Here is a 56,885-nt window from a genome sequence, read left to right as displayed (position 1 = left end):
TCGACGGCGTCGTCCTCCTGGTCGACGCGAGCGAGGGCCCGCTGCCGCAGACCCGGTTCGTGCTCCGCAAGGCTCTCAAGGCCCGCATGCCGATCATCCTGGTGATCAACAAGGTGGACCGGCCGGACGCCCGGATCAAGGAGGTCGTGGACGACACCTACGAACTCTTCCTCGACCTGGACGCCGACGAGGAACAGATCGACTTCCCGATCATCTACGCCTGCGCCCGCGACGGCATCGCCTCGCTGACCATGCCCGCCGACGGCACCGTGCCGGACGACAGCACCTCCCTGGAGCCGCTGTTCCGCACCCTGCTCGGCACCATCCCGCCGCCGGCCTACACCGAGGACGCCCCGCTCCAGGCACACGTCACCAACCTCGACGCCTCGCCGTTCCTCGGCCGGCTCGCCCTCTGCCGGCTCCGCGAGGGCACCATCCGCAAGGGCGAGACCGTCGCCTGGTGCCGGATCGACGGCACCATCGAGCGGGTCCGGATCTCCGAACTGCTGATGACCGACGGCCTCGAACGCAAGCCCGCCGAGTCGGCCGGACCCGGTGACATCATCGCCGTCGCCGGCATCCCGAACATCATGATCGGCGAGACGCTGGCCAACCTCGAAGACCCACGGCCGCTGCCCCTGATCACCGTCGACGAACCGGCCATCTCGATGACCATCGGCACCAACACCTCGCCCCTGGTCGGCAAGGTCAAGGGCGCCAAGGTCACCGCCCGGATGGTCAAGGACCGGCTGGACAAGGAACTGATCGGCAACGTCTCGCTGCGGGTGCTGCCGACCGAACGACCGGACGCCTGGGAGGTCCAGGGCCGGGGCGAGCTCGCGCTGGCCATCCTGGTCGAGCAGATGCGCCGCGAGTCGTACGAACTCACCGTCGGCAAGCCGCAGGTCGTCACCCGGGAGATCGACGGCAAAACCTGCGAGCCGGTCGAACGGCTCACCATCGACGCCCCGGAGGAGTACCTCGGCGCCATCACCCAACTCCTCGCCACCCGCAAGGGCCGGATGGAGCAACTGGTCAACCACGGCACCGGCTGGATCCGGATGGAGTGGCTGGTCCCGGCCCGTGGCCTGATCGGCTTCCGGACCGAGTTCCTCACCGACACCCGGGGCACCGGCATCCTGCACCACGTCTTCGAGTCCTACGAGCCGTGGTTCGGCGAGCTGCGTACCCGCAACAACGGCTCGCTCGTCGCCGACCGGGCCGGCGTGGTCACCCCGTTCGCGATGATGAACCTCCAGGAGCGCGGCACCCTCTTCGTCGAGCCCACCAGCGAGGTCTACGAGGGCATGCTGGTCGGTGAGAACTCCCGCTCCGACGACATGGACGTCAACATCACCAAGGAGAAGAAGCTCACCAACATGCGCTCCTCCACGAGCGACGAGACCGAGAAGCTGATCCCGCCGCGCAAGCTGTCGCTGGAGCAGGCCCTCGAGTTCTGCCGCGAGGACGAGTGCGTCGAGGTGACGCCGAACGCGATCCGGCTGCGCAAGGTCGTCCTCGACCAGAACGCCCGCGGCCGGGCCGCCGCCCGCCGCAAGCACGCCGGCTGACCCACTCCCCCGCCACCGTCCCGGCCAGCCGCTGATCGACTACGGTCGGCGGCATGACCTGGGACAGGCTCGACCAGGAGCTGGCCGGCACGAACGGCACGGTCTCGGTGTACGCGGGGCGGCTCGACGCCGCACCCGCGTACACCCGACTGCCGGACGTGACCCACTACGCCGCCAGCACCATGAAGATCGCCGTACTCGCCGCCCTCTACCGGGCCGCCGACACCGGCACGCTCGACCTGGACACCCCGGTTCCGGTGAAGAACGAGTTCCACTCGGCCCGCCCCGGCGCACCCCGCTTCCGCTGCAAACCCGGCAACGACAACGACCCCGCCGTCTGGGCCCGGGTCGACGGCCACAGCCCCCTGCGCTGGCTCGCCGAACGCATGATCGTCAAATCCAGCAACCTCGCCACCAACCTGCTCCTCGACCACGTCGGCCTACCCGCCGTCGCCACCGTCTGGGCGCTGGCCGGCGCCCGGCACAGCCACACCGGCCGGGGCATCGAGGACTTCGCCGCCCGCGACGCCGGCATCGACAACCCGGTCACCGCCGCCGACCTGGCCGCCCTGCTCGGCACCATCGCCCGGGGCGCCCGGGAACCCGGACCGCTGGCCACCCCGGCGACCTGCGCCGCCATGCTCGACGTCCTGCTCGCCCAGGAACACCACGAAGACCTCGCCGCCGGACTGCCGCCCGGAACCCGGGTCGCCCTCAAGAACGGCTGGGTACGCGGCATCCGGCACGCCGCCGGGGTGGTCCTCCCCGACGACGCGCCCCCGTACACCCTGGTGGTCTGCACCAGCGACCACCCGGACGGCCGGGGGATCACCCGGACCGACCCGGACACCGCCGCCCGGCGCCTGATCGCCCACGTCTCCGCCACCGTCTGGACCGCCCGGCACGACCTCCGACCAGCGGCACCGGAAACCGACCCGAAACGGTGAACACCCGCCGATAGGGTGCCGCCATGGCCATCGCCTCCGTCCGCACCCACCGGCTCACCGCCCCGCTGCACACCCCGTTCGTCACCGCGCTGCGCCGCACGACCACGGTCGAAACCCTGGTCGTCGAGGTCGTCGACAGCGACGGGCGGTCCGGCTTCGGCGAGGCACCACAGGTCTGGCAGGTGACCGGCGCCTCCACCGCCGGCGCCGACGCCTGCGTGACCCAAATGCTCGCCCCGCTGCTCGTCGGCCGGGACCCCGACGACCTGGTCACCCGCTGCGCCGACGTACGCCGCGCGGTCGCCGGCAACGAGGCCGCCAAGGCCGCAACCGACACCGCCCTGCACGACCTGGCCGCCCGACGCCTCGGCGTACCCCTGGTCCGGCTCCTCGGCGGTACGACCCTGCGGGTCCCGACCGACGTCACCCTCGCCGCCGGCGAGGCCGACGCGCTCGCCCGCGCCACCGGCCAACGGGTCGCCGAGGGGTTCACCGTGCTGAAACTCAAGGTCGGCGCGGACCCCGGGGGTGACCTGGCCCGGGTACGCGCGGTCCGGGCGGCCGCCGGGCCGACCGTGCGGATCCGGCTCGACGCCAACCAGGGCTGGACCCCACGGGAGGCGGTCCGGATCATCCGCGACATCGAGGACGCCGACCTGGACGTGGAGTTCGTCGAACAACCGGTGTCCCGCTGGGACCTGGACGGGCTGGCCTGGGTCAGCGACCGGGTCACCGTGCCCGTCCTCGCCGACGAGGCCGTCTTCGGGCTGCGCGACCTGGTCGCCGTCATCGGGCGCCGGGCCGCCGACATGGTCAACGTCAAACTCGCCAAGTGCGGCGGCCTGGGACCCGCCCGCAGCCTGCTGGACCTGGCCGCCGCACACGAGATGGGCACCATCGTCGGCTCGATGATGGAGAGCCCGATCGGGGTCGGCGCCGCCGCCAGCCTGGTCGCCGCGTACGGCACCAGCGCCACCTCGGACCTGGACGCCGCCTGGTGGCTCGCCTCGTCGCCGGTACGCGGCGGCGTCCGCTACGAAGGCGCCACCGTCGTCCTGCCCGACGCCCCCGGACTCGGCGTCGACCTCGACCACCTCGACCACCCGTCGAAGGACGGCGGCTGACCGGAAGCTCTGCTCGACCCGGGCGCGGCTGCCGGGTCAGGCAAGGAAGAACATCGATCCTTGCCGGTCGCCGGCCCGTTCCGTAGGGTCGGCCGGAAAGGCCGGGGGAGGTTGGTCCCAGGTGAGAGCATCGCGAACGGGCGCCGGATCACGGGCGAGGACAGCCCCGCCCACGCACGCGGCGCCGCCGGCAGCCGGAAGGAACGAGGTACGGGCGGGTCGGGAGGCCGTCGTCCGGGTGGCCGTCGCCACCCTCTGGGCCGGCCCGGAGGCCGTCCGGCCCGTCGACGGGCCGGCACTCGCCCCGAGCAGCACCGACATCCCGGCCTGGATCGCCGCCATGACCGACGACCAGCAGGTCGGCGACTGTGTGCTGAGCCAGCTACTGCTCGGCGAGCGGGTGCTGGTCGAGGAGATCCGGCCCGACGGGTGGGCCCGGCTGATCGCCACCGAACAACCCGCCGCCAAGCTCGACCCGCGCGGTTATCCCGGCTGGATGCCGGTCGGGCAGCTCGCCACCGCACCGGACGCCCCCGACACCGCCGCACCACTGGTGGTCGACGCCACCGCCACCGCGCTGCACGCCGCACCGGCGGGTCCGGTGGTGGTCCCCGGGGTTGTCCTCGGCACCCGGCTGACCCCGGTCGGCCCCCGCCGGGACGGCTGGTGCCCGGTCCACGCGCCCGGCCACGAGCAGCCGCTCTGGGCACCGGAGCAGCACCTCGCCGTGCTCCCCGAGCGCCCGGCGACGGCGGTCGAGGTGCTGGCGGCGGCACGTCGGCTACGGGACGCGATCTACCTCTGGGGCGGCGTCTCCGCGTACGGCATCGACTGCTCCGGGCTGGTCCACCTCTCCTGGCGACGGTTCGGCGTACGGCTGCCCCGCGACGCCGACGACCAGGCGAACGCCACCACACCGGTGCCGTTCGGCGCGGAACGCCCCGGCGACCTCTACCTCTTCGCCCGCCCCGGCCAGCACGTGCACCACGTCGGCATCGTCAGCACCACACCGGTCGACGGTGACCACCGGCGGATGCTGCACGCCTCCTACAGCCAACGTCGGGTGCTGGAGGAGTCGTTGACGGCGGACCGGGAGGCGACCCTGGTCGGGGTGCACCGGGTCGGCCTCCCGCCGGACTGACGAGCCGGCCGCGCGACGTACCAACGCACGGGACTGACGAGCCGGCCGCGCGACGTACCAACGTGCCGGACCGACGAGCCGGCCGCGCGACCGGTGGGTCAGCGGCCGGCCGAGGCGAGCTCCTTGCGCCGGTCGCTGGCCGACTTGATCAGGCTGGCCACGGTCGCCACCGCCAGCGTGCCCAGGATGACCACCAGGGAGAGCCAGATCGGCACGTGCGGCGCCCAGCCCACGTGCTCGCCACCGTTGACAAACGGCAGGTTGTTGTCGGCGAGCGCCTCCAGCACCAGCTTCACCCCGATGAAGCCGAGTACCACCGCGAGGCCGATGTTGAGGTAGACCAGCCGGTCGAGCAGCCCGCCGAGCAGGAAGTAGAGCTGCCGCAGACCCATCAGCGCGAACACGTTCGCGGTGAAGACCAGGTACGGGTCCTGGGTGATGCCGAAGATCGCCGGGATCGAGTCGAGGGCGAAGATCAGGTCGGTGGTGCCGATCGCGATCATCACGATCAGCAGCGGGGTGAAGAGCCGTCGCCCGTTCTCCCGTACGGTCAGGTGGCCACCGGCGAAGTCGGTCGAGATCGGCAACGCCCGCCGGCTCCACCGGATCAGCAGGTTCTCCTTGAAGTCCTCCTCCTCCGGCTCGCCCTGGCGGAAGAAGTTGATCGCGGTGTAGACCAGGAACGCGCCGAAGATGTAGAACACCCAGGAGAACTGCGAGATCAGCGCGGCTCCCGCGGCGATGAAGCCGCCCCGCATCACCAGCGCCAGCACGATGCCGATGAGCAGCACCTTCTGCTGGTACTGGCGGGGAACCGCGAAGCGACCCATGATGATCACGAAGACGAAGAGGTTGTCCACCGAGAGGCTGTACTCGGTGAGCCAGCCGGTGTAGAACTCGGTCGCCGTGGAGAGATCCCTGGTCAACCACAGCCCGACCCCGAACAGCAGGGCGAGCAGGACGTAGAAGCCGACCCAGAGGCTGGACTCCCGAATACTCGGCTCGTGCGGCCGGCGCCCGATGATCAGCAGATCAACGGACAGCAACGCGCCCAGCGCGACCAGCGTTACGACCCACACCCAGGTGGACACGTTCAGATCATTCCTCCGGCAGGCACTCGGCACACCCGAAACGGCACACCCGTCGGGGCGTGCCGTGGTCGGTGGTGCCGAGTGTGGTGACTGTCGGAGGTCTCTTCCACCGGCGGCAGTCGCGATGTGCCACCTGCCGCCGACCGACGGGCCGGGTCACCCACCGGACGAACCGGTGACCGACCGTGCTGACGACGCCGCCGCAGGGGAATACTCCCCTCCTCGGCTTCATCATCCCCCATCCCGGACGGGTCGGGCACCTCGGGCCGATGCGTTCTTGCCCACCTTCACGTTCGCCCTCGTTCACCTTCACGTTCCGTTCCGCCCACCTCACCCCCGCTGCGGCTTCCTAGGAGGCTAGGTGTCAGAGGTCGTCGGGGCATTCGGTGGTGCGGTCGTCACGTCGTCGGGCCGTCCGGTCGTTCGGTCGTCAGGTCGTTCGGTGGCCAGGTCGTTCGGTCGTTCGGTCGTCAGGTCGTTCGGTGCTTGGGAACGGTCGCCCCGGGGTGGGATGGCTTGGGCGACCGTGCGAGGCTGTTCCGATGGTGCTCGAGGTTGCCCTGATCGATGTCATTCCCGGCCGCGAGGACGAGTTCGCCGCCGCGTACGCCGAAGGGCACCGGACCCTGCACGGCACGCCCGGTTGCCGCTCGATCCGGATGACCCGGGGCATCGAGTCGCCGTCCCGGTTTGTCCTGCTGGTGGAGTGGGATTCGGTCGCGGCGCACGAGGAGAATTTCCGCGCCACCGAACGGTTCGTCACCTGGCGTGGACTCATCGGCCCGTTCTTCGCCGCGCCGCCGGTGGTCGAGCACTTCACCGACGTACCGGCCTGAGGCTCCTCGTTCTGTCGTACCCCGGGGCTAGCCTTCCGGTCGTTCGTGGACGACCGGAAGGAGCCGGCAGATGTACCGACAGGGCGATGTGCTCGTCCACCGGATCGACCGGAGCGACATTCCCGCCGGACTGGTGCCGGCGGCCCGGGACGCGCGGGGTCGTCTGGTGCTGGCCCGGGGCGAGGCCACCGGGCACGCCCACGTGGTCAGCGGGACCGGGGTCACCTTGTGGACACTGCCCGACCAGACCGAGCCGTCGATCCTGCTGATCGACGGCTACGGCCGGCTCGGCCACGAGGAGCACGGCCCCATCCCGCTGCCCGCCGGTGCCTACCGGGTGGTCCGGCAGCGGGAGTACCTTCCCGGCTCGTGGCGGCCGGTGGCCGACTGATGACCACTTCCACCCTTTCCGCCCGCTCCGACCAGCCTCGGCCCGACTCGTCCGGCCACGCCGTGCCCAGCAGCGCGCTGGCCGTCGCCGCCGAAGACTGGTTGGAGCGTGGACTGCGCACGGCTCCCGCCGACCGCCCGGCCGCAGAGCGGGCGGTCCGCCGGGCGTACGTCGCCGCCGGGCTGGCCGAGCCGGAGACGATCCTCTGGCTCGGTTCCCCGTACGCCGGGGCACTCGCCGCGGCGCTGCTCACCGTTTCCACCTCCGGCCCCGCCGGACCCGGCGGGTTCGGGGCCGCCGGGCCCGGCGGCCCCAATCCCCCAGCCGATCTCCCGTCCTGGCTGGTGACGGCGCTGCACGGCGCCGACGACGACGCCGTCCGGGCGTTGACCGAGGTGGTGGCGACGTTGCGGGCGCAGGGGCACGAACCCCTGCCCGGGGCCACCGGCCGCTCGGTCCGGGCCCGGCTGCGCACCACCGCGTGGGCCTCGGCCCGCGCCGCCGCCGTCACCCGGCTCGGCCCGACGGGCTGGGCCGCGCACTGGGCCGCCGGTGGGCAGCGGACCTGGCACCTGGTCAACGACCGGGTGGTCACGCCGCTGCGCACCCGGCTCGCCGACGAGGTCACCCGAGGTCTGCCGAAGCCGTTCGCCCAGCGGGCCCGCACCGCCCTGCTCGACGTGGTCTTCGGGCAGCACGACGCGGCCTGGTTGAGCGCGTTCGACCACGACCAGCGGGTCTCCGGCCTGGCCGGGGTCGCCGATGCGGCCGGCTGGTGGTGGCCGTACGAGCGGATCGCGCTCCTGACCGAGCGACCGGTGCGCCTCGAACGCGACAACCTGGGTCGGCTGCACCACGGCGACGGGCCGGCGCTGGTCTACCCGGACGGCTTCGGCCTGCACGCCTGGCGGGGCATGCCGATCCCGGCCGAGGTCGCCGCCGAACTGCCCCGGTTGACCGTCGAACGCATCCGGGCCGAGCGCAACGCCGAGGTGCGCCGGGTGATGCTCGAACACTTCGGCTACGAGCGCTACCTGCGCGAGAGCAACGCCAGGGCGATCCACCAGGACACCTTCGGCGTGCTCTGGCGGATCGAGTTGCCGCAGGACGAGCCGCTGGTGATGGTCGAGGTGGTCAACGCGACGCCGGAGCCGGACGGCACCAGCCGCACCTACTGGCTCCGGGTGCCGCCGCAGACCCGCACCGCCCGCGCCGGGGTGGCCTGGACCTTCGGCCTGGAATCGGCGGAGTACGACCCGGTCCTCCAGACCTGACTGGACGGTCCCGTCGACCGGGCCCGCCCCCTTCCGCCGGCAGGACCGGACCGGTCAGCGCAGGGCTCCGGCCGGCACGCCCCACCGCGCGTCGGCCGGACCCGGTGCCGGGATCCGCTCCAGCACCCCACCGGCGAAAACGTCGTAGAGCGGCAGCGTCTTCAGGTGTACGTAGCCGATGTGGCAGTCGCAGGCCACGTTCGGGCAGGGGCGGGGTGCCAACGCCGGGCGGTAGGAACCGTCGTAGAGGTTGCCCAGTGGGGTGTCGACAAAGTGGCAGCGTCGTACCGAGCCGTCGCCCCGTACCGAGATGACGCTCTCGCCGGCCCGGCACGGCGCACCGCTGGACGGGTGCGGTCGGACGCTGTAGGCGAAGAGCGGGTCGACGGCGGTCCAGTCGGCCTCCTCGGCCGGGTCGTACCGGTGCCCGTCGGCGGCGTTGACCCAGAGGTACACCTGCTCGGGCAGGGCCGCGCGCAGGCTCCGCGCCTCGGCCAGGTGCTCCGGCAGCCCGACCACCCCGACCGAGTAACGCACCCCCAACTCGGTCAGCCGCTCGCAGCGCCGCAGGAAGGTCGCCTGACGTACCTGTCCGGGGTGGTAGGTCGCCCAGAGTGCCACCGCGCGCCGGTCCGCGTCGGCCAGCCACTCCACCCGGCCGGCGAGGTTGGTCTGGATCGCCACCCGGGTCACCTGCGGCAGCCGGGACAGCTCGACCATGGCCTCCCGGTACCAGGAGCGGGTCAGCCCCTCGCCCCAGGGCGTGAAGAGCACCGAGATCTGGTCGTCGTCCGGGTTGCTCACCACCCAGTCGACGAACCGGCGCAACGCCTCCCGGTCGGCGCGCAACTCGGCCGGGCGGTCCCGCCGCTTGGCGAACGGGCAGTAGGGGCAGTCATAGTTGCAGCTCGCCAGCGGTCCACGGTAGAGGATGGAGAGGTTCATCGGAGCGCGTACTCCGCCATCGCGGTGCGTACCGGCCCGGAGACCAGCCACGGCCCGATCGCGTCGGCCCGTTCGATGCCGTCGTCGGTGAGCGACAGCCGGTCGTCCTCGGTGGCCAACCAGCCCCGTCGCGCGAGCCGGTCGAGCTGGGGGAAGTCGTCGGCGACGGCGGTGCCGAACCGGTCGTGGTACGTCGCCGTGGCGAACCCCTCCGACCGGAGCAGGGATTTCACCAGCCACCGCCGACGCTGCTCGACCCCGTCCAGCCGGAAACCCACCTCGGCCACGTCGAAGTCGCTCTCCGGCCGGCGCAGGTAGTCGTCGATGATCGCCCGCACCTGGCCGACGCCGACCGCGTAGTCGAACGAGTAGTGCAGGTCGGTGGTGTACGAGCGGGCACCGCAACCGAGACCGACCATGCCGTCGTCCTGGCAGCAGTAGTCGGGTCGACCGCCGCCGTCCCGCGTGCCGCCGCCTTCCGCGTCGGCGTCGCCGTCGTACGGCAGGTCGGCCCGGCGGAAGTGACGCAGCGAGAGTTGACGGTAACCGGCCGCCCGGAGGGTGTCCCGGCCCTGCCGGTAGAGGTCGAGCCGCTGCCGGTCCCAGCTCTCGTCCCGGGCGCCCGACGCCCCGCCGTCGAGCAGGACCGGACCCGCCCCGGCGCCGCCCGACATTCCGCCGCCCGATATTCCGCCGCCCGATATTCCGCCGCCCGATATTCCGCCGCCCGATATTCCGCCGCCCGCGCCCGGTGCCGAGCCGCCGCGGCGGCCGAGACCGGTCAGCGGGCGGACGTAGAGCGGGTAGAGGAAGACCTCCTCCGGTGCCCAGGACAGCGCCGCGGTCAACGACTCCGCCCAGGTACGCGCGGTCTGACCCGGAATCCCGTAGATCAGGTCTAGGTTGAGTTCGACCGTCCGGTGTGCCCGGATGGTCTCCAGCGCCCGCTCCACCTCGTCCCGGCGCTGCGGTCGACCGGCGGCGTGTGCCTCACGGTCCAGGAAGCTCTGCACCCCGATGCTGATCCGGCTGGTGCCCCGCTCGGCGAGCACCGCGATCCGGTCCGGGGTGGCGGTGGCCGGCGAGGTCTCCACCGCCATCGGCACCGCGCCGAGGCGGGCGCCGAACCCGGCCAGTACGTCGAACATCTCGGTCAGTTCGGCGGCGGTCAGGTACGTCGGCGTGCCGCCGCCGATCGCCACCCGGGCGAAGTCGGCGTCGGCGCCGAGCGCCTCGCGCACCCGTCGGGCCTGCCGGGCCAACTGGTCGAGATAACCGCGCACCTGCTCGGCCGGCGGGTTGGCCCGGGTGAACAGGTTGCAGAAACCGCAGCGCATCTCGCAGAACGGCAGGTGCAGGTAGAGGAAGAGGGCGTCCCGTCGCTCCCCGGCCCAGACCTCGCTCAACGGCGGGCGGGGACGCAGCGGGCGGTACGCCGTCTTGTGTGGGTACGCGTACAGGTAGCCCTGGTAGGGGGAGCCGTCCAACGTACCGTCGTCCACCGCGACCACCGGCCGGTTCACTCCCAGTCCCCCGGCTTGCCCCAGTCCCCCGGCGCCAGCGTGAACTGCGCGTACGGCACCGTCCACACCACCTCGTGGCCGAGCCGGTGTCCACTGTGGCCGTCCTCGCCGTACGCGGTGCCGTGGTCGGCGCAGAGCACGACCAGGCACGGGCGGTCCCGGGAGCCGGCCAGGGCGAAGAGCCGGCCGATGTGACGGTCGACGTACTCCAGCGCGGCGGCGTGACTGTCCCGGCTGTCCCGGTCGGCCCCCGCCAGGTAGTGCCGGTTGGGCTGGTGCATCGCGGCGACGTTGACAAAGAGGAAGAGCGGCTGTTCGGCCGGGACCGTCGGAACAACGGTGGCGATCCGGTCGAGCTGGGCCTCGAAGCAGCCCGGTGCGGCCACCCCGAACTCCGGCTCCCAGTGCGACTCGGCGAAGAGACCGGGCAGCACCGCGCCGAGCGGCGGCTTGCGGTTGAAGAAGCCCACACCGCCGACGCAGACGGTGTGGTAACCGGCGGTGGCCAACGCGGTCACCACGTCCGGTGCCTCGAACACCCAGGTCTGGTCGCCGGTGCTCTCGCTGCCCGGGAAGGCCGCCGCGAAGAGTCGCGGATGGGTGCCCGGCTCGGTCGGTGTGGGCAGGAAGCCGGCGAAGAACGCCTGGTGCGCGGCGTACGTGAAGCTCGCCGGACTGTGCCGGCGCTCCCAGCCGTCGGGCAGCGCCCGGGCCAGGTTCGGCGTCCGGCCGGCCGCGAGCAGCTCGGCCGCCACGTCGTGACGGAGTGTGTCCAATGTGACGAACAGCAGGTCGTGGCTGCCGATCAGGTCCTTCATCCGCCCCACCCCCTCCGGTCGACGGCCGCCGGTTCCGCCCGCCACTGGTCGAACCGGCCGCCGCGCAGTGCGTGCAGTTGCGCGGTGTAGCTGTCCCGGCCCGCCTGGTCGAGCAGGTTGGGCAGCAGGTCGCCGAACGCGTTCACCTCGGCCACCATATGCCGCCGCCAGTCGGTGCCGATCATCAGGTCGACCCCGGCATGCAGGCTGCCGGGAAAGCACGCGGCAGCGCGTACGCAGGTGCGCAGCGCGTCGGCGTACGCCGGTTGGCTCATCGCCGCGCGCACCTCGGCCAGATCGCCTCGGTCGTTGCCCAGGTGCAGATTGGTCAGTGGACCACGGCTGGAACGGACCACCACGTGCCCGGCCGCGCCCGCCACCACCAGCACCCGCAGGTCGATCGTGCGTCCACCCAGCCCGGCCTTGGGAAACCAGCGCTCCACGTGCAGCCCGTCCGGGGCGAGCCGGTCGACGATCGCAGCCACCTCCGGCTCCTGCCGGTAGCGGCGGAGCCGCAGCGAGTTGAAGAGGCGACCGTCGGCAGCCAACTCGACCGAGGTGGTCGCCTGCACCCGACCGCCACCGACCGCTACCCGCCCGGCATCCCCCGCCACCTCGAGCGCCAGTACGCCGGAGGCGGACGAACCGTGGGCGGGCTTGACGAAGACCCGGGCCCAGCCGGCCGATGCCATCAGGTCGCGCAGTTCGCGGTAGTCGCCCGGCGACACCGGCAGGGCGGCCGGCACCGGCACCCCGGCACCGGCCAGCCGGGCGTGGCAGGCCCGCTTGTCGAAGAGCACGGCGATGTCGGCCGGATCGTTGAGCAGGGTCGCGCCGGCCTGCGCCCCGGCCTCGGCCAGCCGGTCCAGTGCGGCGCGCAGCCCGGCGTACCAGGCGGCGCCGCCGAGGATCTCGCCGTGTGCGGGCGGGTCGGCGGCACCGCGCAGCAGGCGGTCCACCTCGGCGTCCTCACCTGGCGAGTCGACCCGGACGACCGCCCCGTCGGGGAGCGTGACCGGACCTTCGGCGAGCCGCCGCCAGGGCAGCACCTGGACCGGACCGGTCCAGGTGCCCACGGCGGCGGCCAGGAACCCGGTGATCCGGCGGTTGCCGGGGTTGCCGACCACCACCAGCGGTGCCCCGGGGTTCATTCCGCCACGGCCACGTAGTACTCGTCCTCGTCGCCCGGGTCCATGCCCTCGCCCAGGTCGATCTCGACCCCGGGCAACTCCTCGACCAGCCGCGCCGCCAGTTCCTCGCCGACGAAGTGGTGGTGCAGGTCGAGCCGGCGCAGGTGGGTCAGCGGCTGCCCGGCCAGCAACGCCGCCGCACCCGCGTCGCCGAGCATGCCCAGGGAGAGGTCCAGGGTGTGCAGCCGGGCCACCACCGGAGCACCGGCCAGCGCCGCCGCCACCGGGTCGGCGATCTCGGCGTCGCGCAACCCGAGGTAGCCCAGGGCCGGCAGCCGGGTGCCGGACAGGATCGGCGCCAGATCCTCCACCGTGGCGTCGCCGCCGTAGTGCTCCGTACCGAGCCAGAGTTCCAGGTGGGTCAGGGCCGGCAGGTCACTGTCGCCGACCGCGCGGACGAGTTCGGCGGGCAGGCCGCCGGTCTCGAAGGCCAACTCGCGCAGCGCGCGGTGGCGCAGCGGCCGGAGTCGTACCGGGGCGGAGTTCGCCTCCGAACCCCGGACCCGGAGCACCTCCAGTGCCGGGTACGCCTCCAGCACCGGGGTCAGGTCCTCCTGCCGGATCCAGGAGATCTCGCACTCCTCGCTGGTCATGTCGCCGAGGAAGAGCGCGCGCAGCCCGGTCAGCCGGTCGGCGGCGGCGCAGAGCTGGGCGTACGGCGGGGTGTTGAAGGCCGCGTACCCCCAGGAGCCGAGCACCAGCGCGCTGACCGACGCGGGGTCGACCGTGTCGAGGAACTGCTCGAACCGCGCCTCGAAGGTGGGTGAGGGCCGTTCCTCCCAGTTGTCGTCCTCCTCCCACGTCGCGATCCGCCAGGCGACCTTGCCCGGGTCGACCGGTCCCGGCCGGTCCGGGTCGACCGGTCCCGGCCGCTCGGGGTCGACCGGTCCCGGCGTCTCCGGGTCGAAATTGTGCACCGGCAGGCCGGCGAACTCGGTGCGGTGACCGACCGTCATTCGGACACGTCCACGTAGCGGTCGCCGTGCCTGTCGGCCTGCTGAACGTCGGAGAGGTCGACGTCGACCCCGGGCAGTTCCTCGACCAGCCGAGCGGCCAGCTCCGCGCCGACGAAGTGGTGGTGCAGGTCGAGCCGGCGCAGGTGGGTCAGCGGCTGCCCGGCCAGCAGGGCGTTCGCCCCGTCGTCGGAGAGGATGCCGAGCGACAGGTCCAGCGTGTGCAGCCGGGCCACCACCGGGGCACCGGCCAGCGCCGCCGCGACCTGGTCGGCGATCTCGGCGTCGCGCAGCCCCAGGTATTCGATGGCCGGCAACCGGGAGCCGGACAGGATCGGCGCCAGATCCTCGACGGTCGCGTCACCGAGGTACGCGTCGGTGCCGAGCCAGAGTTCGAGATGGGTCAGCGCGGGCAGGTCGCACTCGGCGACCGCGCGGACCACCGTCGCGGGCAGGCCGCCGGACTCGAAGGCCAGTTCACGCAGGCCCTCGTGCCGGGTCGGGGTGAGTGACAGCCCGTCCGAGCCGCGCACCCGCAGGGTTTGCAATCCCGGGTACGCGACCAGCAGCGGGGTCACATCCGTCTGCTTGATCCAGGAGATCTCACTCTCCTCGAAGGTCATCTCACCGAGGAACAGGGCCCGTAGTCCGATCAGCCGTGGCGCCAGCTCCACCAGCAGCTCGACCGGCGCCTCCTCCTCGTACGCCGAACCCCACTGCCCGATGATCAGCGCCTGGACCGCGCCGGGGGTGACCCGGGCGAGGAACTCCTCGACCAGCCGGGCGAAAGCCTCTTTCGAGTCGTCGTAGTCGGCGCTCAGCCGCCAGGCCACCGCGCCGACGTCCGGTGGCAGATCCTCCGTCGAATCGAAGGTGACCACCGGCCGACCGGCGAACTCGGTGACGTGGTTGTTGATGGTCATGGACGCGATCTCCCAGGGCCGGGGGTGCGGGCGGGCGACACCATAGCAAGCCCGGACGACATCGCCGCCCAACCACACCGACCACCCCACAAGCGTTAGGAAGGGCCCCCAGTACCACCGAATCCGATAACTAGGGGCCCTTCCTTACCCGGCAATCGGTGGGTGGGACGGGTGGGGGTCGGTACGGTGTTTTCGGGTACGGCAGGTCGGGAGGAGAGCCATGCGGTTGACGAAGAGGGGCCACGCCTGCGTCCGGCTGGAGAGCGACGGCGCCACGCTGGTGATCGACCCGGGTGGGTTCAGCGATCCGGAGGCGCTGGTCGGCGCGGACGCGGTCCTGATCACGCACGAGCACCCCGACCACTTCGTCGAGGAGCGGATCCGGGCCGCGGTGGAGAGCGAACCGGGGCTGCGGGTCTTCGCCAACCGGTCGGTCGGCGCGAAGCTGGACGGGCTCGGCGACCGGCTCCGGGTGGTGGGCGAGGGCGACACCTTCTCGGTCAACGGGGTCGAGGTCGCGGTCTACGGCGAGCTGCACGCGGTGATCCACCCGGAGATCCCCCGGATCACCAACGTGGGTTACCTCGTCGACGGTGCGCTCTTCCATCCCGGGGACGCGCTGACCGTACCGGACCGGCAGGTCGGGACGCTGCTGCTGCCGGCACACGCGCCCTGGTCGAAGACCGCCGAGCTGATCGAGTACGTCCGCGAGGTGCGGCCGGAGCGGGTCGTGCCGGTGCACGACGGCGGGCTGAGCGAGATCGGCCGGACCATGGTCGCGACCCTGGTCGGCGGGGGTGGACCGCCGACCCGGGTTTCCTACCAGCGGGTGGACGACGGCGAGACCACGCAGGTGTGATCCCGGCCGTCGCCCGGTCCGGCCCGGCTCCCGAGTGGGGCGGTCGCCGCACCCCGAGCCGGAGCGGGTCGGTCACTGGACCCCGGTGGCGTCCATCCCGCGCAGTTCCTTCTTCAGCTCGGCGACCTCGTCCCGGATCCTGGCTGCCAGCTCGAACTGAAGCTCCCGCGCGGCGGCCAGCATCTGGTCGTTGAGCTCCTGGACGAGCTGGGCCATCTCGGCCCGCGCCATCCCGGCCCGGACCGTCCCGGTGCCGCCCCGCCCGGCCCGGCTGCGGGTCTCCGGCACTGGCGCCTTGCCCCGGGACATCTGCCGTACGGCACCGCCGACGCGGGCGTTCTCGGTGTCCTCGGCCTCCCGGTAGATGTCGTCCAGGATGTCGTGGATCTTCTTGCGGAGCGGTTCGGGGGTGATCCCGTTCGCCTCGTTGTGCGCGACCTGCTTGGCCCGCCGCCGGTTGGTCTCCTCGATCGCGTTTGCCATCGACGGCGTGATCTTGTCGGCGTACATGTGCACCTGGCCGGAGACGTTACGGGCGGCCCGGCCGATGGTCTGGATGAGCGACCGGCCGCTGCGCAGGAAGCCCTCCTTGTCCGCGTCGAGGATGGCGACCAGCGACACCTCGGGCAGGTCCAGCCCCTCCCGCAGCAGGTTGATGCCGACCAGCACGTCGTAGTCGCCCTTGCGCAGCTCGCGCAGCAGCTCGACCCGGCGCAGCGTGTCGACCTCCGAGTGCAGGTAGCGGACCCGGATGCCGTGCTCCAGCAGGTAGTCGGAGAGGTCCTCGGCCATCTTCTTGGTCAGCGTGGTGACCAGCACCCGCTCGTCCCGCTCGGTACGCAGCTTGATCTCGTGCATCAGGTCGTCGATCTGCCCCTTGGTGGGCTTGACGATCACCTCGGGGTCGACCAGCCCGGTCGGCCGGATGACCTGCTCGACGTACTCGCCCTGGGCCTGCTCCATCTCCCAGTTGCCGGGGGTGGCGGAGAGGAAGACCATCTGGCCGACCCGCTCCAGGAACTCGTCGAACCGCAGCGGGCGGTTGTCGGCCGCGCTCGGCAGCCGGAAGCCGTGGTCGATCAGCATCCGCTTACGCGAGGCGTCGCCCTCGAACATGCCGCCGATCTGCGGGATGGTCACGTGCGACTCGTCGACCACGGTGAGGAAGTCGTCCGGGAAGTAGTCGAGCAGGCAGTGCGGCGGGCTGCCCGGCTGGCGCCCGTCGATGTGCATGGAGTAGTTCTCGATCCCGGAGCAGAAGCCGACCTGGCGCATCATCTCGATGTCGTACGTCGTGCGCATCCGCAGCCGCTGCGCCTCGAGCAGCTTGCCCTGCCGCTCCAGGTCGGCGAGGCGCTCGGTCAGCTCCTCCTCGATCCCCCGGATCGCCCGCTCCATCCGCTCCGGACCGGCCGCGTAGTGGGTGGCCGGGAAGATCAGCAGGTGGTCGACCTCACGGACCACCTCACCGGTGAGCGGGTGCAGGTAGTAGAGCTTCTCCACCTCGTCGCCGAAGAACTCGACCCGCAGGGCCAGTTCCTCGTACGCCGGGATGATCTCCAGCGTGTCGCCCCGGACCCGGAAGGTGCCCCGGTTGAACGCCATGTCGTTGCGGGTGTACTGGATGTCGACCAGCCGGCGGAGCAGCTTGTCCCGCTCCACCTCCTGACCGACCTTGATCCGCACCGCCCGGTCGAGGTATTCGTCCGGCGTGCCCAGCCCGTAGATCGCCGACACGGTCGCGACCACGATCACGTCACGGCGGGTGAGCAGGGACATGGTGGCGGAGTGCCGCAGCCGCTCCACCTCCTCGTTGATCGAGGAGTCCTTCTCGATGTACGTGTCGGTCTGCGGGATGTACGCCTCGGGCTGGTAGTAGTCGTAGTACGAGACGAAGTATTCGACCGCGTTGTTCGGCAGCAGCTCGCCGAACTCCTTGGCGAGCTGGGCGCAGAGCGTCTTGTTCGGCGCCACCACCAGGGTGGGCCGTTGCAGCCGCTCGACCAGCCACGCCGTGGTGGCGCTCTTGCCGGTGCCGGTGGCGCCGAGCAGCACCGAGTGACGATCGCCCCGCCGCACCCGGCGCTCAAGATCGTTGATCGCCGTCGGCTGGTCGCCGGACGGCTGGAACTCACTGACGACCTCGAAGCGGCCGTCCAGTCGTGGGATGTCGAGCGCCATGCCCCCAACGGTACGCCGAGGGTGTGACAGCCCTGGTGGGCAACGGTGTGTACACGATCGGCTTCGATACACGCATTGTGTGGTAGAGATCACCGCGCTACCGTTCTATGGTAGGCCGCTCGCGGCGGCCGACCGGGTCCGCGACCGGGCCTCCACACCGGCCGGTCGCGACCGGCGCAGTGGTTGCAGCCCCGGCCCTCGTCGGCGTGCGCACCCGACGCGGTCGCGCCAACGCGCAGACCGGCCGCCGCGAGCGCCCTTGACCGGCCCTCGGTCCCGACCACCACGACCTTCTCTCCCCGCGCGAACTGGCCGCCCGGGTGCACCCGCTGCTGCCTGACCGGGCCTCGGCCCCGACCGGCACGACCTCCTCGGGTTCGGTCGTCACTTTGCCCCGGAATTCGCCGTTCAACCACGCGTGAGCACCTCGCTGCCCCCGCTCGGGCGGGGACGACCCGGCTCCGGGCACCCCCGGCCACCCATCCGGCGCCCGCCACCGCCCGCCGCCGGCTGGCGACCGGCCACCGCCGCCACCCGACGCGCCCGCCTGGTGGCGCTGGCCGTGCTCGGCTGCCTCGCGCTCAGCTCCGGTGCCGGGCTCGCCGCCGGGCTGGTCTCCTGCACCCCGGCCGCCCCGACCGACCCGGCCCGCGCGCTCACCACCGCCGAGGCCGGTCGGCTGGCCGCCATGCGGATGGTCAACTACCGGCACGGCCGGGTCGGGGTACGCGCCACGCTCGGCGGCGCCAGCGCCCAGATCCAGCTCGCCGGGGCGGTCGACTGGCACCGGAAGCTGGCCTACCTGAGCGTCTCCGGTCCCGGCGCCGGCAGCCAGCGGGGACTGCTCCAGGCCGTACCCGGGCTGGTGCTGACCCGGCCGGACCCGGCGCCGGCCGACCCGGCCCGGATCGGCGGCGGACCCGGGCCGGCGACGTTGTCCACGCCCGCGCCACCCCCCGAGACGCCACCCACCGACGGCTGGCGAGTCCGCCGGCTGGTCAGCGGCGGGCCGGTGCCGGCGGCGGTCGACTCGTTCCTCACCCTGCTCTTCACCGTCGCCGCCGACCGCCCGGACCCGACCGAGCCGCTGCTGGCCCGGGACACGGCCCGCTGGCTGGGCCGCGACCGGGCCGACGGGGTCGGCGTGGACGTGCTGCTCGGCCCCGCCATGCCGGCCGGCGGCGCACCCGGACCGGTCGCGGAGCCCTCCGCCGAGCGGACCCTCCCGGTCCCGGCGACGCCGGCCGGGCTCTCCGGCGGGGCGGTACGGTACTGGCTCGACGGCGACGGACGGCTGCACCGGTTCGAGGCGATGCTCGCCGGCGACGTGCCGATGGAGGTCGACCTCGACCTGACCGGGCTGCCCGAACTGCCCGAGGTCGCCGCGCTCGGCGGCCCGGCGGTGCGGGCCCGCGCGATCACCGGGGACGAGGCGGAGCTGCTGGCCCGGGTCCGGTCGGCGAACCGGGAGCTGGGCGGGGCGGAGATCGGACTGACCGTGCCGACCCAACCACTGGCCGAACTACCGGCCGCCAACCTCCGGGCCGCCGGTTGGGTCGACTGGTCCACCAGCGTCGCCTACCTGGCCGTGCACGAGCTGGACCGACCGGGCGAACGGACCCTGCTCCGCGCCGGCCGCAGCGGGGTGGCGGCACGGGACGTACCGGCCCCGGCGTCACCCGGCACGGCGACCGCCGCCCCGGGCGACGGCGACGGCCAACCGACGGCAGGAGGGGCCAGCCCGTCCGCACTCACGGCAGGCGCCAGCCTCTCCGGGCCGACGACGGACGGCAGCCCGTCCCGCTCGGTGGCGGCAGCGGCGGCGATCCGGCCGGTGGGTGCCGTACCGCCGCCGCTGCCGCCGCCCCGGGACCGGAACTGGGCCTACTCGAGCTGGCAGCAGCGCACCGACGCGCTCGGTGCGGCCGACCTGGACCTGCTGGTCAACGAGGTGCTGGCGATCGGCAGCGCCGGCCTCGGCACCGCCACCCGGCTGCGCGAATCGGCGAGTTGGCTGCGTCGGGACAGCCTCGACGGGCGGCAGCTCGCGGTCTTCGAGATCCCCAAGGAGGCCGAGGCGTCGGTCGAGCGCGGCCAGGCCCGGATGCGCTACTGGGTGGACCCGGACGGGCTGCTGCGGCGGTTGGAGCTGCGTACCCGGATCGGTGCCTTCGCCCAACTCGACCTGGCCCCGGGGTCGGTGCCGGAGTTGCCCGGCGTGCCGGTCGACTGAGCCGCCCGGCCCGGACCGGCTGGCGCAAGACCTCGGGCTGGGCCTCGTCCGTCGACTGAGCCGCCCGGCCCGGACCGGTCACGGGTGCCAGTCGGTGGCCACCGCCCATCGTTCGGCCCTCAGGTGCTCCGCGTCGAACCAGGGGTCCTTGGCCGCCGCGTAGCTCGCGGTGTCCGGCCCACCGGCCACCAGCCCACGCTTGAGCGCCAGGTAGCCGGCGCGCTGCTCCTCGTCCGCGCAGAGGTGGTCGCGCATCAGCAGCGCGTAGCGCCAGCCGGGCGAGCCGACCACCCGCAGGTGCAGGTTGGCCGGACGGCCCGGGTCGGCGCAGCCGTGCAGCCGCTTCTCCCACCGGTCGCCGCCGTCGGAGTGGCGGGGCTCGTCCCACCAGTCACCGTGCCGACGCGGAAAGCCGGCGGCGGCGAGCGGGGCGGCGAGCGCGTCCGCGTGCTCCAGCGAGTCGACCGTGAGCTGGATGTCGATCACGTCCTTGGCGTCCAGTCCCGGCACGGCGGTCGAGCCGACGTGGTCGATCCGTGGCTCGGCGGGGCGTACCGCGTGCCGGATCCGGGCGGCCAGTCGGGCGTACTGGGCGGGCCAGTCCTGGTCGGCCTCGGTGAGCACCACCGGACCGCCCTGCGCCGGGATGCCGTCGCGCAGGTTGCGCTCGTACGGCACCAGCCGGTCCCGCCAGAGTGCGTCCACCGCCGCGTGCAGGTCGGCCAGCTCACCGTCGTTCGGCAGGAGCACGTCGGCGGCGGCCCGCCGCTGCTCGTCCCCGGTCTGCGCCCGGATCCGCTGCTCCGCCGCCTCGACGCTCATCCCCCGGTCGCGGACCAGCCGGTCGATCCGGGTGGCCCGGTCCGCGCTCACCACGATCACCAGGTGGTACGTCGGCGCGAGTCCCACCTCGACCAGCAGCGGGACGTCGTTCACCACGACGGCGTCGGCCGGCGCCGAGGCGGCGAGTTCGGCGGTACGGGCCCGGACCCGGGGGTGGGTGATCCGTTCCAGTCGCCGTCGGGCCGACTCGTCCCCGAACACCACCGCGCCCAGGGCCGCCCGGTCGAGCGCGCCGTCGGGACCGAGCACCCCGTCGCCGAAGGTCTGGACGATCTCGGCCAGCCCTTCGGTGCCCGGCTCGACCACCTCGCGGGCGACCCGGTCGGCGTCGAGGATCACCGCGCCGAGCCCGGCGAGCCGCTTCGCCACCGCGCTCTTGCCCGATCCGATCCCACCGGTGAGTCCGACCATCAGCACCGGATCAGTCAACCCTGTCCGAACGAGCCTCGGCAAGCGACCGCGACTTTGATCTCCGATCGGCGCTGTCGCCGCGAGTCTCCACCGGGCTCCCCGAGCACACCTGGGCGCGTACGACGGCGGCCCCGCCCTCCCGGTGGGGAGGACGGGGCCGCCGCTGTGTCGCCTATCCGCGGTCAGCTACCCCGCGGTGCCGTTCACTTGCCGCCGGCGAGCTTCTCGCGCAGCGCGGCGAGCGCCTCGTCGGTGGCGAGGGTGCCGGCCGGCTCCTCCGCCTGACGAGCCGGCGCCGGGGTGGACGACGAGGTCGCCCCGCCGCCACCGGTGCTGACCGGAGCCGGGTTGGCAGCGGCCTCGGCGTCGGCCGCACGGGAGGTCTGCACCTGCTTGGTGTGTGCCTCCCAGCGGGTACGAGCCTCGGCGTACTGCGTCTCCCAGGTCTCCCGCTGCTTGTCGAAGCCCTCGAGCCACTCCCCGGTCTCCGGGTCGAAGCCCTCCGGGTAGATGTAGTTGCCCTCGTTGTCGTACGTCGCGGCCATGCCGTAGAGGGTCGGGTCGAAGTGCTCCTCGCCCTCGACGAAGCCCTCGTTGGCCTGCTTGAGCGAGAGCGAGATCCGCCGCCGCTCGAGGTCGATGTCGATGACCTTGACCATGACGTCCGAGCCGACCTGGACGACCTGCTCCGGGATCTCCACGTGGCGCTCGGCCAGCTCGGAGATGTGGACCAGACCCTCGATGCCGTCGTCCACCCGGACGAACGCACCGAACGGCACCAGCTTGGTGACCTTACCCGGGACGATCTGCTGGATCGCGTGGGTGCGGGCGAACTGACGCCACGGGTCCTCCTGGGTCGCCTTCAGCGACAGGGAGACCCGCTCGCGGTCGAGGTCGACGTCGAGGACCTCGACCTCCACCTCCTGGCCGACCTCGACAACCTCGGACGGGTGGTCGATGTGCTTCCAGGAGAGCTCGGAGACGTGCACCAGACCGTCGACGCCGCCGAGGTCGACGAACGCGCCGAAGTTGACGATCGAGGAGACAACGCCCTTGCGGACCTGCCCCTTCTGCAACTTGTTGAGGAACTCGGTGCGAACCTCGGACTGGGTCTGCTCCAGCCACGCCCGGCGGGACAGGACCACGTTGTTGCGGTTCTTGTCCAGCTCGATGATCTTGGCTTCGAGCTCCCGGCCCACGTACGGCTGCAGGTCCCGCACCCGGCGCATCTCCACCAGCGACGCGGGCAGGAAGCCCCGCAGGCCGATGTCGAGGATGAGGCCACCCTTGACCACCTCGATGACGGAACCGCGCACCACGCCGTCCTCGTCCTTGATCTTCTCGATCGTGCCCCAGGCGCGCTCGTACTGCGCCCGCTTCTTCGAGAGGATCAGCCGGCCCTCCTTGTCCTCCTTCTGGAGAACCAGGGCCTCGATGTGATCGCCTACGGAGACCACCTCGGCGGGGTCCACGTCGTGCTTGATCGACAACTCGCGCGAGGGGATGACGCCCTCGGTCTTGTAGCCGATGTCGAGCAGGACCTCGTCCCGATCGACCTTGACGACGGTGCCTTCGACAATGTCGCCGTCGTTGAAGTACTTGATGGTCTCGTCGATCGCGGCGAGGAAAGCTTCCTCGGAGCCGAGATCGTCGTGGGTGACCCGGTTGGCGCTCGAGGGGGCCTCGATGCTGCTCGTCATGTGGGCGGTTGCTCCGGTCGGATGGGTGTCACAGCAGGCGTTTGTGTCGCAGTGACCTGTTTGCGCCAGCGGATCCGTCGCCGTACACACCGAACGATCATGCGTGAGACCGTGGGATATGCCCGTCGACCGCGGACCTGCTCCCTGCCGAGGCACACGATCCGCGAGCGCATCGAACAGCTTACCGTGCGCATTACCACAGCATGCAAGCCCTCCCGCCACCTGATGCGACACGCCGTCCACGACGCGGGAACTCGCCCGCCCGGCACGCTCCGCGGGGCGCTTCGCCAGGCCGCCGTCGACGTGCGCGTACCCGGGCTCTAGCGTGGCCGGGGTGACTGACGACGATACCTCCGGTGTGACGCGACGCACGGTCGGCGACGCCGAGACCCGCCGGGCGAGCCGCCGGTGGTGGGACCGGGACGCCGACGACTACCAGGACGAGCACGGCGAGTTCCTCGGTGACGTCGACTTCGTCTGGTGTCCGGAACGGCTGCGCGAGGCCGACGCCCGGCTGCTCGGCGACGTCTCCGGCCGGCGGGTGCTGGAACTGGGCTGCGGTGCCGCGTCGGCGTCGCGTTGGCTGGCCACCGAGGGGGCCCGGCCGGTCGCCCTGGACCTCTCCGCCGGCATGTTGCGGCACGCCGCGTGGACGGCCGACAAGACCGGGGTACGCGTACCGCTGGTCCAGGCCGACGCGCTCGCCCTGCCGTTCGCCGACGACGCCTTCGACATCGTCTGTACGGCCTTCGGCGCGGTGCCGTTCGTGGCCGACTCGGCCGCGGTGATGCGGGAGGTGTACCGGGTGCTGCGCCCGGGCGGGCAGTGGGTCTTCTCGGTGACCCACCCGATGCGCTGGATCTTCCTCGACGACCCGGGTGAGGGCGGTCTGACCGCCACCCACTCCTACTTCGACCGCCGCCCGTACGTCGAGCAGGACGCCGACGGGGTGCCCAGCTACGTCGAGCAGCACCGCACCGTTGGTGACCGGGTCCGCGAACTCGTCGGTGCCGGGTTCCGCCTGCGTGACCTGGTGGAACCGGAGTGGCCGGAGGGACACGAGCAGCTCTGGGGTCAGTGGAGCCCGCTGCGCGGACAACTCTTCCCGGGTACGGCGATCTTCGTAAGCGACAAACCGCTCATAACCTCCTGAACGGTCCCCCCTTCCCCTGATCACTTTCGGTCCCGCCGCTACGGTCCCGCTCGGGCGGCGGCACGGTTTCCGCCCCCGGGGCGGGGGTAGACCGTGTCATGGACAAGGACGAGAAGCTGCACAAGGGCGACCGGGTGAGCTGGCGCAGTCACGGCGGGACCGCGTACGGCACCGTCCAGGAGGAGCTCACCCAACGGACGACCGCGGCCCGGCGTACGGTCGACGCCTCCCGGGAGGAGCCGCACTACCGGGTCCGCACCGACTCCGGCGCCGAGGCCGTGCACAGGTCGGAGGCGCTGCGCCGTGCCCCCCGCTGACGACCAGGCCGGCATCTACCGCGACTTCACCGACGCGGTGAACATGAAGCCGGGCGAGTTGGAGACGTGGTTGGAGACCGACGACTCGAAGGCGGTCGGCCAGCACTCGGGCGGTGGCGAGTCGGTCGGCCACGAGTCGGGGCGGCGGATCATCGGCCTGCTCCGGCGCAAGCGGGCGGAGCTGACCGACCGGGACTACGCGCACATGCGCAAGGTCGTCGGCTACGTACACCGGCACATGGCGCAGCGCCCCAAGGGCGACGTCAGCCAGACCAAGTGGCGTTACTCGCTGATGAACTGGGGCCACGACCCGCTCAAGGGATCGTGACCCCGTCCGGTCACCGGCTCAGTGGTCGGCGCTGTTCCAGTCCTGGCCCGCGCCGACCGACACCTCCAGCGGCACCGAGAGCGGGTGGGCGTTGCCCATCTCCCGCCGGACCAGCTCCTCGAGCCGCTCCCGCTCACCGGGGTGAACCTCGAAGACCAGCTCGTCGTGCACCTGGAGCAGCATTCGCGACCGCAGGCCGGAGTCGGCCAGCGCGGCCTGCACGTGCAGCATCGCCACCTTGATCATGTCGGCGGCCGAGCCCTGGATCGGGGCGTTGAGCGCCATCCGCTCGGCCATCTCCCGCCGCTGCCGGTTGTCGCTGACCAGGTCGGGCAGGTAACGCCGTCGACCGAGCATGGTCTCGGTGTAACCGTCGCGCACGGCCCGCCGCACCACCTCCTGGAGGTAGTCGCGGACCCCACCGAACCGGGTGAAGTACTCCTCCATCAGGCCACGGGCCTCGTCCGCGGCGATGTTGAGCTGTTGGGCCAGGCCGAACGCGCTCAGCCCGTACGCCAGGCCGTAGTTCATCGCCTTGATCTTGCGCCGCTGGTCCGCGGTGACCTCGGCCACCGGCACGTGGAAGACAAACGAGGCGGTGGCGGCGTGGAAGTCCTCGCCCGAGTTGAACGCCTCGATCAGCGCCTGGTCGGCCGAGAGGTGCGCCATGATCCGCATCTCGATCTGGCTGTAGTCGGCGGTGAGCAGGGTGTCGTAGCCCGCCCCGACCACGAACGCGCGCCGGATCCGGCGCCCCTCCTCGGTCCGGATCGGGATGTTCTGCAGGTTCGGGTCGGTCGACGAGAGCCGCCCGGTTGCCGCCACCGTCTGGTTGTACGTGGTGTGGATCCGGCCGTCGTCGGAGATCGACTTGAGCAGCCCGTCGACGGTTGACTTCAGCCGGGCCACGTCCCGGTGACGCAGCAGGTGCGCCAGCACCGGGTGCGGGTTCTGCGCGTAGAGCCACTGCAACGCGTCCGCGTCGGTGGTGTAACCCGTCTTGATCTTCTTGGTCTTGGGCAGGCCCAGCTCGGTGAAGAGGATCTCCTGCAACTGCTTCGGCGAGCCCAGGTTGAACTCGCGCCCGACCACCTCGTACGCCGCCTGCGCCGCCGCCTTCACCTCGCCCGCGAAGTGGGCCTCCAACTCGGTGAGGTAGTCGGTGTCGGCGGCGATGCCGACCCGCTCCATCTCGCCGAGCACCCGGACCAGCGGCAGTTCCACGTCGGCCAGGAGCCGAGCGGAGAGTTCACCGTCACGGGCGAGCTCGCTGTCGATCGCGTCGGCCAGGTCGAGCGTGGCGCGGGCCCGGAGCATGAGGTTCTGCTCGACCTCGCCGTCGTTGCCCAGCCCCTCGAAGGTGAGCTGACCGGTCTCCGGCTGGTCCACCCGCAGCTCCCGGTGCAGGTAGCGCAGGGCGAGGTCGCCCAGGTCGTAGGAGCGCTGGTCCGGCCGGGCCAGGTACGCCGCCAGCGCGGTGTCCCGGGTGACCCCGGCGAGCCGCCAGCCGTGCGCGGCGAACGCCAGCAGCGCCGGCTTGCTGTCGTGCAGCACCTTGGGCCGGGTCTCGTCGGCGAGCCACTCGCCCACCGCCGCCTCGTCGGCCGGGTCCAGGGCGGTCGGGTCGAACCAGCCGCCCGCCCCGCTCTCGGTCGCCACGGCCACCCCGGTGAGCGTGCCGGTGCCACGCCCGAAGGTGCCGGCGACGGCCAGCCCGGCGGCGGTGCCGGCCGGCACGTGCTCGGCCAGCCAGGCCGCCACGGCGCCGGTGCCGAGCACCTCGGTCGCCATCTCGAAGCCGGCCTCCGCCTCCGGCTGCACCGCCTCCAGGTACTGGTAGAGCCGGTCCCGCAGGACCCGGAACTGCAACGTGTCGAAGACCTGGTGGACGGCCTCGCGGTCCCAACCGGCCCAGCGGGCGTCGGCCGCCCCCAGCGACAGCTCCAGGTCGTCGACCAGGCGGTTCAGCTCGTAGTTGCGGATCACGTCGGCGAGCCGCTCGCGCAGGCTCTCGCCCGCCTTGCCCTTGATCTCGTCGGCCCGGGCGATCACGCCCTCGACGCCGCCGAACTGGTTGATCCACTTGGCCGCGGTCTTCGGCCCCACCCCCGGGATGCCCGGCAGGTTGTCGCTGCTCTCCCCGACCAGCGCCGCCAGGTCCCGGTACTGCTCCGGTCCGACGCCGTAGCGCTCGCTCACCGCCGCCGGGTCCATCCGGGCCAGGTCGGAGACACCCTTGCGGGGGTAGAGCACGGTGACCTGGTCGCCGACCAACTGGAACGCGTCCCGGTCGCCGGTGCAGATCAGCACGTCCATGCCGCTCTCCCGGCCCTGTCGGGCGAGGGTGGCGATGACGTCGTCGGCCTCGTAGTCCTCCTTCTCCACCACCGGTACGCGCAGCGCGGCGAGCACCTCCTTGACCAGGCTCACCTGGCCGTGGAAGTCGGTCGGCGTCTCGGCCCGACCGGCCTTGTACTCGGCGTAGCGCTCGGTGCGGAAGGACCGGCGGGAGATGTCGAAGGCGACGATCAGGTGGGTCGGCCGCTCGTCCCGCAGCACGTTGATCAGCATCGAGGTGAAGCCGTACACCGCGTTCGTGGGCTGGCCGGTGGTGGTGGAGAAGTTCTCCACCGGAAGGGCGAAGAAGGCCCGGTAGGCCAGCGAGTGGCCGTCCAACAACAGGAGGCGGGGTGCGTCGGTCACCCTGCCGACTCTAGTCGGGACCCCCGACATCCCGGGCACGCCCCACACGGCGACAAACCGGACCACGGTGACCACCGGTACGACAACGGGCCCGGCGCGTACGCGCCGGGCCCGCCGTGTCTCGGGCGAGGTCAGGCCACGCCCAGGTACGCCTCCTTGACCGCCGGGTCGTGCAGGAGGTCCTGGCCGCTGCCCTCCTTGACGATCCGGCCGGTCTCCAGCACGTAGCCCCGGTGGGCCCGGGAGAGCGCCTGCTGGGCGTTCTGCTCGACCAGCAGGATGGTGGTGCCCTGCTCGTTGATCCGCGTGATGATCTCGAAGATCTGCTGGATCAGCTTGGGCGCCAGGCCCATCGACGGTTCGTCCAACAGGAGCAGGCGGGGCCGGGTCATCAGGGCCCGCCCGACCGCCAGCATCTGCTGCTCACCGCCGGAGAGGGTGCCGCCGGGCTGCTTGCGCCGCTCCAGCAGGCGCGGGAAGAGCCCGTACACCATCTCCAGGTCGCTGGCGATGCCCGCCTTGTCCCGCCGGGTGTAGGCGCCCATCTCCAGGTTCTCGTGCACCGTCATGCCGGGGAAGACGCCCCGACCCTCCGGCGACTGGCCGATGCCACGGATCACCCGCAGGTCGGCCCGCAACTTGGTGACGTCGGTGCCGTCGAACCTGATCGACCCGCCGGCGACCGGGCGCAGGCCGGAGATGGCCCGCATCGTGGTCGTCTTGCCGGCACCGTTCGCGCCGATCAGGGCCACGATCTCGCCCTCGGCGACGGTCAGGCTGATGCCGTGCAGCGCCTGGATCCGGCCGTACAGCAGGGTCAGGTTGTCGATCTCAAGCAGCATCTTCCGACACCCCCAGGTAAGCCGCGATCACCTTCGGGTCGTCCCGGACCTCGGCCGGCGTACCCTCGGCGATCTTCTGGCCGAACTCCAGCACCACGATCCGGTCGGTGACGCCCATGACCAGCCGCATGTCGTGCTCGATCAGCAGCACCGTGACACCCCGGTCCCGGATCTTGCGGATGAGCTGGAGCAGCGCCTCCTTCTCGGCCGGGTTGAAGCCGGCGGCCGGCTCGTCCAGGCAGAGCAGGGTCGGGTCGGTGGCCAGCGCGCGGGCGATCTCCAACCGCCGCTGGTCACCGTAGGAGAGGTTGCGGGCCAGGTTCTCCATCGAGCTGTTGACCCCGACGAAGTCGAGCAGCTCGCGCGCCTTCTCCCGGCCCTGCTTCTCCTCGCGCCAGTGCCGGGGCAGCCGCAGCAGCGCGCTCGGCACGCTGGTCTTGTGGTGGGCGTCCGCGCCCACCTGCACGTTCTCCAACACCGTCATCTCCGGGAAGAGACGGATGTTCTGGAACGTACGGGCCACGCCGAGCTTGGTGATCTTGAAACGCTTCTGCCCACTGAGCTTGCGACCCTGGAACCGGATCTCACCCTCGGTCGGGGTGTAGACGCCGGTCATGGCGTTGAAGCAGGTGGTCTTCCCGGCCCCGTTCGGTCCGATCAGGCCGAGGATCTCACCCTTGTAGAGGGTGAAGTCCACCTGGTTCAGCGCCACCACCCCGCCGAAGCGGAGGGTGACGTTGTCCACCTCGAGCAGCGGTTCGCGACCGGCCGGCGGCACCGCCGGACCCGGGGTCTCCTCCCGCTGCGCCGGGATCTGCGCCGCCGGGGCCCGCTCGGCCTCGTCGCCGGTGCCGGACTCCGGCGGGGAGGCCACCTCGACCCGGGCGTCCGGAGCGCTGTCGCGCTCGCTGGTCACGTCCCGCTCACTGTCCTTCTGCGGCTCACTCAACGACCGCCACCTCCTTCTGCCGGTCCTTGAGCTCGGCGGCCCGCCGCCGGTTCGGCCACAGACCCTGCGGCCGGAAGACCATCACGATGATCAGCAACGCCCCGAAGAACACGTAACGCAACGAGGTGGGGCTGATGTCGTACGCCCGACCCGCGACGTTGACCGTCTCCGGCATGCCGAAGACGTCCCCTACCGACCGTAGCCACTCCGGAATGTAGATCACCAGGAAGCCACCGAGGATCGCGCCGGGGATACTGCCGGCACCGCCGAGCAGCACCGCGGCCAGCACCAGGATGGAGTTCTCCAGCGAGAAGGTGGAGGAGTTGACGAAGTTCGCCTGCCCCGCCCAGAGCGACCCGGAGAGCCCGCCGACCGCCGCGCCGATGGCGAACGCCCAGAGCTTGAACCGGAACGTCGGCACGCCCATCAGTTCGGCCGCGTCCTCGTCCTCCCGGATCGCGACCCAGGCCCGGCCGACCCGGCTGCGGGAGAGGTTCCGGATCAGGAAGATCGCGATGATGATCACCGTGAGCAGCAGCCAGTAGTACGGCTTGAACTCGAGGCCGAAGATCGGGGTGCCGTCGGACCACTTGCCCGGCGGGTGCGCCACCTGCGGGATGCCCCGGTCACCGTTGAGGATCCAGTCCTGGTTCTTCGCGATGATCCGGATCATCTCGGCGAAGCCGAGGGTCACGATCGCCAGGTAGTCACCACGCAGCCGCAGTGTCGGAGCGCCGAGCAGCACCCCGGACAGCAGCGACAGGGCGATCGCGATCGGCACCGTGACCAGCCAGGGCCACGGGCTCTCCAGCCAGTTGTACTCGGTGATGAGCTTGCTCTCCGGCGAGGTGAGCAACGCGACCGTGTAGGCCCCGACCGCGAAGAAGCCGAAGAAACCGAGGTCGAGCAGGCCGGCGTAACCGACCACGACGTTCAGGCCGAGCGACAGCAGCACGATCCAGGCACAGTAGAACAGCACCGCGGCCATGTCGTTGCTGGTGGTGTAGAGCGGGATCCACACCCCTGGGATGTTCAGGTACTCGTAGAACGACTTGTTCGGCAGGAGATAGAGGAAGACCACGAAGAGCACCAGCCCGGCGATCCGGACCGGCTTGGGCAGCGTGTCGAACGCGTGCCCCACGCGGCTGGTGGCGGCGTGCCACCGGGTACGGAAGTCGGTCATGCCCGCGCCCTTCCCAACGACTCGCCGAGCAGACCGGTCGGCCGGAACATCAGCAGGGTGATCAGCACGACGAAGGCGATCAGGTCGCGCCACTGCGACCCGAAGACGGCCGAGCCGTAGTTCTCCACCAGCCCGAGCAGCACGCCACCGATCGCGGCGCCGCGCAGGTTGCCGATGCCGCCGAGCACCGCGGCGGAGAACGCCTTGAGCCCGAGCAGGAAGCCGATGTTGTAACGGGTGTTGCCGCTCTTCATGTCGCTGAAGACCGCGGCGACGCCGGCCATCAGGCCACCCAGGACGAAGACCAGTCCGATCACCCGGCTCTTGTTGACACCCATCAGCGCGGCGGTGTTGGCGTCCTGCGCCACCGCCCGGATGCCCCGACCGAACCGGGTCTTGTTCACGAAGAAGTCCAGGCTGACCATCATGATGATCGCGACGCTCAGGGTGAGCAGCTGGACCGGGGTGATGTGGAACCCACCGATGCTGATGATCGGGTCGGTGGGGAGCAGCCGGGGTGCGCCGATCTGGCGCCGCTGGGTGAGTGCGCCCAACAGCTCCATCAGGAAGTACGACGCGCCGATCGCGGTGATGAGGAAGGCGAGCGGCGGGGCGTTACGCCGCCGCAGCGGACGGTAGGCCGTCACCTCGATCAGGAGGGCGGTACCACCGGAGAGCACCGCCGCGGCGGCTATCGCGAGCACGATCAGCAGCAGGGCCATCCCCACCGAGGGGGCGTCACTGTTGCTGTTCAGGCCGAAGAAGCCCCAGGTCCACACGGCGGCGAAGGTGCCGATCATGAAGACCTCGGAGTGCGCGAAGTTGATGAGGCGAAGGACGCCGTACACGAGGGTGTAGCCGAGCGCGATGAGCGCGTAGATCGCGCCCTGGACCAGCCCGGTCGTGGTCAGTTCCGGGAATCCCCGGAAGAGTTCTGCAAAGTCCACCAAAGCTCCGAGGGGTTGCGTGATACGGGTGTGGCCGGCAGAAGTTCGCCGGCCACACCAGCACCATTAGTGTTCGTTTCGCACCGATCCGGTTCGCGCCTGGCGCCCGGTCGGGGTCAGCCCTTCGGGATCTCCAGCTCCGGCGCCCAGGCGCCGTTGGTGGCCTTGAACGCCCAGACCTTGACCTGAGCCGGGTCAAGCTCGCCGCTCGTCTCCCACTTGTAGGTCACGCCGGAGGCGGAACCGGCCTTGTTGTACGAGCTGAGGAAGGTCTGGATGTCGCCGCGGGTGGTCTTGCCAGCCTTGATCGCCTCGAGGTAGATCTTGGCGAGGTCGTACGACACGTCCGCGTAGACGCCCGGGTCCACGCCGTTGTACTTGGCCTTGAAGTCGGTCACGAAGGTGCCCTTGGCCGCGGTGGCGGGACCACACGGGCAGGTGGAGATGGTGCCCTCGACGTCCTTCTGGCCGGTCACCGACAGCATGTTCGCGTCGTTGATGCCGTCGCCGCCGATGAAGGTGCCGGTCCAGCCGTTGGCGCGGAGCTGCTTCAGGAACGGCGCCGCCTCCTCGGTGTAGCCGGCGTACATCAGGACGGTGGCGCCGCTGGTCTTCACGCTGGAGATCTGGGCACCGAACTCCTGCGCGTTGTCGACGACCTTGTCGGTCTTGACCACGAGCGGGCCGAGCACCTTCTTCGCCTCGTCGGCGAGGCCGGCGCCGTACGCGGACTGGTCGTCGATGACGAAGACCTTCTCCGCCTTGATGACGCTCTTGATGTAGTTCGCGATCGCCGGGCCCTGCGAGAAGTCGTTGCCGACGCCGCGGTGGAAGACCTTCCAGCCCTTGGTGCTCAGGCTCGGACGGGTCGCCGAGGGCGAGATGACCGCCAGACCGGCCTGGTCGAAGATCGGCAGCGCGACCTCGGACTCACCCGAGAACGCCGGGCCGACCATTCCGACAATCTTGGCGTCGGCGGCCGCGCTGGTGGCCAGACCACCCGCGAGGTCGGCCTTACCCTGCGAGTCGAACGCCTGGACCGACACCTGGCAGTCCGCGTTCTCCTTGTTGTACTGCTCGACGGCCAGGTCGGCGCCCTGCTTCATCGGCGTCACGAGCCCGGCGTCCGCACCGGACAGCGCGCCGAAGAAGCCGATCTTGAGGTCGCACGCCTGGCTTCCGGAGCCGTTGCTCGAACCCTCGTCCTGCTTGCACGCGGTAGCGCCGCCGACGAGCACCGCCGCCATGGCGACACCGCCGAGGACGCGTACGAAGTTTTGCCTCAAGGCTGAAACCCCTCCTCCATCCACGAGTCCGGTGCCACGGGCGGGTGAGCCACGACAGCGCCGAACGAGACCGTTCACCCGGTCTGGCCGGGGACGTTATCCCACCGGCCCGACCCGCCGGTAGGTCTGAATGCGCGCGTTGACTCAACCGTTACGTAGCGTGGCAAGATTTGCGCTCCGATGTCATAGCTGCGAGGTTCGTCGATCGGGATCAGGACGTCCCCGGAAACCTCGACTGCCAGGCACGGGCCTCCCGGCCGTCATCGGTAATCATCACTACCTGGTTGGCCGTCATGGCAATCGATGCCGCCGTGTCGCCGCCCGGCGGTACGGCGACCGGCGACACCACCGGGGTCCACCGCCGGCCGGAGGTCTCCGTGTTCCACAGTCGGTGACCGTCGGCCGCGACGGTGACCGCGAGCAGCCGGTCGCCGTACGCCGTCGCCGCCTCGACCCCGGCGATCATCCCGGCACCGGTGACCCCGAACCGGCCGGCGTCCCGCCAGGCTCCCGGACCCGCCGCCGCGGCCACCGGGGTGCCACCGCCCGGTCCGTCGGAAGGGGTGCCGGTGGCGGCGGCCGGACCAGCGTCGGAAGGGGTGCCCGTGTAGGCGGCCGGGCCACCGGAGGTCGTCGCCTCCCACCGCCAGGCGCCGAACGTCGCGCCTCTCGAACCCAGGGCCAGCACCCCGTCGCCGACCCGGGCCAGGCGGTGCACGGCCTCGTCGTCGGCGGTGGCGGGCAGGGCGACCCGGCGCCAGGCCAGTCCGTCGGCCGACGACCAGACCAGCGGGTCGTGGTCGGGCCGCCCCGGTGCCCGCCCGCTGCCGCCGACCAGCCACCCGTCGGCGACCGCGAGCGCGTCCGCCGCCGACGTACCCAGGTCGGCGTCGCTGGCCAGCCCGGGAGCGTTCTCGACGAGTCGGAAGTCGGTGGCGTCCGGCGAGCGCCAGACCGCCGCCCCGCTCTCCCGGCCACCGGCGATCAGCCAGCCCCGGGGACCGCCCGCCATCCGGCTGGCGTTGACCGCGGTCGGGCCGCCGTACAGTTCGAACTCGGCCGGCACCTCGACCAGCGAGCCGTCCGGCGCGTGCCGCCAGGTCCGGACCCGGGGATTGCCGTGGGCGCCGCCGGCCTTGGCGCCGATCACCGCGATCCGATCGGACCGGCAGCCGACCGCGTAGAGGATCGCCCGCTCGCCGTAGTAACTGCTCGGCGCCAACCGGAGGCTGGTCCAACTCCGGGCGTCCGGACTGGACCAGGCGGCCGGGCGGGTGGAGCCGTCGGCCCCACCGACCGCGCCGACCACGTACCAGTTGCCGCCGCAGGCGATCGTGTCCCGCAGCATCAGCCGACCGGCGGGTCCCTCCGGCGTCGGCAGCGTGACCGCCTGCCAGTCCGGTCGGATCGGGTCCACCGCGTCGGCGCCGTCGTCGGCCGGAGCCTCGCAACCGGCGGCCAGCAGGGCCAGCCCGGTCAACCCCGCGACGAGCCACCGACGGATGGACATGGCCCGATCCTAGAGCGGTTGACCCGCCCGGGATCAGCTCGCCTCGGCCGGCTCGCCGCCGGTCCCCTCGGCCAGGATCCGCTCCGCCACCTCGCGCATGGTCATCCGGTGGTCCATCGCGGTGCGCTGGATCCACTTGAACGCCTGCGGCTCGGTCATGCCGTACGTCGTCATCAGCGCGCCCTTGGCCCGCTCGACCGTCTTGCGGATCTCCAGGCGGTCGGTCAGCCCGGCCACCTCGGACTCCAACGCGGCGATCTCCGAGTAGCGGGACAGCGCGATCTCGATCGCCGGCACCAGGTCGCTCTTCTGGAACGGCTTCACCAGGTACGCCATCGCGCCCGCCGCCCGCGCCCGCTCGACCAGGTCGCGCTGGCTGAACGCGGTCAGGATCACCACCGGGGCGATCCGACCACCGGCGATCCGCTCGGCCGCCGCCAACCCGTCCATGATCGGCATCTTGATGTCGAGGATGACAAGATCGGGCTTGAGCTCCTCGGCCAGCCGCACCGCGGTCTCGCCGTCGCCCGCCTCCCCGACCACGTCGTAGCCCTCTTCGACCAGCATCTCGGCGAGATCCAGCCGGATGAGCGCCTCATCCTCGGCGATCAGCACCCGCCTACGCTCGATTCCCGCCTGCGTGTCGGTCACGAACCTCTACCCCCAACGCTCTTGTCCGGCACCCGCCCGGCCGGGTGTCGCCGACATCAGCGTAGTGGGTACCCTAGACGCGGCCTACTCGTCAGGTCCGTGGTGACGTCCCCGTATTCCAACCGGTAGAGAAACGGAGCTCAAACCTCCGACAGTGTGGGTTCGAATCCCACCGGGGGCACGTCAAGAAGACGCTCAAGGTCACCAAGGGTGTTCAGCAGATAACCCTTGGTGACCTTTTGCCATTCACCACCGCCCCGCCGGCAACTAGCGTCCGGCAACCGGCGCGTCCGGCAACCGGCAAACCGGCATCCGGTCGCGAGAATTCGGGCTGGCCGGTCAGCCGGTGGCATCCCGCACCAGGATCGCCGCCTGCACCCGGTTGCTCAGGCCGAGCTTGGCCAGCGCCCGACTGACGTGGGCCTTGACCGTGGCCTCGCTCAACGACAGCTCGTCGGCGATACCGGCGTTGGACAGCCCTCGGCCGAGGGCGTCGAGCACCTCACGTTCCCGTCCGGTGAGGGTGGCGAGCCGGTCACGGGCCCGTTGGGCCAGCGCCGGTGCCCGTTCGACGAAGGATCCGAGCAGCCGCATCGTCACCGTCGGGGCGAGCATGGCGTTGCCGGCGCGGACCGTACGGACGGCGGCGGCGAGTTCCGTCGGCGGGGTGTCCTTGAGCAGGAACCCGACGGCGCCGGCCCGGAGCGCCCGGTGGACGTACTCGTCCAGGTCGAAGGTGGTCAACATGATCACCTTCGGCGGGTCCGGCAGGGCGCCGATCCGGGCCGCCGCGGTGAGCCCGTCCATCCCCGGCATCCGTACGTCCATCAGCACCACCTCGGGCCCGAGCCGGCTCACCGCGTCGAGCGCCTCCGCCCCGTCCCGCGCCTCGCCGACCACCACGAGGTCACCGGCCGCCTCCAGGATCAACCGCAGCCCCGACCGGACCAGGTGCTCGTCGTCCACCACCAACACCCTGATCACGCCAGCTCCACCCGCTCCGGGTACGGGAAGCGCGCCCGTACGGTGAACCCGCCGTCCGGCTCGGGGCCGGCGTCCAGCCGACCGTCGAGCAGTTCCACCCGCTCGCGGAGCCCGACCAGCCCCAACCCGGCACCGGCCCGGGTCTCCACCGTGCCGCCCGGCGCCGCGTTGCGTACGCACAGCTCGACCCCGTCCGGCAGGTAACGCAGGTGCACGTCGGTCACCACGTCGCGGGCGTACCGGTGCACGTTGGTCAGCGCCTCCTGGGCCACCCGGTACACCGCGTGCTCCAGGGTGGGCGGCAACGCCCTGGCGGTCCCCTCGTCGTGCCGGGTGACCGCGACCCCGGCATCCCGGGACTCGTCGAGCAGCCGGTCCAGGTCGACCAGGGCCGGCTGCGGCGTCAGGCTCGCCCCAGCCACCCACCCCGAACGCAGCACGCCGAGCACGTCGCGCAGGTTCGCCAGCGCCTCCCGGCCGGTCGACCGGATCAGTGCGGCCGTCTCGACCGTCTCGGCGTCGGTGGAGCGGACCTCGAGCGCCCCGGCGTGCAGCACCATCAGCGAGACCCGGTGTGCGACCACGTCGTGCATCTCCCGGGCGATCCGGTTGCGCTCCTGCGCCCGGACCTGCTCGGCCCGCGCCCGCTGCTCGCGTTCGAGCTGGTCGGCCCGGTCCCGCAGGGCGGTCAGCGTCTCCCGGCGGGCGGCCACCCAGAGCCCGACCACCAGCGGCAGCACGACCAGCAGCAGGCATGTCATCAGGAAGTTCGCCGGCGCCACCGTGGTCAGGTAGCGGTAACCACCGGCGGCCACGCCGACCGGCACCGACAGGCCCATGACCAGGCAGACCCAGAGCAGGTACGCGCCGAGCCGCCGACGGTCCCGCTGCCGCGTACCGGCGTGGTAGGAGGCGACGAGCAGTGCCGGCCACATCGCGAGCGCGATCCAGGCGAGCCCGGCCACGGCGTACAGCGGCCAACGGCGTACCCGGGTGTGCCAGGCGGCCAGACCGGCGGCGAGGGCGAGGGCCGCGAGGGCCGGGGTGGGCCAGGACGACCGGACCCCGACGGCCCCGCTGACCGACATCCAGGAGGCGACCAGGACGGCCAGGCCGAGCAGTCCCGGGACCAGCCGGTGCGCGTCGGCGACCAGACGCCGGTACGTCGCGAGCGGCGGGATCGGGCGGTGCGGCGTCACGCCCCCAGGGTAGGTGCCCACCGGACGACCGCCCCGCCCCGAACGTCGCCGGTGATCCCCTACTTAAGTCGTAGCCGTGGTCTGACTCCCGACCGATGTGGTCACCGGCCGCCCCGGCGAGAGTCGTCGCATGACCAACGTGTGCAGCCGTCCGAGCGGCGGGTGGAGTGGTTCGACCAACGTGTACGGCCGTCCGACCGGCGGGTGGACCCGCGGCCGATTGGCGGGTGGGCGGTGATGGATGCGGTGCTCGAACTGCTTCGGGAGACCGTGAACTCGCCCTGGGTCTATCTGGCCATCTTCGCGATCGCCGTGGTGGACGGGTTCTTCCCGGTCGTACCGAGCGAGACCGCCGTCATCACCGCCGGGGTCTTCGCCGCCACGGGTGGCCCGGACCTGGCACTCGTGATCGCGGTCGCGGCGACCGGGGCGTTTGTCGGCGACCACGTCTCGTACCTGATCGGCCGTACCGGTGGTCACCGGATCGTCGCCCGGCTGCGTCCGGGCAGCCGCCGGCACGCCGCGTACGCCTGGGCCCGGTCGGCCATGCTCACCCGGGGTGGCCTGGCGCTGGTGGTCGCCCGGTACGTTCCCGGCGGCCGGACCGCGATCACGCTCACCATGGGCACGGTCGGCTATCCGCGACGACGGTTCCACCTCTTCGACGCCCTCGCCGCGTGTTCCTGGGCGTTCTACTCGGCCCTGGTCGGCTACCTCGGCGGGATGGCGTTCGAGCACGACCCGGTCCGGGGACTGCTGCTCGGACTCGGTATAGCCATCACCGTCACGGTCGCCGTGGAACTGATCCGTCACCTGCGTCGCCGGACCGTACCGGCCCCCGCCGACGCCACCGCGGCCGTGCCGGACGCGGTGGGGAAACCGGCCGCCCGGTGACCCCGGGCACCACCTTCTCGGGGCGGCGGTGGTGGCACCGCCCTGACTAGGATCGACCGGAACCCACGCCGGACAGCCACCACCACGGGGAGCGGGATGACCCAGCCGGGCCAGGCGCCATCCACTGTCGACACCACCCAGCTCAGCCACGCCCGCGCCTACGACTACGTGCTCGGCGGCAAGGACAACTTCGCGGTGGACCGGGCGGCGGCGGAGCAGGTCATCGCGCTCGCCCCGGACCTGCCGGCACTCGGGCGGGCGCAACGCAGGTTCCTGCTCCGGGTCACCCGGATGTGCGCGGAGGCGGGGATCCGCCAGTTCCTCGACATCGGCGCGGGCATCCCGACCGCGCCGAACGTGCACCAGTCGGCGCGGGCCGTCGACCCCGCCGCCCGGGTGGTGTACGTCGACAACGATCCGATCGTCTTCACGCACAACAACGCCCTGCTCGCCACGGACGACGGGGTGGTCTCGATCAAGGCGGACGTACGGGACCCGGACCGGCTGCTGGAGCAACTCGCGACGGACGGCCTGATCGACTTCGCCGAGCCCGTGCTGGTGCTCTTCATCGGCCTGTTCCACCTGGTGACCGACGCCGAGGACCCGGCCGCCCTGGTCGCCCGGTTCCGCGATCGGGTGGCACCGGGCAGCCACGTCGCCATCTCCCAGTTCTGCGTCGACGGCAGCGATCGGGCGGCAAAGGCCAAACTGGAGGAGATCTCGGTCAACTCGCCCGCGCCGATGACGTTCCGGCGGCGGGACGAGATCGAGCCCTTCTTCGACGGTTTCGAGCTGCTCGCGCCCGGCGTGGTGGACCTGCCGCTGCTGCTGCCGGACGAGGAGCTGCCGCCGACCAAGCTCAGGGTCGCCGGCGGGGTCGCCCGCAAGCGCTGACGTACGACGGACGATCACGGCCCCTTGCCCCCGAGGCGAGGGGCCGTGATCGTCCGTCGCCATGCTTCCGAACAGATAGTAATGATCACGGAATCGTTGACGCGACCAAACTATCTATCTAACCTAACGTGGCGCGCGCCCCCGACCCCTCCGTTGACCGAGGAGCACCATGACCGTCGCCTATGTCGTCCTCGCGATCCTGCTCAGCGCCATGCTCGTGCTGTCCGCCCGAGGCAAGCTGACCAAGGACGAGAAGGTGGTCCAGAGCCTCAGCGCCGCCAACGTCCCGCTGAGCTGGTACCCACCGCTCGCCGTCGTCGAGATCGTCGGCGCGGCCGGGCTGATCGTGGGGATCTTCGTCGGTCCGCTCGGTGTCGCCGCGGCGATCGGCGTGAGCCTCTACTTCCTCGGCGCGGTCATCGCGCACCTGCGCGCGGGCGACACCAAGGGCGTCGCCGCCCCCGCGCCGATCCTGCTCTTCGCCGTCATCACCCTGGTGCTGCGGATCCTCTCGCTCTGACCGGCCCGATCGGCGGGTGACCCGGGCACCGCCCCGGATCACCCGCCGACGCTCGTCAGAAGTCGCCCTCCGGGTCGCTCGGAAGTCGCCCTCCGGGTCGCTCGGAAGTCGCCCTTCGGGTCGCTCGGACCTCACCCTCGGGTCGCTCAGAAATCGCCCTTCGGGTCGAAGTACTGGGCCGCGTTCTCCTTCGTCACCCGGGGCGAGGGCACCACGGTGTCCTTCTCCGTATTGGCCCCACCGAGGATCTCCACCGCCCGGTCCAGCCCGAGGCTGCCGATGATGTCCGCGTCGTTCAGCCCGGTGACCAGGTAGTTCGTACCGTCGAGAATGGCCTTCAGCGCCTCGGCCTGGCCGTCCACACCGGCGATGACAATCTGCTTGTCCTTGCCGGCGTCCGCGATCGCCCGCTGCGCGCCCAGGCACATCGCGTCGTTCTCGCAGAAGACCGCGACCAGGTCGGCGTTGGTGGCGAGCAGGCTCTCCATCACGGTGAGCCCGCCGTCCGAGCCCCAGTTGCCGAAGTCCGGCGCCTCGACCAGGGTGAACCCGGGCTTGCCGGCGAGGACGGACTTCACCCCGTCGGTCCGCGCCAGCCCGATGCTGTTGTCGGCCGGGCCGCCCTTGATGATGGCGACCTTGCCGCCGCCGGGCAGCCGCTCGGCGAGGAACTCGCCGTTCTGCACGCCGATCGCCTTGTTGTCCGGGCCGATCCAACTGGTGTATTCGCCGGTCTGGAACTTCCGGTCGACCAGCACGACCGGCTTGCCCGCCGCCTTGATCGCGTTCAGCGCGGCCGGCGCCGACTCCAGCGGCCCACCGGAGATGATCACCGCGTCGACGTTCTTGCTCAGCAGGTCCTCGACGTTCGCGGCGAGCTTGGCCGCGTCCCCGTTCGCGTCGGTGCTGATGATCTCGACGTTGCCCTTCTCCTTGGCCTGGGCCGCGATCGCCTTGTCCATGCCGCTGAAGTACGGGCCGCTCAACATGAAGTTCGCGACGCCGATGGTGTACGAGTCGTCGCCGGACCCGCCGGACCCGCCCGAGTCCGAGCAGGCGGTGAGGCCGAGGGCGAGCGTGAGGCCGCCGGCGACCAGCAGCCGGCCGAGCTTCTTCGCGTTCATGCCAACATCTCCCAGGTGTGGTGGTGGGTGGGGGGCGACCGAAGAGCGGGAAACGGCTCGGGACACCGGTCAGACGCGTACCCGGTTGACCCGTTGGACCAGGATCACCGCGATGATGATCAGTCCCTTGAGGACCTGCTGCCAGAAGCTCTGCACGCCGTAGAGGTTCAGCAGGTTGTTGATCAGGGCGAGGACCAGCACCCCGCCGAGGGTGGCCCGGGCCGTACCGCGCCCGCCGGCCAGGCTCGCCCCGCCGATCACGCAGGCGGCGATGGCGTCCAGTTCGAAGGCGACCCCGACGCTCGGCTGGGCGATGCCGACCCGGCTGGCCAGGATCACCCCGGCCAGGCCGGCGCAGGCACCACTGATCGTGTACGCGAGGATCACGTGCCGACGTACGTTGATGCCGGCCAGACGTACCGTTTCCGGGTTGCCGCCGATCGCGATGATCGACCGCCCGGCCGGGGTACGGGAGAGGAACACCCCGCCCACCCCGAAGACCGCCAGCATGATCACGGTGGTCAGCGGGATCGGGCCGACCATCGCCGAGCCGAGGGTGAAGAACGCCGGGTCCTCCGGCGCGATCGGCACCTCGGAGTAGACAAAGGCCAGCCCCCGGATGGTGGTCAGCGCGGCCAGCGTCACCACGAACGGCGCCAGCCCGAACCGGGCCACCAGCGTGCCGTTGACCAGCCCGAACCCGATCCCGGCGGCGATCCCGACGGCCATCGCCAACGGGATCGGCAGGCCGGAGACCAGGCCGGCGGTGACGATGCCGGCGAACGCGACCACCGAACCGACGGAGAGGTCGATGCCGCCGGTCAGGATCACCACCAGCATGCCGAAGGCGAGCAGCCCGGTGGTCACCATCTGCTTGAGCAGGTTGGTCAGGTTGGTCTGGGTGAAGAACGTGTCCGAGGTGATCGCCGCGACCACGACCAGCAGCACGACGAGCGTGCCGAGCGCCGCCTCGACCGTACGGTCCCGGCCGTTGACCACCAGCCGCCACGGCCGCCCTCCCCCGGGGCCCGTGGTCTCCGGTGTGGTGCCGGTGAGCTGTCCCGTCATACCCTCTCCCCGATCGCGTACGCGAGCACCTCGTCCTCGGTGGTGCCGTCGGCCGGCAGCTCACCGGTGAGCCGGCCCTGCCGCATCACCAGCACCCGGTCGGCGGCGCCGAGCACCTCGGTCAGGTCCGAGGAGATGAGCAGCACGCCCAACCCGGACCGCGCCAGTTCGTCGACCATGCGGTAGATCTCCACCCGGGTCGCCATGTCGACCCCCCGGGTCGGCTCGTCGAGGATCAGCACCCTCGGCCCGACCAGCAGCCACTTCGCCAGCACCGCCTTCTGCTGGTTGCCGCCGCTGAGCTGCCACACCGGCATCGAGGCGCACCGCTGCGGCGCGATGCCGAGCCGGTCGACCATGGTGGTCACGTCGGCCCGCTGCCGGGCCCGGTCGATCAGGCCGAGCCGGGTGCCACGGCGCAGCGTGGTGAGGCCGATGTTGTCCCGTACGGTCAGGCCGAGCACCAGTCCGGTGCGCTTGCGGTCCTCGGTGACCAGGGCGAGCCCGGCCGCGATCGCCTCGGCCGGGCTGCGGAAGTCACCGCCGCCGTCGGCGACCCGCACCTGGCCGGTCGCCGCCGGCTCGGCCCCGAAGACGCACCGGGCCAGTTCGCTGCGGCCGGAGCCGACCAGCCCGAACAGGCCCACGATCTCGCCCGCGCGGAGCGTGAACGACACGTTGGTGAACTCGCCGGGCCGACCCAGCCCGGTCACGGTGAGCAGCGGCGGCCCCGGCTCCGCCCGCCGGTCGGGATAGATCTGGGTCAGCCGGCGACCGGCCATCATCCGGATCAGCTCGTCCTCCCGGGTCGCGGCGGGGGTGGTGGTGCCGACCACCCGCCCGTCCTTGATCACCACGATGCTGTCGGCGAGGTCGAGCACCTCGGCCAGCCGGTGCGAGACGTAGACGACCAGCACCCCGGCCGAGGTCAGCCGACGGACCAGCGCGAACAGCGAGTCCAGGTCGCTGCCGGCCAGGACCGCCGAGGGCTCGTCGAGCACCAGCACCCGGGGCTGGTCGACCAGTGCCTTGGCGATCTCCACCATCTGCTGCCGGGCCACCGTGAGCCGGCCGGCGGTGGTACGCGGGTCGATCGCGCCGAAGCCGATCGAGTTCAGCAGCTCGGCTGCCCGCCGGTGCGCGGCGGCCCAGTCGATCAGCCCGGCCCGACGGGGGAAGTTCCCCATCAGCAGGTTCTCGGTGACCGACAGCTCGGGCACCAGGCTGAGTTCCTGGTGGACGGTACGGATGCCGTGGGCGTGCGCGTCGTGCGGCGAGCGGGGCTCGATCCGTACGCCGTCGAGCCACATCTCGCCCGCGCTCATCGGCTCGGCACCGGCCAGGATCTTGATCAGGGTCGACTTGCCGGCGCCGTTCGCGCCGACCACCGCCAGCACCTCGCCCGGCCGTCCGACCAGGTCGACCCCGTGCAGTACCCCGACGCCGCCGTAGTCCTTGTGCACCCCGCGCAGTTCGAGGCTCATCCCCGCGCCTCCATCACCACGATGGTCTTCTGCCGGGTGAAGTCGAGCACCGTCTCGTGCAGGCCCTCGCGGTATCCGCCGGTGTCCTTGGTGCCGCCGAACGGAAGGTTCTCGGCCCGGATCGCGGTCGAGCCGTTGATCATCACACCGCCGACGTCGAGCCGGTGGGCGATGCCGAAGGCGCGCGAGATGTCCCGGGTGAAGACCGCCGCGTGCAGCCCGTACGGTGACTCGTTCGCCATCGCGACCGCCTCGGACGGGTCGGCGAACCGGGCCACCGGCGCCACCGGGCCGAAGATCTCGGCGGCCAGCGTCGGGCTGTCGGCGGGTACGTCGACCAGCACCGTCGGGTCGACGAAGGCACCACGCCGGACACCACCGGCGACCAGCCGGGCGCCGTCGGTGACCAGCCGGCCGACCGCCTGCTCGACCTGCCGCGCGGCGGACTCGGCGATCAGCGGGCCGACATCGGTCCGCTCCAGCAACTGGTCGCCGACGCTCAGCTCGGCGGTCTGCGCCAGCAGCGTGGCGACAAACGCGTCGTGCACGCCGTCCTGGACGTAGACCCGCTTGACCGCGCAGCAGATCTGCCCGTTGCCCCGGGCCAGCCGGCCGAGCACGACCGCGCGGGCGGCCTCCTCGACGTCCGCGTCGTCGCAGACGATCAGGGCGTCGTTGCCGCCGAGTTCCAGGAAGACCTTCTTCAGTGTGGTCGCGGCCCGCTGGGCGATCGCCCGCCCGGCGGCGGTGCTGCCGGTGAGGCTGACCGCCGCGATGCCGGGCAGCTCGGCCAGGAGTTCGGAGACGCGTACCCCGCCGGTGACGAGTTGGTGCGCGTGCCGGGGAGCGCCGGCCCGTTCGACCAGTTCGGCGATCCGGAGCAGGGTGAGCGGGCAGCGGGCCGGCGGCTGCACCACCACCGCGTTGCCGGCGGCGAGCGCGGCTGCCGCCTTGTGCGCGTACAGCTCGACCGGGTAGTTGAACGGGACGAGCGCGGCCACCACACCGAGCGGTTCGCGCACGGTCACCGCCAGGTGCCGGGCCAACCCGGGTACGGCGTCCAGCGGGATCTGCCGACCGAAGAGCCGGGTCGCCTCGCCCGCGTACCCCCGGAAGATCCGGATCGCCGCGTCGAGTTCGCCCCGGGTCTGTTGCAGCGGCTTGCCGTTCTCGGCGGCGAGCAGTCGGGCCAGACTCTCCTGCTCCTGCTCGACCAGGTCGGCGATCCGCTGCAACAGCCCGGCCCGCTCGTACGCGGGCAGGGCGGCCATGGCCCGCTGGCCTACGGCGGCGGCGTCGACCACCGCCCGTACCCGCTCCTCGTCGGCGCTCTCGACCTCGCCGAGCGGCGCTCCGGTGCCGGGGTTGCGCACGCTGATCACGGGACCGTCGGGGGGCGCCGCCCCCGGCCCGCTCCCGGCGGACGGTGCGGCGGTGGACGGGGTGGAACCAGTTGGCGACGTGACGGCGGACATCCGTTTCCACTCCTAGCTGTCGGGCTCGCGGGTTACCTGGTGGTGGGTGGCACGGGATTCTTGATCCGTTGGCCGATATTGACGGCCATCGCCAGCGCGGCCGGCACCAGCCGGTGACAGTCGTCAATGCTGAACCGGTACGCGGGAGCGGAGACGCTGAACGCGCCGACCGGCTGCCCGGCGGCACCGAGGATGGGCAGTCCGACGCAGCGCACGCCCTCCTCGTTCTCCTCGTCGTCGATGGCGAAGCCCCGGGCCCGGACCAGTTCGAGTTCGGCGAGCAGCGCCGCGCCGCGCAGCGTCCGGCCGGTACGTGCCGGCAGCGGGCCGTCCAGGATCTCGGTCCGGCGCCGCTCGTCGAGTACGGCGAGCACCGCCTTACCCATCGAGGTGCTGTGCATGGCCACCCGGTTGCCGACCCGCGAGACCAGCCGGACGGCGGTGGCACTCTCCACCTTGTCCAGGTAGAGGATCTGGTTGCCCACCGGGATACCGAGGTGCACCGTCTCCCCGCTCAACGCGACCAGGTCGTCGAGGTAGGGCCGGGCCACCGCGCGCAGGCCGTCCTCTTCGAGGTACCGCCCGGCGAGCGCGACCAGGGTCGCGCCGAGGTGGAAGCTGCCGGCACGGTCCCGTTCGAGCACGCCGAGTTCCAGCAGGGAGGTGGCGTAGCGGTGGGTGGTGCTCACCGCGATCCGGGCCCGCACGGCGAGTTCGCCCAGGGTCAGGCCGGCGCGGCCGGCCTCGGAGACCGCGCCGATCAGTTCGAAAGCCTTATCGACGCTCGACGATTTTCTTCCGCTCCTCATTCGAGTTACTCGAATCCATTTCCATCGAGTTCCAGATAACGGCGATGTTTACACCGCGAAACAACCCTGTCAACCTTTCGGGGCAACATACATCGGAGGTATCCGGGCCCCTCAAGATCACGGGAGCGCTGCCAGCGCAACGATTTACCTGGCCCGCACCACTTTTGCCCAACCAGACCCGGCCCGTTGTTGGTGCTCGATCCTGCAACAAGGAAACCCGGCGGCCAGACATCCAATGTCTCCACCATTTCGCACATACCTTGATCAATGCGATAAGTGCCTCGCCGGCCGGGCCGCCGGAGCCGGCCACCACCGGGGCCGGATGTCACAACGGGACGGTAGGGTCCCGGGTATGACGAGTGACGAGCAGGAGCGGCGCCCGGCCGACGAGGACTGGGACCGCTTCGTCGACGGACAACTCGCCGAGCTGGGGATCAGCCGCGACGAGCTGGCCCGGCAGGCCGCCCGGGGCGAGTTCGAGTCGGCTTCGGCCCAGCACCTCTGGACCCTGATCGGCTGACCCCCGCCGACGCGGCGGGTCGGGTCAGGCGCGGTGGGTTAGGTCACCGGAGCCGCCCGAGCGGAACAATCCGGGTCGGCCGGACGTTGGTCGAGCGTGTGATCGACGTACCCCTGTCTGTTCTTGACCTTGCACCGGTCGCGGCCGGCACCACCGCCGGCGAGGCCCTGCGGCACACCACCGAACTGGCCCGGCGGACAGAGGAGCTGGGCTACCAGCGCTTCTGGGTCGCCGAGCACCACAACATGCCGGCGATCGCCTCTTCGGCGCCGCCCGTGGTGATCGCCCACCTGGCCGCCGCCACCTCGACGATCCGGGTCGGCTCCGGCGGCGTGATGCTGCCCAACCACGCCCCGCTGGTGGTCGCCGAGCAGTTCGGCACCCTGGAGGCGCTGCACCCCGGCCGGATCGACCTCGGCATCGGCCGGGCGCCCGGGACCGACCAGGTGACCGCGCTCGCGCTGCGCCGAACCATGGAGGGGCTCTCCGCCGAGAACTTCCCGCAGGAGTTCGCCGACCTGGTCAACTACTTCACCGGCGAGCGCCCGGGCCCGATCACCGCCAGCCCCGGCCGGGGCGACATGCCCGAAGTGTGGCTGCTCGGGTCGAGCGGCTTCAGCGCACAGCTCGCCGGCCTGCTCGGCCTGCCGTTCTCGTTCGCCCACCACTTCAGCTCGACCAACACCCTGCCGGCGCTCGCGCTCTACCGGCAGAACTTCCGGCCGTCCCGGTGGTTGGAGAAGCCGTACGCGATGGTGGCGGTCAACGCCGTCTGCGCCGACACCGACGAGCGGGCGCAGTGGCTCGCCGGCCCGGCCGCGCTCTCCTTCCTGCGGCTGCGCTCCGGCCGCCCCGAGCCGCTGGCCAGCCCCGAGGACGCGGCGGCGTACCCGTACACCGAGGCCGAGCGGCTGTTCACCCGGGAACGGATGAACGGCCAGGCGATGGGGAGCCCGGAGACGGTCCGCCGGCAGCTCACCGAGCTGTTGGAACGTACCGGGGCGGACGAGCTGATGCTGACCACGATGGTCTACGACATCGCCGACCGGGTCCGGTCGTTCGAGCTGATCGCCGAACACGTCGCGGGCGGGCTGCGCCAGGACCGGTGACACCGGGTGTTCGTCGATGGCTCGATCATCCGTGAAACAGGATCTTCACGTGGCTGTCACCGGTACGCTTCGTAACCCCGCCTAGTCTTATTACCGGTGGTGGTTCGACATGCGCGGTCGGGACGGGTCGCGTCATGTCGCGGTGTGTGTCGTACCGGGCCGGGTGGGGTGGGCCCCTACCCGGTCCGGTACGACGAGCCTCAGCGCAGGTAGACGTTCGGTTGCGGCGGCGCGGCCATCCCGTTGCCGATGAAGAAGCTCGGATGCGGCGGCTGGTTGTAGGCCGTGTTCTGCCAGGCCACCGCCACCCGGTACTGCGGATCGTGCATCAGCGTGGCGATCCGGGTGCTGGTCACCGTCGGCGTGCTGTAGATCCGCAACGCCCCACTGTCGCTGGTCCGCCAGATCACCTCCTCGCGCCAGTCGCCGAGGATGTCGGCCGAGAGCGCGGGGGTGGACTTGGTGCCGTTGTTCGAGGCCACCCCGCTGCCGGTGAGCAGCCGGGTCTCCCCGCCGGTGCCGTACTTGTCGATCCGGGTGGCGTCGAGCAGTTCGCGTACCGGATCGCCGTCCCACCAGGCCAGGAAGTTGATCGACGAGGGTTTGCGGCCGACGTTCGCGCCGCTCGGGCCGCGCAGCCCGTCGACCGCCGCCGACCAGGACTCCGCGCCCGCGCTGCCGGCGTAGATGTCCCCGGCCACCCCCCGGCCGTTGTCGCCGGACGCCGCGGTCGACCACAGGACCTGACCGGTACGGGCGTTGGCGAACCAGGACGACGGTTTGCTGCTGTCCTCGCTCACCTTGAAGTACTCCAGCCCGGCCCGGCCCGGGTCCAGGTCACCGACGTGCGCGGCGTCGCCGTGACCGTGGCCGGTGTTCCAGAGCACGCCGCCGTTGTCGTCGACACACATCGCGCCGAACAGGATCTCGTCCCGCCCGTCCGCGTCCACGTCCGCGACGGCCAGGCTGTGGTTGCCCTGGCCGGCGTACTGGCTGCCGGCGGAGTTGGAGTCGAACGTCCAGCGCCGGGTCAGGCTGCCGTTGCGGAAGTCCCAGGCGACGATCACGGTCCGGGTGTAGTAACCCCGGGACATGATCAGCGACGGCCGCTGCCCGTCCAGGTACGCCGTGCCGGCGAGGAACCGGTCGACCCGGTTGCCGTAGTTGTCGCCCCAGGAGGAGACGGTGCCCCGGGCCGGCAGGTAGTCAACCGTGGCGGCGACCGCGCCGGTACGACCGTCGAACATGGTCAGGAACTCGGGTCCGGCGAGCACGTACCCGCTGGAGTTGCGGTGGTCGGCCGAGGACGAGCCGATCACCTGGCCGGTGCCGGAACGGGTCCCGTCGGCCGTCTTCATCGCCACCTCGGCGTCGCCGTCACCGTCGTAGTCGTACACCTGGAACTGGGTGTAGTGCGCGCCGGCCCGGATGTTGCGCCCCAGGTCGATCCGCCACAACCTGGTCCCGGTCAGGGTGTACGCGTCGACGAAGACGTTGCCGGTGTAGCCGGACTGCGAGTTGTCCTTGGCGTTGGACGGGTCCCACTTCAGGACGATCTCGTACCGGCCGTCGCCGTCCAGGTCACCGACCGAGGCGTCGTTGGCCGAGTAGGTGTACGCCTCACCGGAGGGCGTGCTGCCGCCCGGCGGCACCTGGAGCCGTACGTCCAGGTAGCCGTTGCCGAACTGGAGCGCCGGCGCCGAGGCAGCCTGTTCGGTGCCGTTCACCACCGCCCGTACGGTGTACGCCGTACCGGCGGCGGCGCCGCTGTCGAGGTAGTTGGTCGCACCGGTGATCGGTGAACCGTTCACCCTGGTCGTGCCCCGGTACAGGTTGAACGCCACCTGCGGGCCCTCGGTGCCGAGCAGCCGCCAGGAGACCAGGTTGGCGCTGCCGGAACGTACGCTGACCAGGCCACGGTCCAGCTCCTCGGCCTGTTTCGCGCCGGCCGGCGGCGTCGGCGGCGGGGTGCTGGTGGGCGGCGGGTCGGTGGTCGGAGCCGGCGTGGTCGGCGTCGGCGGGTTTGTCGGCGTGCTGGTCGGCGGCGGGGCGGTGGTCGGGGCCACTCCCCCGGTGCAGGTGGTGCCGCCCAGTGCGAAGCTCGCCGGTGCCGGGTTGCTGACGTTGTTCCAGGACCCGTTGAAGCCGAACGAGACGGTCCCGTTGGTCGGGATGGCACCGTTGTAACCGACGTTGACCGCGCTCACCTGGGCGCCGGACTGGCTCACCGTGGCGTTCCACGCCTGGGTCACCTGCTGCCCGGCCGCGTACGCCCAGGTGAGGCTCCAGGCGGAGAGCGGGTCGCCGAGGTTGGTGATCGTGACCGAGGCGCCGAATCCGCCCTGCCATTGGTTGCCGACCTGGTAGTCGACCCGGCAGCCGGCTGCGGCGGCCGAGGCGACCACGGTCAGCGCGCCGGTGGCGGCGAGGGTGCCGGCGGTGACGGCGGCGAGCAGCGCGGCGGGCCTCGACCCCAGGCGCGCCGGTCGGGGGTACGCGTCGTCGGGCGGGATGGGTTGTCGTGAGCTGGGCATGTTCGCTCCGTGGAGGACGGTGTGCGCGGCGGCGGCACCGGACAGCCGGAGTCCGGACGGTCCACGTCGGCCCTGCCCTGGGCCGGCGGCTCGCCACCACGCGGAACGGCCGAGAAATGGATCATTTCAACGGCCGGTTCGACAACAGGTCAAGGCTCCGAGCGCACCTGGAGCGTAGGACAAGCCCACGCCACCCACAAGATAGACCGATCCGAATTTAAAGGTTTCAGTTCGCCGGGCGGCGCAGCACCAGGCAACCGCCAGCCGGCACGACCACCGGCGGCCCGACCGGGGCACCGCCGGGCCGCGTGCCGTCGACGCCGGTCGCCAGCACCGGAATGCCCGCGACCGCCACCGACCGCTCCTCGTCGTCATGGTTGAACAGGTAGAGCCAGCGCGTGCCGCCGGGGGTACGGCGGCTGACCGCCTCCACCCCCGCCGGCAGCGACGAGCAGACCGGGCCCGCCCCGGCCGCCCGCGCGGCCCGCTCCAGCAGCGAGCGGTATCCCGCGTCGTCGAGCCGGGTGGAGACGTACCAGGCGACGCCGCCACCGAACCGGTTCCGGGTCACCGCCGGCTGACCGGCCAACCGCCCGTCCGCGTACGCCAGCACGGTCCGCGCCCCGTTCAGGCGTACGGTCTCGCTCCAGAGCCGCCCGCTCGGTTCGCCCGGTTTACTCAGGGCGCTCGGTCGGCCACGGCTGGTGCTGTGTCCTTGGTCGTCTTCCGCGTCGGCGAGCGGGACGAGGGGGAAACGCTCGTTGTCGGCGAGCGGGTGGAACTCCTCCACCCGGATGCCGAGCAGGTCCCGGAACGCTCCCGGGTAGCCGCCCAGGCGGATCCGCCCGTGCTCGTCGGCGACCCCGCTGAGATACCCGACCAGCAGGTGCCCACCACCGGCGACCCAGTCCCGCACCCGCGCCGCGACCAGGTCCGACACCAGGTAGAGCGCGGGCAGGACGAGCAGCTTGTACCCGGCCAGCGGGTCGGGACCGTCGGTGCGGGTCAACTGGTCCGGCCCGACGAAGTCGGCGGTGAAGCCGGCCCGCCACAGCGACCGGTGCGCGGCGGCGACCTCGTCGCGGTAGTCGAGCCGGGACGAGGGCAGGCCCGGCCCGGCCAACGCCCACCCGCACTCGGCGTCCCAGGCGATCGCCACCGACGCCTCGACCTCGCCCGTCCAGACCGCCGCCGACGCCTCAGCCTCACCCGACCAGACCGCCGCCGACGCCTCAGCCTCGCCCGTCCGGGCCGCCGCCGATCCCACGGGGGCCGGTGCCCGCACGTCCGACCCGGTCGACGCGGTGGCGGCGGGTGGGACCGCCTCGGACAGTTCGGAGAGGATCCGGCCCAGTTCGACGGTCTCCCGGAACACCCGGCTGTCCGGTCCGGCGTGCGGGACCAGCGCGGAGTGGAACCGTTCGGCGCCACCGGCCGGTGCCCGCCACTGGAAGAACATCGCTCCCCGGGAACCCCGGGCGACGTACGCCAGGCTGTTGCGCAGCAGACGACCGGGCTCCCGGCTGTGCATCCGGCCGGGTACGTAAATCAGGTTCGGCGCGCTCTCCATCAGCAACCAGCCCGTCCCGTCGGGCACCTTCCGCCCGGCGACCGGACCACCCTCGCCGGTGGCAAGACCGTGGACGTCGCCCGGGACCCGGCGGGCCCAGGACCTGGCGAGGTCGGCCGCGAAGGCGATCTGCTCCTCCGCGCCCCGGTCGGCGGCCGACGGGTAGTGGTCGATCGTCACCAGGTCCACCTCGGACGACCATCGGGCGTGGTCCACCGGCACCCAGTCGCCGAGGACGTAGTTGGTGGTGACCGGGACGTCCGGGGTCGCGGCGCGGAGCAGGTCGCGCTGCTCGACGTACGCGCTGAGCAGTTCGTCGGACCAGAACCGGCGGAAGTCGAGCAACTGGGCCGGGTTGGCCAGGTACTGGGTGGCGCGGGGTGTGGCGACCTGCGCCCAGTCGGAGTAGTGCTGGCTCCAGAAGCTGGTGCTCCAGGCGTCGTTGAGCCGGTCCAGGTCGCCGTGGCGGGTACGCAACCAGTCCCGGAACGCGTCCGTCGCGTACCCGCAGTGGCAGGTGGTGCCGTACTCGTTGTGCACGTGCCAGAGGGCGAGCCCCGGGTGATTCCGGTATCGGTCGGCAAGCGCCTCGGCGATGCCCCGGGCAGCCCGCCGGTACGCCGGAGCGGCGACGCAGTAGGTGTCGCGGCTGCCGTGGTGCAGCCGTACGCCGTCGGCCGTCACCGGCAGCGCCTCCGGGTGGGCGAGGCTGAACCAGGGCGGCGGGGAGGCGGTCGGGGTGGCCAGCGCGACCCGGATCCCGTTGTCGTACAACAGGTCGAGCACCCGGTCGAGCCAGTCGAAGTCGTACCGTCCGGGGTGTGGCTCGAGCCGCGACCAGGCGAAGACGCCGACGGTGACCAGGTTGACCCGGGCCTGGCGCATCAACACCACGTCCTGCGCCCAGACCTGCGCCGGCCACTGCTCCGGGTTGTAGTCGCCGCCGTGGCAGAGCCCGTCCACACCCCTCGGCCACCGCATCCGTCCACTCTCCTCACGTCGGACCTCTTTGTTTACCTGCCATCCGAAGCATCGACAGGAATGGGGCTATGGCCACGAGAAGCGGTGGTGGTGGCACTCATCGTTGGCCGACCACCCATTGACAGTTTGTTTGGAAGCCAAAGAAACTAGAGCAAGGCCACTCGGCGACGCGGGTGAGCCGCAGGGATCGGGAGACCGATCGACCCACTGCTCGGGGTGAGCGCCGGCGGCTGAGCCCCCGAGGGCACGGGTCCGGCGGGGTGCCCAGGTGGGGGGCGCCCCGCCCCCGCCCGATCTCACCCCTTGACCGCGCCGGTGAGCACACCCTTGGTGAAGTGCCGCTGCACGAACGGGTAGACCAGCACCGCCGGGACCACGGTGACCACCACCACCGCCATCTTGATCGCCAACGACGGCGGGTACGCGCTGATCCCCGGCAGGTTCGGCGGGTTACCGGTGACGTGCGGGGACTGGCCGGCGAGCAGGTAGCTCTGCAACACCCGCTGGATCGGGAACTTGTCGTTGTCGTCCAGGTAGAGCACCGAGTTGAAGTACGCGTTCCAGTAGCCGACCGCGTAGAAGAGGCCGACCACCGCCACCACCGCCCGGGACAGCGGCAGCATGATCCGGGTGAGGATGCGGAACTCACCGGCCCCGTCGATCCGCGCGCTGTCGACCAGCTCGCTCGGCACGTTCATGAAGAACGCCCTGATCACCACCAGGTTGAACACGCTGATCGCGCTCGGCAACACCAGCGACCAGAGGCTGTCCTTGAGGCCGAGACCGGTGACCACGAGGTAGCTCGGCACCAACCCGGGAAAAATCAGGAAGGTGAGCAGGAAGAAGAAGAGCAGCGGTCGGTGCGCCAGCGAGTCCGGCCGGGACAGGCCGTACGCCGCGAGCACGGTCAGCACCAGGCTGATCGCCGTACCCGCCAGGGTGACCAACGTACTGACCCAGACCGCCTGGGTGACCTGCCCACCGGAGAAAATCGTCACGTACGCGGAGATGTCGACCTCGCGCGGCACGATCACGATCCCGCCCGCCTCGTTGATCGTCGAACGGGAGGCGAGACTGGTCACCATCACCGCCCAGATCGGCCCCAGCACGGCGAGCACCAGCAGGGTGAGCAGCGTCCCCTTGCCGAGCCGGCCGAGCGGCGTCGGCGGTTCCGCCCAGGCCGGCCGCCGCTCCCGCTCCCGCCGGGCGGCCCGGTGCCGGTCCCGCCGGGCCGCCCGCTCCTGCTCCCGTTCGCGCTCCCTGGTCGGACTGCTCCGGCGTGGCCGGTCCGGTCGGCCCGGTGGCGGGTCAGACCGGCGCGGTCCATCGTGCGGGGTCGCCGTGACGCTCATGATTTCGCATACACCCCCTGCTCGCCGAGCCGGTGCGCGGCGGCGTTCGCGGCCAGGATCAGGATCAGGCCGACCACCGCCTTGAAGAGTCCGGCCGCCGCGCCCAGGCCCCACTGCTGGGGCACGATGGCCTGGTAGTAGACAAAGGTGTCGAGCACCTCGGCCGCCTGCCGGCCGACCGCCTCCCGTTGCAGGATGAACTGCTCGAAGCCGACCGAGAGCGCGTCACCGAGTCGCATGATCAGCAGCAGGATGATGACCGGTCGCAGGCCGGGCAAAGTGATGTGCCAGAGGCGCCGCCACCGGCCGGCACCGTCGGCGGCGGCGGCCTCGTAGAGATTCTGGTCGATCGCGGACAGCGCGGCGAGGAAGACGATCGCACCCCAGCCCGCGTCCTTCCAGACCGCCTCCGCGGTGACCAGCACGATGAAGGTGTCCGGGTTGGTCATCACGTCCCACGGTTCGAACCCGGCCTGGCGCAACTCCTGCGAGAGCAGGCCGGCGCCGCCGAGCATCTGCACGAAGAAGGTCACCACCAGCACCCAACTGAAGAAGTGCGGCAGGTAGACCACGCTCTGCACGAAGCCGCGTACCCGGCCGGAGACCACGCTGTTGAGCAGGATCGCCAACAGGATCGGCAGCGGGAAGAAGAAGACGAGCTGGAACAGCGTGATGGTCAGGGTGTTGCGTACGGCATCCCAGAACGCCGGGTCGGTGAAGAGGGTCTCGAAGTTGCCGAACCCGATCCACTCGCTGTGCAGGAAGGCGTCGAGCGGGTCGTCGCCGAGGAACGGGTTGTAGTCCTGGAAGGCGATCACGTTGCCGAGCGTCGGCAGGTAGTGGAAGACCAACAGCAGCAGCGCCGCCGGCGCGGCCATCACCAGCAGCGGCCAGTCCCGCCGCAACCGGTCCCGCAGGCCGCGCCGCTTCCGTACGGCAGGCCGGTTCCGTACGGGATTTGGGTTTCGCCGCTCCCGGGCGGTCTCCGCGCTCATCTGCCGTTGTCGGCCAGGGTCTTCTCCAGGAAGGCCCGGCCCTCGTCACCGCCGCCGGAGCGGAACTCCCGGACCACCTGGTCCAGGTCACCGACCGGCCGCCGGCCGCGCAGGATGTCGTTGATCTTGTCTTCGCTCGGCACCAGCACCTTGGCGTAGTTGGCCGGCAGTTCGAGCTTGATCCCGGCGAACAGATCCGGCTCCATGTGCCCGATCGTGGCCCGGTGGTAGGCGAGGTAGTCCTGCACGTAGTTCGGGGTGTCGCCGCTGCGCACCTTCACCGGGACCCGGCCACCGAGGTAGTCGAACTGCGACGCCTTCTCCTTGCGGCCCAGGTCGGTGGGGATCGGGCTGCCGTCGGCGGCGCGGGTGAAGTGGCTGCCCTCGACACCGTACTCGCGCAACTCGTACTCGCGGCTGCCGAACGGGGCGGCGCCCCAGTCGAGCACCCGCAGGATCTCCTCAATACGCGCCCTGCCGAGCCCCTTCTTGACAAAGGTGAAGAAGATCGGCTTCTCGCTGCCCCAGATCACCGGCTTGGTGGTGCCGGCGCCGAAGACCTGCAACGGCTGCATGTTGAAGGTCGGGGTCACCTTGGCCTGCTCGCCCTGCATGCCCTGCCAGGCACCGAGCCCGTCCTGGTACATCGAGATCTTGCCGCCGTTGAAGAGCTGCTTCTCGTCCGCACCCCTGCTGGCCACCGTGTCCGGATGGACCAGCCCCTCGGCGAAGAGCCGGGCGGTGAACTCCAGCGCGGCCCGGTACTCGGGCAGCTCGTACTTGTGGACCAGGCCGCCGTCGGGCTTCTTCCGCCAGCCGTTCTGCACCCCGGGACAGCCGAAGTACTGCTGGATCATGGAGAAGACACTGCCGAACGCCCAGACGCCCCGGTCGGCCCGGGTCATCTGCCTGCCGAACTGGTAGAGCTCGTCGGTGCTGGTCGGCGGGGCGACACCGGCGGCGTCGGTGAGATCCTTGCGGTGGAACATGGCGAAGGCGAACGGCCCGTCGGTGGGGAACGGCACCGAGTAGAGCCGGCCACCCCAGACCGCGTACTGCCAGGCGCCGGTGGAGAGCGAGGCGAGATTCGGGTACGCGTACACCGCGTCGCCCTTGAGATAGTCGGTGAGGTCCTCGAAGAGCGCCTTGACCGCGTCGGAGAACCGCGAGATCTTGTCGATCTCCCAGTTCGGCCCGACCAGCAGGTCCGGTACGTCCCGCGCGCCGAGCACCGCGCTGAGCTTGTCGGCGTACGTGTTGCCGTCCTGGAGGCTCGGGTTGACGACTACGCCGAGCTGGGCGTTCACCGCGTCCAGATAGGAATTGCGGCCGACCCCGGGCGGGGTCGGCCCCCACCACGGCGACATCGTCCTGATCTCCGCGCCGCCGGCCCCGGGCTTCGCGGCCACCGAGGTGACCAGGGTACGTGGATACGTCAGGAAACCCTGCGGGATCGGCCCCTCGCCAGGGATGTCCGGCTTGACCAGGTCGACCGGGCGGTGGTTCGGCAGTACGCCCGAGACCGCGTCGCCCCGGGTGGCACTGCCCCGACTGCCCGCCTCCTTGCTGCAACCGGTGAGCAGACCGCCGCTGGCCAGCGCGGCGCCGCCGAGGGCGACCAGGCCGAGGAAACGTCGACGGTCGGTGGCCCCGCTCGGATGCGTCGGATCCACGGGACGCTCCCTTCGTTCGGTGGGGTGTGCGGCGGAGGGACGCACAGGTAGAGTTATTTCGTCGGGTGACTAAACTAAGTTAATCGACAGCGACCACTGCCACAAGGGACACCGGCGACACACCACGCGTTAGGAAGGGCCCCTTCCTATACAAAAAGCGATAACAAGGGGCCCTTCCTTAACAAAGCAGCGGGTGGCGGGTACGGTCAGGCGGCCAGTACGCGGGGAGCGGAAAGACTTTGATCACGATGCAGACCGGTGCCGAACCGGCCGACCTCGCCGACGTACGGGCCACCAACCTCGCCGTCGTGCTCCGGCACGTACGCGCGCACGCGCCCTGTTCCCGGGCGGACATCGCCGCCTCGACCGGGCTCAACAAGGCCACCGTCTCCAGCCTGGTCGCCGACCTGATCGACCGGCGACTGCTGCGCGAGACCGGGCTGACCGAAAATCGGATCGGACGCCCCGCCACCATGCTGGTCCTCGACGGCGGCCCGTACGCCGCGATCGGCATCGAGGTCGCCGCCGACCAGCTCACCGTGGTCGCGGTCGACCTCGGCGGCACCGAACTGCTCACCTGGCGTCGGGCCTTCACCGGCCACGGCGGGACCGGGACGCGGGCGGTCAGCGCGATCGCCGCCCTGGCCAACCGGGCGACCGGCCGGCTCGCCGCACAGGGGCGCGCGGTGCTCGGGCTGACGGTCGGCGTACCGGGCCTGGTCGACGGTGCCGGCACGGTGCGAACCTCACCCGGCCTCGGCTGGCGGGACCTGCCACTCGGGGCCGACCTGCGCCGGGCACTACGCGAACCGTCCTTCGAGGTGGTGATCGACAACGACGCGAACCTGGCCGCGTTGGCCGAGCACCGGCAGGGCCC

48 protein-coding genes and 1 tRNA gene (2 of these 49 running past the window's edge) are annotated in these 56,885 nt (G+C 71.4%); 19 read left to right on the top strand and 30 right to left on the bottom strand.

Translation table 11 applies throughout. The annotated features are described in order from the left end of the window. The 4 genes from typA to ACI2K4_RS17960 form a co-directional block, all read left to right on the top strand. Positions 1-1,571 carry the 3' portion of a translational GTPase TypA gene (gene typA, locus ACI2K4_RS17975; protein ID WP_404512658.1) on the top strand. The gene continues 298 nt to the left of window position 1, outside the view, so only the last 1,571 of its 1,869 coding nucleotides appear in the window; its start codon lies off the left edge, out of view; the stop codon is at positions 1,569-1,571. A 53-nt stretch (positions 1,572-1,624) separates the two neighbouring features. Continuing rightward, a complete protein-coding gene (locus ACI2K4_RS17970; RefSeq protein ID WP_404512656.1) occupies positions 1,625-2,518 on the top strand; it encodes a serine hydrolase in 894 nt (297 codons plus the stop codon). Positions 2,519-2,541: 23 nt separating this feature from the next. Continuing rightward, a complete protein-coding gene (locus ACI2K4_RS17965; protein WP_404512654.1) occupies positions 2,542-3,642 on the top strand; it encodes a mandelate racemase/muconate lactonizing enzyme family protein in 1,101 nt (366 codons plus the stop codon). Between the two features lie 121 nt (positions 3,643-3,763). Continuing rightward, on the top strand, positions 3,764-4,783 hold the full coding sequence (locus tag ACI2K4_RS17960) for an NlpC/P60 family protein (protein WP_404512652.1): 1,020 nt from the start codon (positions 3,764-3,766) through the stop codon (positions 4,781-4,783). Between the two features lie 98 nt (positions 4,784-4,881). Here ACI2K4_RS17960 and ACI2K4_RS17955 read toward each other — a convergent pair whose 3' ends face one another. Then, positions 4,882-5,880, bottom strand: a complete 999-nt coding sequence (locus tag ACI2K4_RS17955; RefSeq protein ID WP_404512981.1) for a TerC family protein — start codon at positions 5,878-5,880, stop codon at positions 4,882-4,884. A 536-nt stretch (positions 5,881-6,416) separates the two neighbouring features. Here ACI2K4_RS17955 and ACI2K4_RS17950 point away from each other — a divergent pair. From ACI2K4_RS17950 to ACI2K4_RS17940, 3 genes are all read left to right on the top strand, one after another. Then, positions 6,417-6,710 carry an antibiotic biosynthesis monooxygenase family protein gene (locus ACI2K4_RS17950; protein WP_404512650.1) on the top strand — a complete coding sequence of 98 codons (294 nt, stop codon included), beginning with the start codon at positions 6,417-6,419 and terminating at the stop codon, positions 6,708-6,710. 70 nt (positions 6,711-6,780) lie between these two features. Next, entirely contained in the window at positions 6,781-7,101 is a 321-nt protein-coding gene (locus ACI2K4_RS17945; protein WP_404512648.1) for a hypothetical protein, read from the top strand. Further along, on the top strand, positions 7,101-8,375 hold the full coding sequence (locus ACI2K4_RS17940) for a DUF6745 domain-containing protein (RefSeq protein WP_404512646.1): 1,275 nt from the start codon (positions 7,101-7,103) through the stop codon (positions 8,373-8,375). Before ACI2K4_RS17945 ends, ACI2K4_RS17940 begins: the two co-directional genes overlap by 1 nt. A 54-nt stretch (positions 8,376-8,429) precedes the next feature. Here the strand turns inward: ACI2K4_RS17940 and ACI2K4_RS17935 are convergent, their stop codons facing one another. From ACI2K4_RS17935 to ACI2K4_RS17910, 6 genes are read right to left on the bottom strand one after another with little or no spacing between them, the layout of a single operon-like run. Next, complete coding sequence (locus ACI2K4_RS17935; protein WP_404512644.1) at positions 8,430-9,320, bottom strand: STM4011 family radical SAM protein; 891 nt, start codon at positions 9,318-9,320, stop codon at positions 8,430-8,432. Further along, entirely contained in the window at positions 9,317-10,843 is a 1,527-nt protein-coding gene (locus ACI2K4_RS17930; RefSeq protein WP_404512642.1) for a radical SAM protein, read from the bottom strand. Before ACI2K4_RS17930 ends, ACI2K4_RS17935 begins: the two co-directional genes overlap by 4 nt. Then, on the bottom strand, positions 10,840-11,661 hold the full coding sequence (locus ACI2K4_RS17925; protein ID WP_404512640.1) for an STM4013/SEN3800 family hydrolase: 822 nt from the start codon (positions 11,659-11,661) through the stop codon (positions 10,840-10,842). The genes ACI2K4_RS17930 and ACI2K4_RS17925 overlap by 4 nt, the downstream gene beginning before the upstream one ends. Then, positions 11,658-12,812 (bottom strand): STM4014 family protein, encoded by a 1,155-nt coding sequence (locus tag ACI2K4_RS17920; RefSeq protein ID WP_404512638.1) that lies wholly within the window; start codon positions 12,810-12,812, stop codon positions 11,658-11,660. Before ACI2K4_RS17920 ends, ACI2K4_RS17925 begins: the two co-directional genes overlap by 4 nt. Further along, positions 12,809-13,807, bottom strand: a complete 999-nt coding sequence (locus ACI2K4_RS17915; RefSeq protein WP_404512636.1) for an STM4015 family protein — start codon at positions 13,805-13,807, stop codon at positions 12,809-12,811. Before ACI2K4_RS17915 ends, ACI2K4_RS17920 begins: the two co-directional genes overlap by 4 nt. Continuing rightward, a complete protein-coding gene (locus ACI2K4_RS17910) occupies positions 13,804-14,727 on the bottom strand; it encodes an STM4015 family protein (RefSeq protein ID WP_404512634.1) in 924 nt (307 codons plus the stop codon). The genes ACI2K4_RS17915 and ACI2K4_RS17910 overlap by 4 nt, the downstream gene beginning before the upstream one ends. A gap of 220 nt (positions 14,728-14,947) precedes the next feature. On the opposite strand from ACI2K4_RS17910, the gene ACI2K4_RS17905 reads away from it, so the two are divergent. Further along, positions 14,948-15,586, top strand: coding sequence for an MBL fold metallo-hydrolase (locus ACI2K4_RS17905; protein ID WP_404512632.1), 639 nt, complete (start codon positions 14,948-14,950; stop codon positions 15,584-15,586). A 72-nt stretch (positions 15,587-15,658) separates the two neighbouring features. Here ACI2K4_RS17905 and uvrB read toward each other — a convergent pair whose 3' ends face one another. After that, entirely contained in the window at positions 15,659-17,767 is a 2,109-nt protein-coding gene (gene uvrB / locus ACI2K4_RS17900; RefSeq protein WP_404512630.1) for an excinuclease ABC subunit UvrB, read from the bottom strand. A 418-nt stretch (positions 17,768-18,185) separates the two neighbouring features. On the opposite strand from uvrB, the gene ACI2K4_RS17895 reads away from it, so the two are divergent. Further along, positions 18,186-20,000, top strand: coding sequence for a hypothetical protein (locus ACI2K4_RS17895; protein ID WP_404512628.1), 1,815 nt, complete (start codon positions 18,186-18,188; stop codon positions 19,998-20,000). Positions 20,001-20,078: 78 nt separating this feature from the next. Here ACI2K4_RS17895 and coaE read toward each other — a convergent pair whose 3' ends face one another. Continuing rightward, entirely contained in the window at positions 20,079-21,260 is a 1,182-nt protein-coding gene (coaE, locus tag ACI2K4_RS17890) for a dephospho-CoA kinase (protein WP_404512626.1), read from the bottom strand. Positions 21,261-21,457: 197 nt separating this feature from the next. Then, a complete protein-coding gene (gene rpsA, locus ACI2K4_RS17885; RefSeq protein WP_404512624.1) occupies positions 21,458-22,954 on the bottom strand; it encodes a 30S ribosomal protein S1 in 1,497 nt (498 codons plus the stop codon). A 334-nt stretch (positions 22,955-23,288) separates the two neighbouring features. Between rpsA and ACI2K4_RS17880 the strand changes: the two genes are divergently transcribed. The 3 genes from ACI2K4_RS17880 to ACI2K4_RS17870 all read left to right on the top strand — a co-directional run bounded on the left by ACI2K4_RS17880 (position 23,289) and on the right by ACI2K4_RS17870 (position 24,752). Beyond that, on the top strand, positions 23,289-24,107 hold the full coding sequence (locus ACI2K4_RS17880) for a class I SAM-dependent methyltransferase (RefSeq protein WP_404512622.1): 819 nt from the start codon (positions 23,289-23,291) through the stop codon (positions 24,105-24,107). A 98-nt stretch (positions 24,108-24,205) separates the two neighbouring features. Further along, entirely contained in the window at positions 24,206-24,424 is a 219-nt protein-coding gene (locus tag ACI2K4_RS17875) for a DUF2945 domain-containing protein (protein ID WP_404512620.1), read from the top strand. 43 nt (positions 24,425-24,467) lie between these two features. Continuing rightward, complete coding sequence (locus tag ACI2K4_RS17870; RefSeq protein ID WP_404512980.1) at positions 24,468-24,752, top strand: DUF3140 domain-containing protein; 285 nt, start codon at positions 24,468-24,470, stop codon at positions 24,750-24,752. Between the two features lie 18 nt (positions 24,753-24,770). On the opposite strand, the gene polA is transcribed toward ACI2K4_RS17870, so the two are convergent. From polA to ACI2K4_RS17830, 8 genes are all read right to left on the bottom strand, one after another. Beyond that, entirely contained in the window at positions 24,771-27,485 is a 2,715-nt protein-coding gene (polA, locus tag ACI2K4_RS17865) for a DNA polymerase I (RefSeq protein WP_404512618.1), read from the bottom strand. 101 nt (positions 27,486-27,586) lie between these two features. Then, on the bottom strand, positions 27,587-28,297 hold the full coding sequence (locus ACI2K4_RS17860) for an ABC transporter ATP-binding protein (RefSeq protein WP_404512616.1): 711 nt from the start codon (positions 28,295-28,297) through the stop codon (positions 27,587-27,589). Continuing rightward, complete coding sequence (locus ACI2K4_RS17855) at positions 28,287-29,111, bottom strand: ABC transporter ATP-binding protein (protein WP_404512979.1); 825 nt, start codon at positions 29,109-29,111, stop codon at positions 28,287-28,289. Before ACI2K4_RS17855 ends, ACI2K4_RS17860 begins: the two co-directional genes overlap by 11 nt. Positions 29,112-29,238: 127 nt before the next feature. Beyond that, complete coding sequence (locus tag ACI2K4_RS17850; RefSeq protein ID WP_404512614.1) at positions 29,239-30,429, bottom strand: branched-chain amino acid ABC transporter permease; 1,191 nt, start codon at positions 30,427-30,429, stop codon at positions 29,239-29,241. Next, positions 30,426-31,376, bottom strand: coding sequence for a branched-chain amino acid ABC transporter permease (locus tag ACI2K4_RS17845; RefSeq protein ID WP_404512612.1), 951 nt, complete (start codon positions 31,374-31,376; stop codon positions 30,426-30,428). Before ACI2K4_RS17845 ends, ACI2K4_RS17850 begins: the two co-directional genes overlap by 4 nt. A 116-nt stretch (positions 31,377-31,492) precedes the next feature. Beyond that, positions 31,493-32,662 carry a branched-chain amino acid ABC transporter substrate-binding protein gene (locus tag ACI2K4_RS17840; protein WP_404512610.1) on the bottom strand — a complete coding sequence of 390 codons (1,170 nt, stop codon included), beginning with the start codon at positions 32,660-32,662 and terminating at the stop codon, positions 31,493-31,495. A gap of 211 nt (positions 32,663-32,873) precedes the next feature. After that, positions 32,874-34,172 (bottom strand): hypothetical protein, encoded by a 1,299-nt coding sequence (locus ACI2K4_RS17835; RefSeq protein WP_404512608.1) that lies wholly within the window; start codon positions 34,170-34,172, stop codon positions 32,874-32,876. Between the two features lie 33 nt (positions 34,173-34,205). Next, complete coding sequence (locus tag ACI2K4_RS17830; RefSeq protein ID WP_404512606.1) at positions 34,206-34,823, bottom strand: ANTAR domain-containing response regulator; 618 nt, start codon at positions 34,821-34,823, stop codon at positions 34,206-34,208. A 107-nt stretch (positions 34,824-34,930) separates the two neighbouring features. Between ACI2K4_RS17830 and ACI2K4_RS17825 the strand changes: the two genes are divergently transcribed. Continuing rightward, positions 34,931-35,004: transfer RNA gene (locus ACI2K4_RS17825), tRNA-Leu, on the top strand. Between the two features lie 158 nt (positions 35,005-35,162). On the opposite strand, the gene ACI2K4_RS17820 is transcribed toward ACI2K4_RS17825, so the two are convergent. Together ACI2K4_RS17820 and ACI2K4_RS17815 are read right to left on the bottom strand one after the other, a co-directional pair. Next, positions 35,163-35,807 (bottom strand): response regulator, encoded by a 645-nt coding sequence (locus ACI2K4_RS17820; protein ID WP_404512604.1) that lies wholly within the window; start codon positions 35,805-35,807, stop codon positions 35,163-35,165. Continuing rightward, a complete protein-coding gene (locus ACI2K4_RS17815) occupies positions 35,804-37,006 on the bottom strand; it encodes a sensor histidine kinase (RefSeq protein ID WP_404512602.1) in 1,203 nt (400 codons plus the stop codon). Before ACI2K4_RS17815 ends, ACI2K4_RS17820 begins: the two co-directional genes overlap by 4 nt. Positions 37,007-37,243: 237 nt before the next feature. On the opposite strand from ACI2K4_RS17815, the gene ACI2K4_RS17810 reads away from it, so the two are divergent. The 3 genes from ACI2K4_RS17810 (at position 37,244) to ACI2K4_RS17800 (ending at position 39,314) form a co-directional block, all read left to right on the top strand. After that, positions 37,244-37,900 (top strand): DedA family protein, encoded by a 657-nt coding sequence (locus ACI2K4_RS17810; protein ID WP_404512600.1) that lies wholly within the window; start codon positions 37,244-37,246, stop codon positions 37,898-37,900. 96 nt (positions 37,901-37,996) lie between these two features. Next, complete coding sequence (locus tag ACI2K4_RS17805; RefSeq protein ID WP_404512598.1) at positions 37,997-38,794, top strand: SAM-dependent methyltransferase; 798 nt, start codon at positions 37,997-37,999, stop codon at positions 38,792-38,794. A gap of 169 nt (positions 38,795-38,963) precedes the next feature. Further along, positions 38,964-39,314 (top strand): DoxX family protein, encoded by a 351-nt coding sequence (locus ACI2K4_RS17800; RefSeq protein ID WP_404512596.1) that lies wholly within the window; start codon positions 38,964-38,966, stop codon positions 39,312-39,314. A 146-nt stretch (positions 39,315-39,460) separates the two neighbouring features. Here ACI2K4_RS17800 and ACI2K4_RS17795 read toward each other — a convergent pair whose 3' ends face one another. From ACI2K4_RS17795 to ACI2K4_RS17775, 5 genes are all read right to left on the bottom strand, one after another. Next, positions 39,461-40,438, bottom strand: coding sequence for a substrate-binding domain-containing protein (locus ACI2K4_RS17795; protein WP_404512594.1), 978 nt, complete (start codon positions 40,436-40,438; stop codon positions 39,461-39,463). A gap of 69 nt (positions 40,439-40,507) precedes the next feature. After that, positions 40,508-41,506 carry an ABC transporter permease gene (locus tag ACI2K4_RS17790; protein WP_404512592.1) on the bottom strand — a complete coding sequence of 333 codons (999 nt, stop codon included), beginning with the start codon at positions 41,504-41,506 and terminating at the stop codon, positions 40,508-40,510. Further along, positions 41,503-42,990, bottom strand: a complete 1,488-nt coding sequence (locus tag ACI2K4_RS17785) for a sugar ABC transporter ATP-binding protein (protein WP_404512590.1) — start codon at positions 42,988-42,990, stop codon at positions 41,503-41,505. The genes ACI2K4_RS17790 and ACI2K4_RS17785 overlap by 4 nt, the downstream gene beginning before the upstream one ends. Further along, on the bottom strand, positions 42,987-44,465 hold the full coding sequence (locus ACI2K4_RS17780) for an aldehyde dehydrogenase family protein (RefSeq protein WP_404512588.1): 1,479 nt from the start codon (positions 44,463-44,465) through the stop codon (positions 42,987-42,989). The genes ACI2K4_RS17785 and ACI2K4_RS17780 overlap by 4 nt, the downstream gene beginning before the upstream one ends. A gap of 32 nt (positions 44,466-44,497) precedes the next feature. Further along, the gene (locus ACI2K4_RS17775; RefSeq protein WP_404512586.1) at positions 44,498-45,274 is read right to left on the bottom strand and encodes an IclR family transcriptional regulator; all 777 of its coding nucleotides are present in this window, start codon (positions 45,272-45,274) and stop codon (positions 44,498-44,500) included. A 352-nt stretch (positions 45,275-45,626) separates the two neighbouring features. Here ACI2K4_RS17775 and ACI2K4_RS17770 point away from each other — a divergent pair, with 352 nt between their 5' ends. Both ACI2K4_RS17770 and ACI2K4_RS17765 read left to right on the top strand, forming a co-directional pair. After that, positions 45,627-45,794: a hypothetical protein gene (locus ACI2K4_RS17770; protein ID WP_404512584.1), complete on the top strand. Its 168-nt coding sequence runs from the start codon at positions 45,627-45,629 to the stop codon at positions 45,792-45,794. Between the two features lie 98 nt (positions 45,795-45,892). Continuing rightward, positions 45,893-46,903 carry an LLM class flavin-dependent oxidoreductase gene (locus tag ACI2K4_RS17765; RefSeq protein ID WP_404512582.1) on the top strand — a complete coding sequence of 337 codons (1,011 nt, stop codon included), beginning with the start codon at positions 45,893-45,895 and terminating at the stop codon, positions 46,901-46,903. Positions 46,904-47,103: 200 nt separating this feature from the next. On the opposite strand, the gene ACI2K4_RS17760 is transcribed toward ACI2K4_RS17765, so the two are convergent. The 5 genes from ACI2K4_RS17760 to ACI2K4_RS17740 form a co-directional block, all read right to left on the bottom strand. Further along, positions 47,104-49,437 carry a cellulose binding domain-containing protein gene (locus tag ACI2K4_RS17760; protein WP_404512580.1) on the bottom strand — a complete coding sequence of 778 codons (2,334 nt, stop codon included), beginning with the start codon at positions 49,435-49,437 and terminating at the stop codon, positions 47,104-47,106. Between the two features lie 226 nt (positions 49,438-49,663). Then, a complete protein-coding gene (locus ACI2K4_RS17755; protein WP_404512578.1) occupies positions 49,664-51,988 on the bottom strand; it encodes a beta-galactosidase in 2,325 nt (774 codons plus the stop codon). A gap of 296 nt (positions 51,989-52,284) precedes the next feature. Beyond that, positions 52,285-53,340 (bottom strand): carbohydrate ABC transporter permease, encoded by a 1,056-nt coding sequence (locus tag ACI2K4_RS17750; protein ID WP_404512576.1) that lies wholly within the window; start codon positions 53,338-53,340, stop codon positions 52,285-52,287. Further along, positions 53,337-54,335, bottom strand: a complete 999-nt coding sequence (locus tag ACI2K4_RS17745) for an ABC transporter permease (protein ID WP_404512574.1) — start codon at positions 54,333-54,335, stop codon at positions 53,337-53,339. The genes ACI2K4_RS17750 and ACI2K4_RS17745 overlap by 4 nt, the downstream gene beginning before the upstream one ends. Further along, positions 54,332-56,008: an extracellular solute-binding protein gene (locus tag ACI2K4_RS17740; protein ID WP_404512572.1), complete on the bottom strand. Its 1,677-nt coding sequence runs from the start codon at positions 56,006-56,008 to the stop codon at positions 54,332-54,334. The genes ACI2K4_RS17745 and ACI2K4_RS17740 overlap by 4 nt, the downstream gene beginning before the upstream one ends. A gap of 248 nt (positions 56,009-56,256) precedes the next feature. Here ACI2K4_RS17740 and ACI2K4_RS17735 point away from each other — a divergent pair, with 248 nt between their 5' ends. Beyond that, positions 56,257-56,885: the 5' portion of an ROK family protein gene (locus ACI2K4_RS17735; protein ID WP_404512978.1), read on the top strand. 595 nt of this gene lie beyond the right edge of the window; the window shows 629 of its 1,224 coding nt (coding positions 1-629); it begins with the start codon at positions 56,257-56,259; the stop codon falls past the right edge of the window.

The sequence above is a fragment of the Micromonospora sp. NPDC050397 genome, assembly GCF_044901685.1.
GTDB lineage: Bacteria > Actinomycetota > Actinomycetes > Mycobacteriales > Micromonosporaceae > Micromonospora_G.
Note: the sequence above shows the minus strand (reverse complement) of the source record. Positions and strands in the feature narration are given on the sequence as shown.

What these genes read in the sequence shown, in the direction of transcription:
- ACI2K4_RS17915 (WP_404512636.1), bottom strand. Translation starts at nt 13,807, where the DNA reads ATGACGGTCGGTCACCGCACCGAGTTCGCCGGCCTGCCGGTGCACAAT.
- ACI2K4_RS17875 (WP_404512620.1), top strand. Translation starts at nt 24,206, where the DNA reads ATGGACAAGGACGAGAAGCTGCACAAGGGCGACCGGGTGAGCTGGCGC.
- ACI2K4_RS17745 (WP_404512574.1), bottom strand. Translation starts at nt 54,335, where the DNA reads ATGAGCGCGGAGACCGCCCGGGAGCGGCGAAACCCAAATCCCGTACGG.
- ACI2K4_RS17950 (WP_404512650.1), top strand. Translation starts at nt 6,417, where the DNA reads ATGGTGCTCGAGGTTGCCCTGATCGATGTCATTCCCGGCCGCGAGGAC.
- ACI2K4_RS17870 (WP_404512980.1), top strand. Translation starts at nt 24,468, where the DNA reads ATGAAGCCGGGCGAGTTGGAGACGTGGTTGGAGACCGACGACTCGAAG.
- ACI2K4_RS17800 (WP_404512596.1), top strand. Translation starts at nt 38,964, where the DNA reads ATGACCGTCGCCTATGTCGTCCTCGCGATCCTGCTCAGCGCCATGCTC.
- ACI2K4_RS17810 (WP_404512600.1), top strand. Translation starts at nt 37,244, where the DNA reads ATGGATGCGGTGCTCGAACTGCTTCGGGAGACCGTGAACTCGCCCTGG.
- ACI2K4_RS17770 (WP_404512584.1), top strand. Translation starts at nt 45,627, where the DNA reads ATGACGAGTGACGAGCAGGAGCGGCGCCCGGCCGACGAGGACTGGGAC.
- rpsA (WP_404512624.1), bottom strand. Translation starts at nt 22,954, where the DNA reads ATGACGAGCAGCATCGAGGCCCCCTCGAGCGCCAACCGGGTCACCCAC.
- ACI2K4_RS17940 (WP_404512646.1), top strand. Translation starts at nt 7,101, where the DNA reads ATGACCACTTCCACCCTTTCCGCCCGCTCCGACCAGCCTCGGCCCGAC.
- polA (WP_404512618.1), bottom strand. Translation starts at nt 27,485, where the DNA reads ATGTCGGGGGTCCCGACTAGAGTCGGCAGGGTGACCGACGCACCCCGC.
- ACI2K4_RS17965 (WP_404512654.1), top strand. Translation starts at nt 2,542, where the DNA reads ATGGCCATCGCCTCCGTCCGCACCCACCGGCTCACCGCCCCGCTGCAC.
- ACI2K4_RS17775 (WP_404512586.1), bottom strand. Translation starts at nt 45,274, where the DNA reads ATGAGGAGCGGAAGAAAATCGTCGAGCGTCGATAAGGCTTTCGAACTG.
- ACI2K4_RS17750 (WP_404512576.1), bottom strand. Translation starts at nt 53,340, where the DNA reads ATGAGCGTCACGGCGACCCCGCACGATGGACCGCGCCGGTCTGACCCG.
- ACI2K4_RS17790 (WP_404512592.1), bottom strand. Translation starts at nt 41,506, where the DNA reads ATGACGGGACAGCTCACCGGCACCACACCGGAGACCACGGGCCCCGGG.
- uvrB (WP_404512630.1), bottom strand. Translation starts at nt 17,767, where the DNA reads ATGGCGCTCGACATCCCACGACTGGACGGCCGCTTCGAGGTCGTCAGT.
- ACI2K4_RS17805 (WP_404512598.1), top strand. Translation starts at nt 37,997, where the DNA reads ATGACCCAGCCGGGCCAGGCGCCATCCACTGTCGACACCACCCAGCTC.
- ACI2K4_RS17920 (WP_404512638.1), bottom strand. Translation starts at nt 12,812, where the DNA reads ATGAACCCCGGGGCACCGCTGGTGGTGGTCGGCAACCCCGGCAACCGC.
- ACI2K4_RS17835 (WP_404512608.1), bottom strand. Translation starts at nt 34,172, where the DNA reads ATGTCCATCCGTCGGTGGCTCGTCGCGGGGTTGACCGGGCTGGCCCTG.
- ACI2K4_RS17905 (WP_404512632.1), top strand. Translation starts at nt 14,948, where the DNA reads ATGCGGTTGACGAAGAGGGGCCACGCCTGCGTCCGGCTGGAGAGCGAC.
- ACI2K4_RS17860 (WP_404512616.1), bottom strand. Translation starts at nt 28,297, where the DNA reads ATGCTGCTTGAGATCGACAACCTGACCCTGCTGTACGGCCGGATCCAG.
- ACI2K4_RS17850 (WP_404512614.1), bottom strand. Translation starts at nt 30,429, where the DNA reads ATGACCGACTTCCGTACCCGGTGGCACGCCGCCACCAGCCGCGTGGGG.
- ACI2K4_RS17935 (WP_404512644.1), bottom strand. Translation starts at nt 9,320, where the DNA reads ATGAACCTCTCCATCCTCTACCGTGGACCGCTGGCGAGCTGCAACTAT.
- ACI2K4_RS17945 (WP_404512648.1), top strand. Translation starts at nt 6,781, where the DNA reads ATGTACCGACAGGGCGATGTGCTCGTCCACCGGATCGACCGGAGCGAC.
- ACI2K4_RS17780 (WP_404512588.1), bottom strand. Translation starts at nt 44,465, where the DNA reads ATGTCCGCCGTCACGTCGCCAACTGGTTCCACCCCGTCCACCGCCGCA.
- ACI2K4_RS17910 (WP_404512634.1), bottom strand. Translation starts at nt 14,727, where the DNA reads ATGACCATCAACAACCACGTCACCGAGTTCGCCGGTCGGCCGGTGGTC.
- ACI2K4_RS17755 (WP_404512578.1), bottom strand. Translation starts at nt 51,988, where the DNA reads ATGCGGTGGCCGAGGGGTGTGGACGGGCTCTGCCACGGCGGCGACTAC.
- ACI2K4_RS17970 (WP_404512656.1), top strand. Translation starts at nt 1,625, where the DNA reads ATGACCTGGGACAGGCTCGACCAGGAGCTGGCCGGCACGAACGGCACG.
- ACI2K4_RS17795 (WP_404512594.1), bottom strand. Translation starts at nt 40,438, where the DNA reads ATGAACGCGAAGAAGCTCGGCCGGCTGCTGGTCGCCGGCGGCCTCACG.
- ACI2K4_RS17785 (WP_404512590.1), bottom strand. Translation starts at nt 42,990, where the DNA reads ATGAGCCTCGAACTGCGCGGGGTGCACAAGGACTACGGCGGCGTCGGG.
- ACI2K4_RS17760 (WP_404512580.1), bottom strand. Translation starts at nt 49,437, where the DNA reads ATGCCCAGCTCACGACAACCCATCCCGCCCGACGACGCGTACCCCCGA.
- ACI2K4_RS17925 (WP_404512640.1), bottom strand. Translation starts at nt 11,661, where the DNA reads ATGAAGGACCTGATCGGCAGCCACGACCTGCTGTTCGTCACATTGGAC.